Below are 57,671 nucleotides of genomic sequence, written 5' to 3' on the forward strand. Positions count from 1 at the left end.
ACCCAGGCGCGAAGATTGGCGTGCTTGGTCGCAACGGCAGCGGCAAGAGTACACTGTTGCGGATCATGGCAGGCATCGATAAGGAATACGATGGCTCGGCAGAACTGTCTGATGGTTTCACAGTCGGCCTGCTGGAACAAGAGCCGCAGCTCAATAATGCCAAGACGGTGCTAGGAAATGTCGAGGAAGCTGTGACCGAAACGCGTGCCATGCTCGAAGAGTTTGAGCAAATCGGCGACAAGTACGCCGATGTGGCAGATGATCCTGACGCCATGGAAAAACTCATGAATCGTCAGGCGGCACTGCAGGACAAAATCGACGCCGCCAATGCATGGGAAATCGATCGGCAGATCGAAATTGCCATGAGCGCGATGAACCTGCCGCCTGGTGACTCGCCCGTGGACAAGCTTTCCGGCGGTGAGAAGCGTCGCGTGGCTCTCTGCACGATTCTGCTGCAGAAGCCTGATTTACTTCTGTTGGATGAACCGACAAACCATCTCGACGCGGAAAGCATCGCCTGGCTCGAACGTCATCTAGCTGAATACTCAGGTACGATTGTTGCCGTAACGCATGATCGCTATTTCCTCGACAACGTGGCAGGTTGGATCCTGGAACTCGATCGCGGACAGGGCATTCCCTACGAGGGCAACTACACAGCGTGGCTTGAGCAAAAACAAAAGCGATTGGAGCAGGAAGAACGAAAGAAGTCTGCCCGGCAAAAAACGCTTGCACGTGAGTTGGAGTGGATTCGCATGTCGCCCAAGGCGCGACAATCCAAGAGCAAGGCCCGCGTCAACGCCTACGAGCAAATGGTCGCCGAAGAGTTTGAGGACAAGCCCGACGAATTGGAAATCCAAATCCCACCTGGACAGCGACTCGGTGAGAAAGTCATCGAAGGGGTGAATCTGAGCAAGTCCTACGGCGATCGTCTCATTTTCGAGAACTGCAACTTCCGGCTCCCTGCTGGCGGTATCGTGGGGATTATTGGACCGAATGGTGCTGGCAAAACGACGCTGCTGCGCATGCTCATGGGGCAGGAGCAGCCCGACACGGGCGAGTTGCTCGTGGGCGATACGGTCGAACTTGGCTACGTCGATCAATCCCGCGACGACTTGAATCCCGATGCCACGGTTTATGAAGAGATTTCCGGCGGGCTCGACAATTTAGAAATGGGCAAACGCACAATGAACTCGCGAGCGTACGTCTCACGATTCAACTTCAACGGCACCGACCAACAGAAAAAAGTGGGCATCCTCTCCGGTGGTGAACGCAATCGAGTGCATCTGGCTAAGCTACTACGGCGTGGCACGAACGTGCTGCTGCTCGACGAACCGACCAACGATCTGGATGTCGACACATTGCGCGCCCTCGAAGAGGCCGTCGCCAACTTTGCCGGCTGTGCCGTAGTCGTGAGCCATGACCGCTGGTTCTTAGATCGATTGGCCACGCACATTTTGGCTTTCGAAGGCGATGGCTATGTCCACTGGTGCGAGGGCAACTTCCAAACCTACGAGCGCGAACACCGTGAACGCATCGGCAAAGACGCCGATGAGCCCAAGCGTTTCAGATATAGGAAACTGCAACAGAGCTAAGGTACTCAATTGTCAAACAAGTTTAGCCGCGAGCTAACAGCTCGCCGGAGAATTTGAGAAAGCGTCACACCATGCAAATTAACATGATCGGCCTGTTCACCGACCAGTTCGATGAGATGAAAGCTTTCTATCGCGATGTCCTTGGCTTCGAAATTGCCGATGACAGACCGAAGTACGTCGAGTTCAGCGGGCAACCGCTGCGTTTCGCTATTTGTGAGCGAGAAGTCATGAAGGACACCACCGGCTACGAGGGCTACCAGACCCCAGCCAGCGGTACGCCATTCGAGATGGCCTTCGAATGCGAGTCGCCAACGGAGCTTGAGCAGCAGTTTGAGAAGCTGCTAGAGCAGGGTGCGGTAAGGGTGAAAGCCCCAGCCGACATGCCTTGGGGCCAGTATGCGGCATTCTTTGCCGACCCCGATGGGCACGTTCACGAACTGTTCGTACGCAGCTAGACTATTATCTCTGAAGAAGTGCCACTTCGGCGGTTTCACAAGTCGATTACGAGATTCGTTAGATACAGGAAAAGCTATGAGCGTTGTACGAGTTGGTTCTACCCAAAAGTTTTCCGATAACTGGGATAACATTTTCAGTGATGGCAAGAAATCCTCTAAGAACAGCAAGTCTGTAACAGCAAAGCCTGCCAAGACCAAGAAAACGAAGCCTACGAAGAAGTCGCCCAAGAAGAAGGCTGCCAAGAAATCCTCGACGGCAACGAAGAAACAAGCGAAAGCAGCCAGGGAGAAACCGAAGAAGTCCGCTAAGAAGAAGGTGACTACTAAAGGAGTGACAAAGAACGCTAAGAAGAAGGCTGCTAAGAAGAAGACGGCGAGCAAAAAGAAAGTGAAGAAAACCGCGTCACCGAAAAAGAAGGCCGCGAAAAAACCTGCAAAGAAAAAACGGAGTAAGAAGCCCGCCAACCGTCAACGAGAGCTTTTCTAGTACGCGGGTTCAATCAACGGATCTTCACTGCCCACTCTTAGTTGAGCTATTCGTCTCTCCTGCCAGGGGCATGCGGATCAGCCCCGTTACACTTTGCCATTCCGGATCGGACAGTCCGTCATCGAGACCGTATTCGATGTTTTCAAGATCGTTACGAACTTTCAAACTCTGAAAGAGCCGATCCCACCATGGGAAGAGCGACGAATAGTTACTATTGGTCTCTTCTCGCAAGCGGCTGTGATGGACACGATGCATCGCAGGAGTAACGACCAAACAGTTGACAAGCCGATCGACCCACCATGGCACATGAAGATTCGAGTGGTGAAAAACGACGACCGCAAAGGCGGCCGACTCGTAAGCCGCCAACTGAGTAATGCTCATACCTAGCAGTGGCAGCACAATAAGCCTCGCCAGCCACGATAGAAACACTTCGCCAAAGTGAAATCGCACACCTGTCGAGGCATTCATCGCCGGGTCGCAATGATGTACCCGATGAAAGCGCCAGAGCCAGCCGATCCTGTGATTAAGCCGATGCCACCAATACATCCACAGGTCGAACAACAGTAGGGCAATCGCGCCTCCTAGCCAAGCTGGCATCGCAAACTGGCGCAGCAAGCCAATATGATTGGCCTCTGCCCACCGATCCAGCGAAACCAGCACCCAAACGACGATTGCCGCGCTCAGCACCGCATTGAGAGTTGCCAGGAAGAAATTCCGCCCGTCATGCCAGAGTCGATCTCGCCAAGAGCGCTGCTGAGACGGGAAGAAAGGGCGATAAGTCTCGGCAGCAACAACGACGATCAGGACAACAATGGCAAAAAGCTGCTTGGCTGTCATGCGAGTCTCTCAGTTGCAGTCATCCAGTCCCTGCGAAGGCAGGATACCTCTCCGACTTGATGAGCGGCCACTAGGCCCGGCTAAGAAACGCACCGGTTCGGGTATCGATCTTCACGACTTGGTCTTGTTTTAGGTACTCAGGCACTTGGATTGTCAGGCCCGTCTCTAGCTTGGCCGGCTTGTTGCGGGAAGTCGCAGAGTTGCCTTTCACACCAGGATCACATTCAGTGATCTTCAGTTCCACGGTTGCAGGCAGCTGGATACCCACGCATTGCTCGTCGTAGATCAATACTAGAATGCCTTGGAGATCCTCAGTGACGTACTGCATTTCCTCTTCGATATCGGCAGCAAGCAGCGACCACTGATTGTAGTCTTCTTGATCAAGGAAATGAATCTGCTCCGCATCGGCAAACATGAACGTAGCCTCGCGACGTTGGAAATCGGCCTCTTCGAGGTTGTCGGTTCCCTTGCAGGAGAGGTCTACCTTTTGTTTGGTAACGAGGTTGCGAGCGCGGAATTTGTAAAGCGTTGCACCCCCACGGGCCGAGGGGCTTTGCACCATAACCGATTCGATGATTAGCGGTGCCTCGTTTTGCTTGATGATAGCGCCGGGCTTCGTGTCTTTTGCGAGCATTCTGTGTAGGGGAAAAGGTTAGATGTGGAGAGGGAAAGTAGAGTAATTTAAAGAAGGAAAGTCGCCCTCGCTACACGAGTTCGCCTGCGGCCGGGTCGATCGTCAGGCCATCGGTGAGTGCTGCCAACGCGTCTACGACTGTTAGTAAACAGGTCGGGTCGAGCATTTCGAATTCGGGGTCGCCCAAATCGGAGTCGAAGTCGTCGCCAGAATCATCAGCGTACGCACTGTCGCTGAATGCCTCGTTGAGGTCCAGAGAGCGCCTCGTCGATTTCCGTTCGCTCACCGGCTGGGAAGTGGCCTCTGCAGCACAGCGCTCGAAGTGGGCCACTTCAAGCCGAGCATCCGCGAGCATGAGTTGTTGCAGCTGGTCTGCTGGGACGTGATCTTGCATCTGCTTGGCGAATTCCAAATTCTGCTCGACCACTGCTTCGCCGATTTCGAAGCTCACCTCCACGGCCGCATGATCGTCATCCGACTCGACGAGTACCGATTGAAATAGCCCTTGATCGTCGGCAGATAGATTCTTCAATTGAAATCGCTTACTCGCGTCACCTAGCATGTGTTCAACTGCATCTAGGGTTGGACGCTCATGCTCGGGGAAAACGATGAAGTACGTTTCGCGCCAATGAAGTTCGTCCGCTTTTTTCTCGCCCATGACATCGTCCCTTTAGTTTTGCATCACTAAAAACTGCTTCACCTACCAAGCAGCCTCGTCATCGCCAGCATCCGGCGGCCCGAGGCCCCCTTGCCACAATTCAAGCTGTGTTATGAGTCTATCGTTATCTGCGGCATTGGCCCAAATGGATTCCCCTTGTTCGAGACGTACCTCGTAGCAACCCTCACGCATGCAATCCTCCTCGCCACAGAAATGCGGTGTTGCCGCCACCCACATGACACGATAGAGGGGCACATGTTTGTCATCTATTCGGGATAGGATAGACATAGCAGAAGTTCGAAATCGTGGATTAAAATGTAAACAGAACGACAAATGTTAGCTGAGGTGTTAGCTAGCCGAGTGCAACAGCGTCGGCTGGGCCACTTGCATCATCTTATCTTCAAGACTTGCCAAGTTCCACCGAGCGCTGCGTAGCCGCCTCAACTGCAGCCTGCAAAGCGGCTTGGCCCCGATCGCGCTTTAGGGATTCAAGACCCGCGAAAGTCGTGCCACCGGGACTCGTTACTTGATCGCGAAGTTCAGCAGGGGACTTACCAGTGGCCGTGAGCATTTCTGCCGCGCCAACTGTTGTTTGAATCGCCAGTTCTAGGGACAGCTTTTCCGACAAACCACCGGCGACCCCGCCGGCGGCCAGGGATTCGATCACTGAGTACACGAATGCCGGCCCAGAACCCGACAGGCCCGTCACCGCGTCGAGCTGTTGCTCTTCTACTTCGTGCACAATCCCTACACTACCAAGGATTCGCTTGACGGTTTGCGAATCCACTTCGTTGCAAGAAGCTCCTACGGCGAAACCGCAAGCGCCGCGCCCAATCAGGCAAGGGGTGTTGGGCATGACTCGGATGAGTCGCGTCTTCGCGGGAAGGTGACTGGCAAGCCGTTGGAGCGTTACACCGGCGGCGATGGAGATCAGTAGGTGTGATGGCATCACATGTTCCGCAATGGCGTCGAGCACCTCATCCATCATCTGTGGCTTGACTGCCAGGAATACGACGTCCGCTTGCTGGAGGACAGCGGCGTTGTCTTCCACCGTCGCCACCCCAGATAGTTGTTCGGCGAATTGCTCTCTTGCCGGTTCGTACGGATCGCTAGCAACGACGTCACCCGCCTGGTAGAGCTTTGCTTCGATGCACCCACGCGCTAGCGCCGTGGCCATCCGTCCTGATCCGATAAATCCGAGCATTGCAGTTTCTACTTAGTGGTGTGGTGGCGATGGCTAGTTGAACGGCACTCTATCTTAGATGCTATCAGCGCAGAACGAAACAGTAGGCTGATAGCACCGTTGGGGTAATATGGTTGATGCCGGCTGGCATCAACCATATTGCCCCAACTCTCGATTGTCTCAACATCGCTCTGGACGCACCGCAGTGGATTTGGAACACTCCCTCAAAATTCAGAAGTAGAAGTATCTGGCTCTGGCTACAGGCCCTCTATTAACACACTCCCATGCTTTCGGAGAATTCCGTCATGCTCAGACTCAACAAGCTCGCCTTCCTACTCGCAATGGGACTCGTCCCAGGCGTCCTCCACGCACAGGGGCCCGCAATAAGTCCAGCGACCGCAGTAACGCCTACCCCAGAGGCCAGCCCCCTGGGATGGATGCCTAAGCTGACGATGCCAAAGATCGAAATGCCTAAGATAACCATGCCCAAAATGGAGATGCCAAAGCTACCTGAGAACGCTTTCGGGCCAGTCAAAGAGAGTGCTGGCAAGGTCGTATCTGGCACAAAAAAAGCTTGGCAGGGTGCGAAGGAAATCTTGAGTTTCGGCTCGGGGGGTGGCAAAGAAACCAATCCGCAGATTGCTTCACGCGAGCAACCGTCTGCGTGGAACCAGCTATTTAAGGGCCAGGAGGAGCCCCAACCGCCACGCACCATCGGTGAGTTCATGGCAGGCGAGCGCCCCAAGTAGGCCAAGCCACGCAGGCTCAAAGTGACGCACCTAGCTTCAGTGATTTTCGGTTCCAGGACTCATCGCATGCTCCACGCCTCAAGCAAAGCCTGTTTCGTCGCACTAGCAGCACTTACGGTCTGTAGCGCAGGCTGCCAAGCTTGGCTAGGAAGTTCGCCGTTGCCCTCGAAGAGCGGACGTGAGATGGAGCAAATCGAAAAGCTGGCCTCGCAAGACCCTTTCCCATCGCCTCAAGATGTGGGGATCAGCGACTCTTCGACAGAGCGCCGCTAGCCTTCCTCTCGATTCCCAGCGTAGACGTTCTCGGCGCATTAGCTCTAAGATGGATCATCCCTCTTGGTGCGGTAAGCAACCGGCTTGCTGCCTATGCCTCTCGCTGAGCCCCACCCATGCCGTCTGAATCGAAGCTACCGAAACTGCCGACCACTAAGGAATTGCTCGGGCATCCGCGCGTGAAAAATGTCATCGAGCGGTTGAGCCAGTCCACCGTTGCATCTCGTGCCGCTGACTTCTACGACGATCTCCGCAATACCGTTAGCGAAAAGACGAACAACTTCGAGCTCCCGTCACTTCCACACCTCGCTGAGCAATTTGCTCAGCGACTGCTAGGCGATCCAAAGCACTCGCGATCAGTGATCAACGCAACAGGAATTGTTTGCGGTGGAGAATTCGCCAACCCGCTGCCTGAGCAGGCCGTGCATGCCATGCTTTCCACAGCAGGTGAATTTCGCCCTACGGGCCCCGCGATCCAAGACCGTGTTGCAAGACAGTTGAAGCGACTGACCGGGGCCGAGAGCTCTCTCATATTGAGTGGCTACGAATCGGCTCTCCATTTGGCAGTTGCTGCACTTGCTTCTGGCGGAGAACTGTATGTTATCGAATCTGAAACAAGCCGTTCAACGGACTGGCAGCGCATCGCCGCCAGTGGCGCCGCGGCCTTGCGGAATGAATTGCCCAGCGAAAGCACTGCAAGAGGAGGTCTGCTGATCCGTCACTCGCCTTTAAATGAGGCGACCGCAGGATTGCCCGCAATCGCGGAGCTTGCCGATCGCTATGCGGACCTTCCGCTCTTAGAGGTTTCGCCAGTGGCCGGGATTACCGATCCCGAGAGTGTTGGCCTTTCTACTATTCCCCACGCTGCCACACGCATCAAGACGGGGGCCGACTTAGTCTTGATTCGCGGAGACGGCCTGATCGGCGGCCCAACTTGTGGCATCTTCCTTGGGAAGCAATCGCTCATTGACAAGTTAAGGGCTCATTCTCTTGCCACCGCAGTTGCTGCAAACGAACTGGTAGGCTTGGCTCTTTCCGCGACGCTCCAATTGTACGAATCTCCAGACCAAATCGTGTTCACAGTTCCCGCTTGGTCACTGCTATCAACGCCGCTTGCCAACTTGCAGCAAAGGGCAGAAAGGCTTGCTCAGCTGATTCACGACTCACCCCGAATTATGGAAGCCACTGCCTGCGAGATCGAATCTGCCTGGGTCGTCGAAGGTAAGTCCCAGCAGCTTGCCGCTGCGAGCTGGGGCGTCTCAGTGAACCTTGAACAGGGCGTTGCTAGCTCAGAAGTAGAACGACTCCAGCGTCAAACACCACAAGTTGCAGTTAAGGTGACTGAGGCCGATCTATTTCTGGACTTGCGGTCGGTATTTCCGCGATGGGATCAGGCCTTAGTGAGCGCTTTCGCTTAGCCAGCACCAGTGTATCACTTTAAATGTGGGAATTCCCCGTCCTCGCCCGCATCTTACCTAGCAGGCAGAATTCGCCGATCTTGCCCACGGCTCACCTCTGAGCTACTATGCTGACACGCATGGCGTCTCGGTAGACCACGCATATCGCTTAAGTGAGTAGCCACGTAACCAGTTGCGTGGAACGAGCTTACCTTAAGTAGTTTGCTTGAATGGACTTGCCGAGCCGGCGGCGTACCAAGTACGGCCCCCAACTGTGGCCCCTGGCCCCTTAGCGGCTCGCTCTTTTCGGCAAGCCTCGAACTGCTGACCAAGGGGCTGCGTATCAGTTAGGGAGAGCGGCCCCGGTATTGGGGCCCGCCAGAGGAATAACTTCCACGGAACCGAGAAACAATGACTCGAAAATCTTCAATCTCAGCCGCCCTACGCACTGCAATCGGCGGCAAATGGCGTCTCTTTACAATTTGCTTGCTAGGCAGTGGCTTAGTGACCGCATCGTGGCTCAGCACCGCCGCGACGGCTCGCCCGGCTGCCCCCACGGCGAACGAGCAACGCATCGCCTTGTTGGTCAGTGCCTTGATGGATCGCCATCATCTCTCTGAGATGCGGGTGAATGATGAAATTTCCAAACGCGCCATGGAGATGTTCTTCAAGACGCTCGACCCCATGAAGCTGTATTTTTTGCAGAGCGACATCGATCAATTCGCACGAGAGAACGACAAGATCGACGACTACATTCGCAAGGGCGATGTACGGCTGGCGAATCGCATCTACGAACTATTCCTACTTCGCGTGGACACCAGCATCGGCTACGCCGAAAAGTATATCGACGCTGAGCACGACTACACAAAGGATGAGACCTTCATCCGCGATCCCGATGAAATACCGTGGGCGAAAAATGCCGCTGAGATTGAGGATCGCTGGCGTAAGCGTGTGAAATACGACCTTTTGTTGCAAACCGCCGATGAAGTGGATGATGTCGAAGCCAAAGAAAAAATGCACAAGCGGTACAAGAGCATCCGCCGGCGTTGGATGCAGACCAGCATGGATGAATTGTTAGAGTACTTCCTGAGCGCGGTCACCACCAGCTTCGACCCGCACAGCAGCTACATGTCGCCCAACAACCTGAAGAATTTTAAGATTCAATTGAGCCTGAGCCTAGACGGCATCGGTGCCTCACTAGAGTCAAAGTACGGAGAAACGATCGTGCGTCGCATCATCCCTGGTGGCGCTGCCGACAAAGATGGCCGCCTGCAAGTGGACGATGTGATCACTTCAGTAGGGCAGGGCACTAGTGGCGAGATGATTGATATCGCCGAGATGAAGCTTACCGATGTCGTGGAGAAGATCCGCGGCAAACCTCAAACCACCGTTCGCCTAGAAGTGAAACCGTCCGATGGGACTACACTCAAAGTGCTGGACATCGTACGTGAGCACATTGAGCTGAAAGACAGCGAAGCACGCAGCGATATCCTGATAAGAGACTCCAAAGGAGAACCTTTAGCTGGAGCCGCAGAGGATGCAACCACCGCCGACGAGGCCTCGGGCAAAATCCTCGAACAGAATCAAGCAGGCGGCGGCACGTTCAAGATTGGCGTGATCAATCTGCCTAGCTTCTACATGGATATGGAAGCCCGTGGACAAGGCAATCCCAATTACAAAAGCACAACGCGAGATGTTCGTAATCTGCTCGAGGACTTCAATCGGCAGAATGTGGATCTCGTGATTGTCGACCTGCGATTCAACGGCGGCGGTTCGCTCCCTGAGTCCGTTGATACAACCGGTCTGTTCATCGACCAAGGTCCCATCGTTCAAGTAAAAGGTCCAGATGGACGGGTGCAACCATACCCCGATGACGATCCGGGTGCCGTTTGGACGAAGCCAGTGATCGTGGTCATCAACAAGTTCAGTGCCAGCGCGAGCGAAATTTTTGCCGGTGCCATCCAAGATTACGGCCGCGGGATCGTCGTGGGCGACAAGACGACTCACGGCAAGGGAACCGTACAACAGTTAACCGATTTAGGACGCCAAGTCCTGCCGATCAATCCGCCTAACTTGGGTGCATTGAAGTTGACGATTCAGCAGTTCTATCGCCCCGGTGGCGATAGCACGCAGAACCGTGGCGTGGTTTCCGATGTCGAGCTACCTTCGCGCACGACTCACTGGGAAGTCGGTGAGGCGGACCTCGACTACCCTATCAAGTTCGACCGTGTGCGTCCGTTGCCACACCAAAACTACCCGTTTGCAGCTGCTCAAGCGGTGAACGAACTACGTCGTCGCTCGGCAGAACGCGTGAGCGAATCTGAGTACTTTGCCAAAGAGAAGAAAAGTATTGCGAGGTATCTCGAACGCAAGGAAAACCCAACGATAACTCTGAACAAGGAAAAATTCTTGGCCGAGCGGGCCGAGGTAAATACGGAGAAGGAGCAGGAGGAACTCTACGAGGACCTCCAGGACACCGACAAACCAGTGTTCGCTTCGACGCCTTACAACGAAGAGTTGATCAAGATTGCTTTCGACTACTTGGAAGTGCTCGGTGATGCTCGCTTGGTTGCCAAGTAGACGCTGCAAAGTAGACGCAGTGCTTATTTGAGCGGCACCGAGAGGCCATCGTAGGCGAGTTCCACACCAGGGGGCAGTTCCCGGCTGACCTCCTCGTAGCCCAGTTCGTGCGAAACGTGCGTGAGCAAGGTACGCTTTGGCTTAAGCTGCTCCGCGACGGCCAGTGCTTGCCCCAAGCTAAAATGCGTTAGGTGAGGTTCGCGCCGTAAACAATCGAGGATCAGAACGTCGAGCCCTTGGAGCCTTTCCATGCTTTCGGTGGGTATTTTACTCGTGTCCGTGCAGTAGGCAATCTTGCCGAAACGGAATCCAAGTATATCCAAACGAGGTCCGTGATTAAGCCTCACTGGCAAGACCGCCGCACCCAGGATTTCTACCGGCTCAAGTCCGATGCGGCGTGGTTCCAACTGCGGGATTGCTCCAGCATGCAAGCCGCTCTTTGACTGAAATGCGTAGTCAAACGACTTGCGGATTCGCTCCTCCACGGGCTCTTCGCAATATAAAGGCACTGGGCCACCCAAATAGAACTGCATGAGCCTCAGATCGTCGAGACCAAAGATGTGGTCGGCGTGCTCATGCGTGTAGATCACCGCGTGGACAATGCCCACTTGTTCACGCAGGAGCTGATGCCTCAAATCGGGCGGCGTATCGACGAGTAGATTGCCTTCAGGCAATCCGAGTACTAAACCGCACCGCGTGCGATTATCTTTGGGATTGCTGCTCGTGCACACTTTGCAGCCACAACCGATGGCAGGCACGCCCACAGAGGTCCCCGTGCCGAGAAAAATCAGCTGACCGGAGATGTCTCGAGTGGTGGGCGATTTGGGCAACTGTTTTGCCTTGTTTCAGTGTAGGGGGGAGTGGACTAGTCGACTTGATGAGAAAGTTCGGCCAAGGACTCAGTCAGCTTGATAACCGTGCCATCGTCGATCACGGCAGCCGCAATCTCAACGGCACTCTTAGGATCTGTTGTTTCATCGAATGCGATCAAACCGGCAGCGGCATTCAGCAGTACAATGTCTCGTGCTGGTCCCGGTTCTCCCAATAAGACACTACGCACTTTAGCCGCACTTTCTTTTGGATTGGCGACATGGATCGCTTCAAGGCTTTGAGTCTCCAGACCGAAATCTTCGGGGCGATACTGGAGGTCCTTCGTTGTGCCCGCAGCGACTTCGGTCACGTTCGTCGCATCCCCCAAAGTCACTTCGCCCAGGCCATCGGCACCGCTGACCACCAGAGCGCGCTGAACTCCCAACTGAGCCAAAGCCGCTGCTAGGGGGGATCGCATCTCCGGCAGGCCCACGCCCATGAGCTGATGCGTCGCGCTGGCAGGGTTAGAAAGCGGACCCAATGAATTGAAAATTGTGCGAATGCCTAGCTTCTTTCGAACACTACCCACATGACGCATGGCCGGGTGCATAAGCGGTGCGAAGCAGAAGCAAATTCCCAAGTTATTCAGACAGCGTTCTACCTGCGGGACACTGGCCTCTATGTTGACCCCCAATTCGCTGAGCACGTCCGCAGACCCGCTACGACTAGTCACGCTGCGATTCCCATGCTTGGCGACGGGCACTCCGCAGGCAGCAATCACCAGTGCTGCGGTTGTGCTAATGTTAAATGTCTGACTGCCTCCGCCACCGGTTCCGCACGTATCAAGTAGCTTCTCGTGCTGACTGCGAATCGGCGTCATGTGTTTTCGCATTGCTTGTGCAGCGCCAGCCAACTCCTCGACAGTTTCGCCCTTGGCAGCAAGCGTGGTGAGCAGCAGCGAGATCTCAGCCTCAGTACAATTCCCGCCCATCACGCTGCCCATTGCAGCAGCCATTTCAGCGCGAGACAGCGACTCTCCAGCTGATAGTTTGCCGAGCAAAGATTGAAATTCGTGGTCCATGATTGTTCCGTGAAAACGAACTTTGCACGTGGGAATGGTAAGCCATCATTCTAACCCGTTAAAGAAAGCCGCGCAAGTGTAAGAGAAACCTACTTTAGTTCCCCAGCAATTGGGTTGTGATAGCCAGTTGCGACGCCTAAAATGCTGCCGTGGCAATGCCGCGACTGGGAACAACTGGCCAGTGTCCGTTGTGTCAGAATGGCGGCAACCCTCGCTAGGAAATCTTCTGCATGGACTCTGAAAAACCAATCACCCAGCCACTCAAGCAGCCGCTGACTGGTGATTCGACTAGGAGAAAAATCATTCTGGATGTCGATCCAGGCGTGGGCGATGCTCTGGCAGTGTGCCTAGCGTTAGTTGATCCGGGACTCGAAGTCGTTGCCGTGACTGCCACTGGCGGCAATGTGTCGCCACAGCAGGCTTCTCACAACGTGCAAGCAATTGTCGAGCAACTCGATCCGCCCCTCTGGCCGCGTATCGGCAATGCGGATGCGGATCAGCAGTTACTCTCAGACAACCGGCAACTCTGGGGCACCGATGGATTCTGCGGAGTCGATCTGGGGTGTGCCGAGCTACACAATAGGCATTCTTCAACAAAGATACTGTCTGACGCGATTCGTAAGGCTCCCGGGGACGTCACTGTGATTGCTGGCGGGCCCCTAAGCAATCTGGCTTCTGTGTTTCAAGTTGAGCCCGATCTCGCCATGAAGGTGGGGCACTTGATGATTGTAGGCGGCACGCATGATGGTTCGGGCGATGTGACGCCTGCCGCCGAATTCAACATGTACTGCGATCCCGAGGCAGCTCGAGTCGTGATCAATACGCCAGCCACAAAAACCATGCTACCGTTAGGAATCACTTCGCAAGCTTCGCTCACTTTCGACGCGCTGAATCATCTGCCGAAAGAATCCACTAACTTGGGGCGTCTCTTGCACAAGCTCCTGCCACCAACCTTCCAAGCATTTCATCAGAAGCTAGGACTCGAAGGCATCGTCGTTCCCGAGGCGGTCGCGGTCGCTGCAGTGCTTCATCCAGAAATCTTGACGACGGAATCTTTTCCCTGCGACGTAGAAACCACTGGCGAACTTACACTCGGGGCAACCGTGATCGATCGCCGGCGTAGGCCCAATGAACAAGCCAATATTGATGTGGCCGTAGAGATTGACGCGGTGGCAACTGTAGATTGCCTATTACGAGCACTGCAACACAGCTAGTCGCACACGCATTTATGGCTCTTCGCGACTGCTCTTCGATCTCGATCTTTGCTACCGTTTTTCTGGGGGCGACTTCTCGATGGCATCCGTGAAGTCGTTCAATCGAGCGATACGTGCCGACTTCTCAAGCAACTGCCCATCGCGTAGCACAGTCAACTCGATACTACGACCGATTTCTGTGAGCTTCACTAGGCTTATCAAGTGCTGATCGTTGTTAATAGGCAATCCATTGAAACGAAGGATGATGTCGTCCTGCTGCACCCCTGCTAGCGCAGCCGGCGAACTGCTGGTGATGCGTTTCACACGAGCCCCCATCAATCGGGGCAGGCCCACGAATCGTGCGCTGCGATCATCGAAGTAGCCATCAAGAGTTACGCCGAGGAAGCCACGCTCCACGTGTCCCGTTTCCACGAGTTGCCGCATGATTCGGACAGCAATATTTGCAGGAATCGAAAAGCCGATGCCGTCGTTTCCGCCCGAATTGCTCGCAATGGCAGTGTTTAGTCCAATGATCTCGCCACGGAGATTCACCAGTGGGCCACCGCTATTACCCGGATTGATCGCTGCGTCGGTTTGCATGAAGTTTTGGTAGTCGACCTCCCCATCTCCCAAGTCGAGATTTGTGCGACCCTTCGCACTGATGATGCCACGGGTCACGCTCTGCCGAAGATTAAAGGGGCTGCCAAAAGCCATCACGATATCGCCAATTTCAGCCTGATCGCTATCGCCAATCCGTGCCGGCACAAGTCCTTCACCATGGACTGCCAACACAGCAACATCGGTTTGCTTGTCGCTCCAGATTTTGGTCGGTCTCAGCTCGCGACCATCAGTGAGTTCCAGGCGGATATGCTCCTCGTCGGAGTGTTTCACTACGTGGCGATTGGTCAGTACATAGTCCGCCCCACGCAGCCTCACAAGAACGCCAGAGCCCGCTTCCTCGACATCACGCCGAAAGCCGTAGCGTGGTAGGGGCGTGGCATCTACGTGGACCACCGAAGGCGAAACGAGTTGCACAACTCGCTTATAGATGCTCAGTTCGCGTTCTAGCGAGGCGACGTCTCGATGCAGTTCGGCGTAGAGCCGTTCACGCTCTGAGGGAGCACTGGCAACCTGCTGGGCGAAAACATACTGGTTAGCAGTCGAAAAAAACGCTAGGCAAGAGAGCAGCCAGAGCGACCGAGTAGAGATGCGTAGCCTAGTAGATATCTGTGACCGGCTTGATTTATTTAGATAGCGTCTCATGAAAGCTCACACTCCTGCAGGTCAACTCTGACGCGTGCGATGCTTTCGCTAGCCTCGCTCGCTCCTCAAGTGGTTTCTAGATCGCTCAGAGACACATCGACATCAGAGGCCGCGTCGATGACCCGGCTCCAATCGCCGCCGTAGCTTCCGGTAGATCCTGCCGTCTCAGCAGCTCGTTGGCATTCGATACAACTAGTTGCGTAAGGCAATGCTTTGAGCCGCATCAGCGGAATCTTGCCGTTGCAAATCTCGCACAGGCCATAGGTACCTTTGCGAATCTGATCCAACGCATTCTCGATGTTGCCCAGCTCCCGACTTTCAACTTCAGCCAACTTCGAGCTGATCTCATCTTGGGAAGCATCCAGGGCCGCGTCAACGACATCGCTGCCAATTTGCTCGCGCAGCGATTGGAGCAGGCTAAGGTCGCCAGCTAGGGCTCTGCGCAGTGCGTCGCGACGCATAATGAGTAGTTCGCGCAGTTTTTCGAGTGATTCTTTGCGGGCCATGATTCTGTTCTTTCGTTCGGTGGTAACGCCAAGACGTTTCCTGCCGGTCTACTTTTCTCTCGCATCCTGCGTGCGGTCTGCGTTGCCTGTTGTCTGGACTCTCTGTTCTGTCCTTCTGCCACAACCAAAGGAGACGACTCAATTTAGATCGCCAGCCTCGTTGTGAAACCACCTGTCCACGCCGTACTTTGCGGGCATCGAGGTAACGTAACTATAGTACGCAAACGGCGGAAAAAAGGTCACTCTAGTGGTGGTTTCCCACTCCAAGTGTATTTTACGCCGCTCTTATCGACACAACTCTATTAAAGATAAAGACTTGTGGCTAACAGGGCAGCTAGGGAGTCCTGTGTTCGCGAGGCCATTGGCAACTTCTGCAGATGGACATGCCGCCGGATTCTATGTTCACCCGCGGGGTATCTCTAGGTCCACGCACTCTTTTATCGACCTCGTCACCTCCGGCGTATAACGGGCGGAGCGAGAATGCCGAATATGCTGGCTCTGCGAGCCCGTTTCGGCCAACTTTTATGTCACTCCAGACTTTGATAGACGTGTTTTGTAGGGGTGGGTTGTATTTTTGACCTACCCTTGCACAACGCCAACGTGGAAGTCTAGGTGTCCACACTAAGGCCGCTTTCCCCAAGAAGTCGCATCCGAATTGAAATTCCATGAGCACAACTGCCCCTATTGCCCCCTCCGAAAATCAAGCCTTGCAAAGTGAGGCTGGACAGGTCAGCGTCCAGACCGGCGAGTCTTCGCCCCAGCTACGTGACTTCCGTGGTGAGAAGTTTACCGTTGGCTCCAGCGCGCGTTGCGATCTGCAACTCGCCGAAGGCAAAGTTCAACCGCTGCACTTCGTGCTGGCGAAAAAGCCCGATGGCATGCAACTCACCACTTGGGCTACAGGGGTTCAACTCAACGGCAGCCCAGTTCAAGCAGCAGCAATTCATCCGGGAGACGTGGTATCGCTGGGAGACGTGCAACTTGAATGGCTTGCAGCTATAACCCCAAAGCCAGCCTTTTCGGGTACCAACTCCTTCGATAAACCAGTCGACTGGAACGCCAATATAAGCGAGACACAGGATTCAACTGATGCGGTACCGACTAAATCCGAGTCAGTCACTACAGGGCAATCTGCCTCACGGCAAGCCTTTAGCGATTGCATTGTCTTTGAAGCGACAAGCGGTTTGCTAAGTAATCGCGGTCGCTGTCGTAAGTTGGTAGAAAGCTGCCGCCAGTCCCGTGGCAATGCGCAGCAACTTGCTACTGAAATCGTGCAACTCGAAAAGCGATTGGCCGCAGCCTCTCAAGAACGCCTAGCTCAACAAGCTAATGTGGAGAGACTTAGCACTCAACTCGCCGAGAGTGTAGAAACTGAAAACAGGGACAATAGCCAGGCCGAGTGGGAGCTTGCGTCCTTACGCGAACAGCTCGCAACGGCGCAAAAGGAACTTAGCGAGCAGCTTGAGAGGAACGGACAGTTACAGGAGCAGTTTGCCAGCATCCGTGCAGAGCTGAGCCAGCTTACGGACGCCAACGCAGACGAACCCACAGAACAGGAAGCTCTCGGTGAGCAGCTTGCCAATCAGGAACGCCAGCTCGATGAAGTTCGTCAGGAACTTGTAGCCACTCGCGAATCGCTCAAAGCAACGGAACTAAAATTTGTTGAACAAACAAGGCTGTACACCGAGCTGCAAGAACAGCTTAATACGAAGAGCGAGGAAGTCGCGTCTCTCAAAGAGCAACTCTCGCAAGCCAAGCTAGCCGGCGAAGAAGCCAGTGCGCTTGCCCAGCGATGCGAAACACTGCAGTCGTCAGTTGACGAATCAGAGAAACGCATCGCCGAACTGAGTGAACTAAACCAACAGCGTGACGAGGAATTGGTCGAACTTCGAACTTCAAGAGAATCTTGGTTGACAGAGAAGTCACAATGGACTGCCGAACAAACCGCTCAACAGGCTTCGCTCGCAGCTCTTAGCGAGCAACTGGAAGTAGCCCGTGAACGCGACCAGGCTGAATTGGCTAGCTCCCAAACAGAACGTGCTGAACTACTCGAACAGCTTGCTGCTGCCAAGAGTGAGCTGGAAGAGTTGCGTAGCTCGGCAGACCAGCAATTGGCTGTGGCCGCAGAGCAAAAACAAAAGCAAGACGCTTGGCAGTTTGAGAAAGCCAGCTTGGAAAGCCAGCTGACCGAGAAGTCGCAGTTGGTTATTGACCTGAAAAAGGATCTCAAGAATGCTGCCGAGAACAGTCAGTCCGAGATTGAGCAAATCAACAACGAGCAACTCAGCGGCGAGCGTGATCGCCTAGCTGCTGAGCTTGCGATGGCCAACGACTCACTTGCTGAACTCCGCAAGCTTTCCAGTCAACAAGAGCAACAATTGCAAGCTCTGCAGCAGAGTAATGCCGCTGCACCTGAAGCCACGGAAGAAGAATTCGCAGAAGTGGTCGAAAAGCTCGAATTCCTTACTACAGAGCTGAAAGGTTCGCGGAATCGCTGCACCGAGGCCGAGACCCGCTCTGCTGAATTACAGGCACTTCTTGATCAAGCAACCGAGCAATTAACTCAACTCGGTTCGCAGGCCACCCAACAATTATCGTCCGACTTTACCTCCAAGGCTGTTGAGGAGCCCCATCCCGAAGTCAGTGAAGAAAATACCCTCGAGGTAGCTGTCGATAACTCCACGAATGAAGCGGTCGACGCGCTTCGCGATGTGCCAACTTCGGACGGAGGCAACGCCTCAATCGAAACCGTAGAAGCAGAAACCTCTGAAGATGCCGGTGCAACTACTGAGGAGCAGAGAACCCCAAAGCAAGATCCCTTTGCTGCTAGAACTCAGCCTGCCGAGCCAGAATCAACCGGTGGTTCGCAGTCGACCTCGTTTATAGAGCAGTACGCACATCTCTTAGAGGAAGAGGGCGAAGAAGTTGAGCCCGAGACCGCCCCCAGAGCCAATTTACTCTTGGACGAAGAGCACCTTCCTGCTTCGAAAGAAAACGTCGAAGAGGATGGAGACGAAGCTCTGCAAGCCTACATGGCCAGCATGATGAGCCGCGTACGCGGTGATGGCCCTATTGCTGCACCAAAAGTAACCAAGCCTGCTGTGAAGCCGAAGCCGGTAGCTCGCACCAAGGAGCAAGACACCGCCACGCAAGAAGAATACACTGCTCCCATAGACCCGATTAGCATTGAAGAACTTCGCCAGTCTTCCAATAAACCCAAACTAACTTCCGACCTAGGAGCCTTACGTGACCTAGCGAATAGCTCGGCACGCAGCGCGATTGCCAAGAGCAGCAAACGGCGGCACTATGAGATCGCCATTAGCAAACTCATCATCTGCGGTATCGCTCTGCCAACAGCCGGCTACCTGATGTATGCAGCCAAGAGCTTCACCGGGTTGATGTTCCTGGGCGGAGCCGTCACGGCAATCGCTGGCGCGTATTCTGGCGTGCAACTCTTAGGCTGCCTGCTTCGCGCGATTCGAGACGGTTCGTGGAACGGCTTTGAAGACGGCTCAAAACCCAGCAAGCGAAAGATCGCCCTACCCATCGACGGCGTTTCTGAGAGGTAGACCGAGCCGCAAGCCTAGGGCTTCGAGCCGGTCATATCTCAGAATCCTCGAGCCGCCTTCACGTCGTCCAAATCTCGCAGATGGTAGTCGATACCCACGTAGTCGAGCACGCGGCAAAGTCCCTTCAACGCGATACTCATCCCGTCAGGCCCGCTAAAGCCCCCGTACTGCCCCCCACCTTTTAAGTGCGGTTCGAGATCGAGAATCACTCCCGGAATACCCCGCTTCTTCAGGCGTCGCTCAAGCTTGGGAATCTCCTCAGCAAAGTCCGCTAGAATTTGAACGTGGCCGCTGTCCCCTTCGTCGGCAGGCACAAAGTTCTTCAGCATCTCTTCGTCTACGTGTCCCACCGGCTTATTTAATCGAGGATCGCGATAGTCCTTAATGTGCATCCAGCCCAGGCTCGGCTTCATCGCTTGGTATTGCTCGATACACTCGTTGGTGTTGTAACCTTGGCAAACGATATTGGCTCCGTCGAAGATTGTGACCATCGCCGGGTGATTTACTTTGCGATGAAGCTCTGCCATGAGTTGCCCGGTTTGACCAACGAGATTGGCTTCGATCTCTAGACCGAAAGTCAGATCGCTGCGATGGCACACATCGGCGATCTCGCCCAACTGGTCGACGGCTTGTGGCAGGTACTCCCACGGGTCTTCACCCTTGGGGTGATAGAAAGAAAAACCACGAATGAGTTTTGTCTCGAAGGCATGGGCCATATCGCATGCCTTCTGTACTTCGCTCTTGAGGTACTTTTTGAACGGCACAAAACGATTCTTCGTGCCGTCCTTTTTATCCACAAGCTTCACCTTGCCAATCGGTGAACCGATCGAGGCGACATTCATCCCGTACTCGTCTTCCAGATGGCGCAGCTTGGTGATTTCGCTCTTGTTGAGTTGCATCACATTCTTAATGCCGTTGCCGACATCAACAAAACGCAGGCTGTAGTATTGCAAGCCCAGCGATGCAAACGCAGCAAACTGCTCGACAGCTGTCTTGTGGTTGGCAGCCTCGTCGGCGAAGCCGGACAGGATAACGCTCGGTAAATGGGGCATAAGGGGTCTCGATAGGGCGATGTTAAAAGTGATGGGCTGGTTAGTTTTGCCATAGCTATGGAGGACTACACGACGGCGGAGTACTGGACGACAACTGTCTCGGTAATTCCGCCCCGAGCGCCAAAGGCCGCCTCAACTTTAAGCCACCTGGGTTCAAGCATGATCGCCAAGTCGTCAACGATAGTGTTCGTGACCATCTCGTAGAAAATGCCCTCATTGCGATAACTTTGCAGATAGAACTTCAAGCTCTTCAGCTCAACGCACTTCTTATTGGGCGTATAAGTGATGGTGATCGTCCCAAAGTCGGGCTGGCCTGTTTTGGGGCAGACCGAGGTGAACTCAGGAGCCACAATTTCAATCTTGTAATCGCGATGGGGGTACTGGTTCTCGAAGGTTTCCAGCAGATCTCGTGACTCACTCATTTTGGCTCGTTTATTCTTCTCGGGTTGGCTAGGAGGCAGACATATCTATCTACTTGGGGAGCAGCTATTGTGGCATGATGCAACAGAATTTCAACGGGAGGCCCCAGAGGCTGGAGCCGACCGAGATTTCTGACGATTAACCCTTAAATCACAAAGTTCACGAAGATCACAGAGAGTTGATTCGTCATCTAGCCATATCGGGATACACTCGGGTGACTCAGCTAGGATCCACCAATAAATACTGAAGAACTACTGCCGAAGAGCTACTAATTACTTGCGAACATAAGAGCTAACTTCTGACTACCAGCCTTTGTGCTCTTTGCGTCCTTTGTGGTAAAAAGCCTTGCAGGCAGGATTTACCGCATCAGAGGCTAAGTCGATTCCAAAAACATCACCGCGAGAGATCAATTCGGTTTATGAGTAACGAAAAGAAACCAGCGGTAGCCCTACTTTCCGGCGGCCTCGATTCAGCCACCACTGCCGCCATAGCGCTCAGCGAGGGCTACCAGGTTCACGGCCTAACCATCGACTACGGGCAGCGGCATCGTTTCGAGCTTCAGTCAGCGAAGCGAGTGGCTGAGGCACTATCGCTCGCCTCGCATCGGGTGCTGAGGATCGATCTTGCTGCGCTCGGCGGCAGCGCCCTGACAGCGGATATCGACGTTCCGCAGGATCGTACCGAAGCAGAAATGTCCGACAGCATCCCCGTGACCTACGTCCCGGCCCGTAACACGGTCATGCTCTCGCTGGCGTTGGCTCAGGCTGAGGTGCTAGGAGCGGCCGACCTGTTCATCGGCGTGAATGCCGTTGACTACAGTGGCTATCCCGATTGCCGAGGGGAGTTCATCACCGCATTTGAGAACACAGCAAACCTCGCAACGAAAGCCGGCGTCGAAGGCACTCTGAAGTTCCGAGTCCACACGCCGTTGATCGATCTCACCAAGGCACAGATCATATCTCAAGGAACTGCTCTGGGCGTTGATTACGCGCTCACCCACACTTGCTATTCGCCAAACAGTGCGGGAGTTTCCTGCGGTCGTTGCGACGCTTGCCAATTGCGCTATCAAGGGTTTCAGACGGCAGGGCTTATTGATCCGATTGCGTACCAAACACAACCAACTGCCTGAGCAGACTCACTGCGTCCCATGAAGATTGCCGAAATCTATAAATCGATCCAAGGAGAAGGCTTGCACACGGGCAAGCACAGCGTGTTTGTGCGCGCTAGCGGGTGCAACTTGCGCTGCTGGTTTTGCGATACGCCCTATGCCTCGTGGCAGCCCGAGGGTTGTGACTACACGGTCGATGAGATTGCCGCGGAGATCGAAGAGTGGGACTGCCAGCACGTAGTCCTTACGGGCGGCGAACCGATGCTGTTCTCCGAGCTGCTGCCTCTTACCGAAACTCTACGAGCCAGTGGCAAGCATATCACTATCGAAACCGCAGGCACCCTGTATTTGCCGGTTGAATGCGACCTCATGTCGATCAGCCCTAAGCTCGCTGGTAGCGCTCCCCGTGGTGAGGAGCACACTCGTTGGCGACGACGCCACGAACGGCAACGCGATCGACCGGAAATCATAGCTCAGCTGATCGCCGAGTACGACTATCAATTGAAGTTTGTCGTCGATGAGCCGGCTGATCTTGCTGAGATCAAAGCTTACGTTTCTCGCCTTAAGCAGTTCAATCCAGAGCAACTCAATCCCGAGCGAATCATGCTCATGCCCCAAGGCAATTCGCCTGAGGAATTAGCCGCTCGAAACGACTGGGTTCAAAAGGCCTGCGAGGAGCAGGGCTGGACATTCTGCCCAAGGCTGCAAATCGAGTGGTTCGGACCGGTGCGGGGTACATGAGTGAGCTTCTTAAGCCGAAGTGCATCAGCTCGTGGCTCGGGGCTTACTGTTGCTTGGACGTCTCTAGCAGTCTCGCAACCTCTTCAACAGCCGTTTGTAGCGAGCGGACTGCCATTTGAAAGTTCATGTGCGTCGAAATCTCTGGTTGAATCTCTGCAAAGTCGACAGTCGCGGCTTGCAGCTTCGTAAGTTTTTTCTTCGCTTGGCGCACGTACGCGTCGCCGTCTTGTTCCTTCCAAGCGGTGCCTAGAGACAAGAGGTAATCGTAGAGCGTTCGCTGCACGTCGCGCAATTCGTCATCTTCTTCAGCTTCTTCACTGTGCTTGATGAAGGTGCGAACCATCCAAACATGCGTTAGCGCAGAGTCCAAGCGTTGCATCAATTCGTGCGAAGTCATACTGTGCTGTCGCCATTCTCGCCGGTTCTCGTCCCACCCGTGATGGCATCTTTGGATCGTTGCTCGATGGCGGAAGCCTCTGCCGCCGAAAGTTCGGCCGGTTTGATGGGGTCATCTGGCTCGGCAGGCGGGGCAGTCGATTGCTTGGGAGGTGTTCCTCGCGGCGCAAAAACTAGCGTAATCGCGGCTCCGGCGATCACCAAAATCATTCCGGCCATGAAGAAGGAACTAATCTGCCCTGCCAAGCCGGCTGCCCAAGTGGAGATCAGCGTGCTCACAACCGGAGCGCCACCAAAAACCAGCGGCATCACGTAAACCGGCTTTCCACCGAAGTTGAAAGCCAGAATGATGCCCAACGCGCCGATCGCCCCCGCGGCACCTGCGGCCAAACTCCACATAGTGCCGGAGAAATTGCCGTAGTGACTTTGCTCGGGACTGACCGCCAGGATCAAATTTGGCACGACCACGGCTATTGCAAAGTACGCAACGCCAACACACAGTAACGGCCGCATTCGACTATGTCCCATCGCGGCTTGACCTTTGTGAAGCAACGGCCCGTACGCGCCCCAGCAGAGGACGGTGGTCACGATGGAAAGAATTTGCAGAACCTTCCTGGAGAACCAACTACCCGTCTCGTCAGTGAGCTCAGTCTCTGCCGCTGCGACTGGGGCATCTGCTTCTGCGGCTACCGCCGGTTTTTCAGCCTCGGGCTTTTCCTTCTTAGGAGCTTGCGTTAGCACTGTCACCGCACCGAGCAGCACCATGATCAGCCCCGCCTGAAAAAGCGGGCCAATTTCGCGCAGCTTCTTCGCCATGTAAATCGTGAGGAAGGAATTCACGACCGGCGCGCCACCAAATACCAACGGCATGACGAACACCGGTGTACCACCGAAATTGAACGCCATGATGATACCCAGTGCACCGACGGCCCCCAATGCGCCAGCGATCAAACTCAAAATGGCCCCGCTGGCGGTCCACTCGCCCTTCTCCCCTTTGGTCTTCAGCAGCGCTGCGGGGACGATGACGCCGATGACAAAGTACGCGAGTCCTACGCAGACAAACGGGCGAAGTCGGGCAAAATGCTCTCCGGCGGCACGTCCCGCGTCGGTCACCATTTGCTCTTGCCCCAGATGCAGAACCGGGCCGTATGCACCCCAACAGAGGATGGTGATGGCGAACGAGGAGACGACAAACAACAGACTTCGCATGATTTGCTACTTTTTTTTGCGGATCGCCACTGAGGACGTGCCCTACAGGAATTGGACGGCAGATTTTGATAGCAGAACGCTACGGAGGGCGTTCTCGGTAGGAATCAGTCTGGCACTTAATCTAATGCAGCGACAATCAAGCGGCTAGTCGCCGCGTAAGGCAGGGAGCAACGGGGCACGCAGGGCGGTGCGGGTCGCAAACCAGCCTGCGACGGCTCCAACGGCAATCATTGAGCCGAGTGTTATCACTAAAGCCCCCCAAGGAATTCCGGCTTCCTGAGTGAAGGAGAGCGGCACTACGACCGCAAGTGCTGCCAAGCAGCCGATTTCTAGCCCTACTATTAGCAGCGCCAGATTCTCCGTAAAAACCATCTTCGCAAGTTTCGTTTTTCTTAGCCCCGCGGCTCGCATAAGAGCTAACTCGCCCCGACGCTCAGCCACGCTGCGCAGCTGCGCCACAGCAAGCCCTGCTGCCCCCAACAACAGGCCGAGGGCCCCCAGACTCTGAAAGGTTGAGAGGTAGGTATTCTGCACCGCCAAGAATTCCGCCAGTCGCTGTTGCGCATCGACTGTATCAAAGCCGTAATCGACAAGTTGCGATTCCAACTGGGTTGCCAGCTCGGTCGTTCTCCCGAGATCGCTCTCTGTTCGACCAGATCGAATGAGAAACAGCCGCTGCCCGGAGGTTTCGGGGAAGAGTTGCAGGAACTGCTGATTGCTGATGAGCAAGTCTCCCTGAAAAATGCTGTTCGTGAGCATCGCGACCACCTGAAGGGTCCGCGGTCGGTTTGCAGAATCGGTAGTCTCCCGCTGGGCACCAACCGCGTACAGCTTCAATCCGTAGTAGGCCGTGTTGCGATCAAGAATCATGGGCACAATCGGCAGCCCCGCCGAATCGGTTCCTAGGTCCTTGTGCAATAAGTCCCACGGGGACTCACCCGTGGGCTGCTCGTTCTTGCTTCCCCATGTGAAGTCACTCTCCACGGAAAGCTTCTCGGGTACGCCGAGGATTCTTGGAGAAGCCGCCTGGAACAGATTCAAGCAACTTGCGTCCTCACCTTCGCTCACACGAAAGCCGGCGACGGTCATTTCGCTAAGACTTATATCATCCGGCTTGCTGAATCCTAGCGCTGCTCGACCTGTCTCCGTTTCTAAATCGTGATAGAGCGGCAAGTCGGTTGTGGCCCAGATGTCGTAGCCTCCCGTTCCCGCAGTTGTGGGGGCCAGCCGGAAGGCTGCTAGCGCGACGATCAGGAAACTGGCCGCGGCAGCCAGGGCAATCGTGAGGAGCGTTCGTCCTGGGTTGCGGCGTGTGTTGAGAAACGAAAGCCTCGTCAACGACAAGCTCTCTGAGATCGAGATTGGAGCCCGCAGGAAGCGACGCACCAGCAACAAGAGCCCCGTTAGCACGGCAGAGCCGCCGGCAAAAAATGCCCCCGCTTGGGCTTCGCCTTCATTAAGCCAAGCGAACATTGCCGCGGCAATCGCCACAAGGACGCAGGCCCAAACTCCGTAGCTCGGGCCGACGTTCGCTCCACTTTTGACATCAACCGTTTGCTCTGCTTGTCCGGCCAACAGTGCCGTGGGCGACTGTTTGAGCGATGCGAGAATTGTCCACCAGATCGTTACTAGGGAGACGAGTAGGCCTATGAGCCAGCCCGTCAGGAGTGCCCATGCCGGGACATGCAATTCGAGAAAGGGTGTTACGGTTGCCGCTACCCACCAAGTGTTCAGGCCGTAGATCATTAGCTGCGCGTAAGTCACCCCAGCCATCATCCCGCACGCAGCACCGATTGCAGCCACGATCGCGCCCTCGCCTACCAGCGCTCGCGCAATACGCCGCGACGGCAACCCGACTGCCGAGAGCAAGCCAAGCTCCTTCGCACGTTGCTGCGCACCCAACCGAAAGAGCAGGGCGATCAACAGCACGGCCGACGCCATGATGAAACAGCTAAAACCCAGGAACAACCCGTCAAAAGGTGTCGTGCCGCTGGCCGCTTGTAGGGCTTGCTCCTTGATACCAACGACTGACATTCCCAAAGTGGAGGGGTCGATCCCGTCGGCCAGCCGATCTGAGAACTCCTGGACGCTAATGTCTTCAGGAAGCACCACACGCAAAACACTCTCCGTACCCCAACGCGTAGCCCACAACTTCGCTGCCAAAGAGTGAGAGACAAATGCCTTGGGAGTCGTGCGATGTTCTTTCCAGTAGTTTTCATCTTCATTCTCGATCTTTTCTACCAACTCGAAAGGCAGGTCCCAATCGTTGATCGAATCCTGATCCGTCACGCCTGGAAGCTCGGGTGTGAGCAGTGGATCAGCAGCAGCCGTCGGCTTGCCCGCAGGGTCCTCTAACGGAATGATTGCCTTCAAAGTGAGATTCAACGGCTGGTGTTCTTCCAACTCGCCGTGGGCTGTTTCTGGCTCGTAGAATTCCAAAGTGACTTTGTCATCTACGTGGGCGTCGAGGCGCTCGGCAGCCCACTCGTTAAGTACGATCTCGTCATCGGCCAACAAGATCGCCTGGCCCGCGTCATCTAGGAGCGGACCCAAGTCTGCCGTTGATTGAATTCCAGTGATGGTCGAATAGGGAACGGACATTCCGCCCTTGCGCAGGCTATTTGCCAAATAGGTGATCGCGCGTTGGACCTCCTGTTCAGGAAACTCAGCATTCACCGCGTCCACCGCGGACGGCGGAAGGACAAGGCGATCGGCCGCAATTTGTACGACCCGCTCACTATGGTTCTCAAGCTCTTGTACATTAATCCCCAGATCCGCCAAGGTAGGCTTCAGGTGCATCGCAAGTATCTCCCGCGCCGCTTGCGGTTTCGCTGTATCAACCGCATCTCCCGCCAAGGCCACGGCATTCACTTTCCCAGGAAACTCCAACAAATCTTGCAACGCAGCCAGACTCAAGAACACATTGCGGGCCGAACGTTGTGAACGCTGCATACTAAAGCCCGCCAGGGGCATCGCCTGCACGTCCGCAATTCTCACGCGAAAGCGGCGTGAGGCGTACGCGCCATCCTTCTCGCCCAGGACGCTATCTCCAGGGAGGCTCCCCGACTTGGGAACTCGCAGGAGAATGCGCTCGCCGTGCTTTGCACCAAGCTCAATCGCCACGTTGGGAGTGAGGAGAACTTCATCCTCGCCGAGGTCGAGGGCCCCCTCGCCCATAGCATTGCCATCGAGAGACCAAAAGCTCTCGGCCACACCATACACCGCAAGTTTGGCCGCCTGATGGACCGACCCTCCGGCCCTCAAGGACGCGGCTCCTCGTGTGATATACAGCGGGGCAGACTGGGTGTATTCCGCTGAGAGCTGCGATCCCTCGCCTGCGGATTTCTCCAACGAGTTGGCAACCAGCCGCTCATCGAACGGATGCTGGGCAATGAGCATTGAGTCGATCCGACCCAATCGCGAAAGCGCCAAGTCGCGCAGGCTGCCTCGCATCGACGCACCAACCAGCAGTGCACCGGTAATAACTGCGCTTGCAATGGCGACCCCCGCAGCCACTGACGCATGAATACGCCAATATTGCTTGAGGCTAGCGGCGATGTAGTTCCAGGTCGACACCCCCTGATGATAACCGCCACCCCGCCGCAACGTCAGCAGGCGGGTGCCGCTCGCCAACAATAATCTTCGCAAAATAGCAAAGCAAAAAACCCTCGGCTGCCGTGTTGGCAACCGAGGGCTCGTCGATATCGTTCAACAATCTGGCTGCGAGCTAGGCAGCTGCCTTGTTGGGGCAGCAAGCGCTGCCGCAGTCTTCGCTACACTCGCAACCTTCACAGTCGCAAGCCTCGCAGTTGCAAGCGGTGCAAACGCCACTTGAGCAGTCGCACTCCTCGCACTTGCAATCGGAACCGCAGCAGCAATCAGCAGCAGCAGTAGTAGTAGCAGTAGCGGCTTCAGACTGACAGCAGCCCTTCTGGCAGCTCGTGTCACCCTGGCAGCCACTACATTCGCAAGATTCACACTCGCAATTCTCGCAGCTGCCACCGTTGCAGCAGCAGTCTTCGCACTGGCAATCGGCTCCGCAGCATCCTGCGTTTGAGGCTGCATCGGTGCTATTGCTAGCCCGCAACGATTGCAAACCAAGACCAGCAACGGCCACCACGGCCAAAGCAGCGGCAAATTTTCGACGTGTCATACAAAATTCTCCTTGAGAATCGGCATCCTAAAGTAGACGCCGCTCCTCGAAAAAAGCTTGGATATTAAAAACTGAAATCGAACGTATGTCGTCGGATTCAGTTCAGCCAAACCGAGAACAGCGAGTGCAGCCGCACTGGAGGCAGCGGCCAGGCGGATGCTGTGAGAAGATCGATCGCATGACGATCGGATAGCTCGAGAATCTCAGCGGTCGTTGCAACGCTCGCAACGAGATTCGAGACCTGCTGCTCATCGAGTACAGGCAACGATTCGAGCGTTGCTTCCTGAAATTCGAACTCTTGGACGCTACACTGGCAAGGTGCTTCGGGGTCTGTGCAACAAGCCGCATTCGACTTGTCCGCAGCCGCACAATGAGGGCACGCCGAAGCTTCAACGGGACAGCTCGCTTCCGCAACTGCATTTCCGCAGCAACCGACACAACTACACGTAGCGAGTAGCTGCAACGGGAACACCATCACCAGCGCCGCAACAAGTGCGGGCAGGAGGGCTGAACGGCGTTGGCGAATGCTTAGCATAAGGGCGTTAGGGTGGAACTTCGCAGTAGGAGCGATTTCTCGACTACCCAATTATAGGGAGTCTGGCCGGTGAACGCCAAAGCAATCTCTAAGTCCGCTAGCTGAAGGGGACTTGGCAGAGATCTACTCCGGCAGTTCTATACGCGAGAGACTGCGAGTTGTTCGCAATCGAGACTTAAATTCCGCTAAATGCCAATCGCCTTGTCGGCAATATCCTTGCGGCACTAGACACCGTCCCCGCGCGACAACCCAAATGCTCAGGTCTACTTTCCTCGCGCCCCCTCCCTGCTAACCTACAGCAATGCCTCGCACTAAACGCCATTGTCCTGCCGGTCAAGTTTTTCACGTTCTCAACCGGGCCGTAGCCCGCGTGCATATCTTCGAGAAGCAAGAAGATCAGCTAAACTTCAGAGACCTGCCCCCCACCACACCCCAACTAAATGCCAATCGCCTTGTCGGCGATGTCCTTGCGGCACCAGGCACCGTCCCAGCGGATTTTCTTGACGGCTGTGTATGCTTGCAACTTGGCGGCTGCGGTCGAATTGCCCAGCCCGGTGACTCCCAGGACTCGACCACCGTTGGTGACGACCTGGCCTTCATGTATGCGCGTGCCGGCATGGAATACTTTTACGTCGGGCACGGTTGCTGCTTCATCAAGTCCTCGAATGGGCAAGCCTCGCTGGTAAGGACCGGGGTAACCCTCGCTTGCCATCACCACGCACACTGCTGGTCGCGGGTCCCATTCTAGTGGCGCGAGCTGGTCGAGCTTACCATCAACCGACGCTTCGAGCAGGTCAACCAGATCGCTCTTCAAACGCATCATCAAGGGCTGACACTCGGGATCGCCAAATCGCACATTGTACTCCAGAACTTTGAGTCCCTGCTTGGTGATCATTAGGCCTGCGTAAAGGACGCCGCGGAATGGCCGGCGCGAACGCTTCATTTGATGCACGGTAGGCACGAGGACACGTTCTTCGATCTCGCTCAGCAGCGAGTCCGTCACCAGCGGGGTAGGAGAGTATGCTCCCATGCCTCCCGTGTTAGGCCCCTTATCGCCATCGAAAGCCGGCTTGTGATCTTGCGCGGCAGGCATCGTGACGATCGTTCGCCCGTCAGTTATTGCCAGTACGCTCGCCTCTTGGCCGACAAGGCGTTCTTCGATGACCAGCTGGCTACCCGCTTCGCCAAACTCCTTGCTACCTGCGATTCGCTCAACCGCGTCGAGGGCTTCCTGTCGGTCGTCGCACACGATCACGCCTTTGCCGGCGGCTAGCCCGTCAGCCTTTACGACCACCTGGGCGTCTTCGCGTTCTGAAAGATACGCCTTTGCGGATTCGCCATCTCGAAAGGTGCGAAAGTCGGCCGTGGGAATGTCGGCATGGCGGAGCATGTTCTTGCAGAATACCTTGCTCGCTTCGAGTTCCGCCGCTTGCTTACTGGGACCAAATGCACGCAGCCCCGAGTCTCCCAATGCGTCAACCAAGCCGGCTGCCAAGGGCGTTTCGGGCCCCACGACAGTTAGGCCGATTTCGTTCTGCTTGGCGAATTCCACTAGTGCGGGGACGTTTGAGTCGCCGATGTCGACATTCTCCGCCTCGGTAGCAGTGCCCGCGTTGCCCGGGGCCACAAACACTCGGTCTACCCGAGGGCTCTGCCCAATCTTCCACGCCAAGGAGTGCTCGCGACCGCCGCCACCAACTATCAAAACCTTCATTACGAAAAACCTTTACTGGCAACCTGCTGGGCGAGTGAATTCGAGTTCTTGAGAGAGCCGGTTCAAGAAACGCCCTACCATTGCTCTAATATTTGCTGTGAGAGAAATCTTGAAGCTGCGACGACGCAATCAGTCGGTTGCACGTCGCGCAAGGGGCGATTTTAGAAGGCAGCTAGCGTGGTCGTAAGGAGCCAAGGTTGTCAGAAGGCGAGAATCATTCTCGCCGCGTTGTCACTTGCTAGCAGCCATTTGCTGGCAATGACGCTTGACATTTCGGCGAATCGAGCTTAAACCTAAAGAAATAATACATTGTGAAAAATGTCACAAAGTCACTTTTTTTGCCCTAAGTCTATTGGTGCAATGCCTTTGTGGCCGTATTTATGCCTGTAGGTGATGGGCCTTAGCAGGGCCAGCACTTGCATTAGATTAGTGAATTCACCCTCGCGGCCGCATTTGGGCGGACTTCAAAGGACTTTTATCAGACGAGGCGAAGGGCCAAGCATGGCTGACAAGAAAAAAATGTCGGTAGCCGATATGCTCGCTGCCGCTCGAAAAACGGACAGCGAAGGCGATAGTGCTCCTGCAAAAGATGCAGCCGAGGAAGTTGCCTCAACGCCACCAGCGGATGCTAAGCCCGCAGCCAAGTCCTCACCCGCCAAGTCCGTCCCTAAGCCGGGCAGCCCAGGCCGGCCTAGCGTGGCTGACATGCTTGCCGCAGCAAGAGCCGGCAAGTCCGCCGACGCTGGTTCTGTTGAGAAGGCGCCTGCCAAGAAGGCTGCGCCTAAAGCCAAACCGGCTGCCAAAGCTGAGAAAAAAACCAGTAAACCAGCTACCACCCCTGAGCGGGACACGGCCAGCATTCTTGCCGCCGCCCGCAAGCCCGAAAGATCGGGCCCGATGAGCAAGGCAGAAGCCGCCGCCAAGACGGCTGTACCTACAGCGGCAAGAGCCAAGCCAGCCATCGTCGCTCCGCCGATGCCTGTGAAGCCCGATTATGCGAAGCCCAAGAAGGCCAGGGCCAAAGCCGCACCGATCGAAGAACGCCGCACCATGATGAAGGTCGGCTTCTGGGCTGTGGGTATTGTGACTGCCGTCTGGGGCGGCGCCGTCACAGCCTTCATGTTCCCCAATGTGCTCCGCGAACTGCCCAGCAAGTTCAAAGTCGGCCCGCCCGACGCGTTCCCACCAGGGCAGGTTCAAACCAAATTTAAGGCTCAATACGGCGTGTGGGTCGTCAATACCGAGTATCGCGGCAAGCAAGAACTGTTTGCCTTGAAGAGCGTCTGCACGCATCTGGGCTGCACACCTAGCTGGCTCGAGGCCGAACAGAAATTCAAATGCCCCTGCCATGGCAGCGGCTTTTACATCGATGGCATCAACTTCGAAGGCCCCGCACCGCGTCCTTTGGAGCGATGTGCTATTAGCGTAGCAAGCGACGGGCAAGTGGAGATTGATAAGAACATTACCTACCAAGAGGAAATGGGCCAGTGGAGTGATCCCACTTGCTTTATCTCCGTGTAGCGAAGCAGATTTCATAAACATGGGCGGCACTTGCGGCCGCTATTTTAGAACGACTGTAGTTTTTCCGAACGACTGAAGTACAGAACTATGCCTGGATTAGGCGAGACGATTCGCGAGTCGCAGATTTGGAAGAGTATCTTTCGGCATCCGATGCCGGTTGATCGGCGTAATCGCATTGTCGTAATGCTCACCAACTTCTTCCTGCATCTGCATCCCGTTTCCATTAAGAAGCAGGGCATTGCCCTCAGCTACACGTGGTGCATGGGTGGAGTGACGTTCTTCCTATTCCTGGTAGAAACAGTCACCGGCGTGCTACTGATGTTCTACTACCGCCCGACAGTAGAGTGGGCTTACGCCGATATCCAGATGCTCCGCGATGTGCATTCGCTAGGAATTCTGCGCGAGATCCATCGCTGGGGAGCCCACGCGATGGTTATTACCGTGTGGCTGCACATGTACCGCGTGTTCCTCACCGGCAGCTACAAACCACCCCGTGAATTTAACTGGGTTGTCGGCGTACTACTCCTATTGCTCACACTGCTGCTCTCCTTCACTGGGTACCTACTCCCGTGGGATCAATTGGCCGTCTGGGCGATCACGGTAGGGTCCAATATGGCCCGCGCTCATCCGTTCCTAGGCCACGAAGGTCCCGGTCAGCAATTGCTCACTGTAGGTGGCGTGGACATGATTACCAACGCTTCTGACGCCCGATTTGCGCTGCTTGGTGCGCGCGAGGTAGGCGAAGAAACGCTCAACCGATTCTACATTTTGCACTGCATCGCCATCCCGCTTGGTGTGGCACTGTTGCTGGCGATCCACTTCTGGCGCGTCCGTAAAGACGGCGGCATCAGCGGCCCGCTCTAAGGCACCAGTAGTCCACTCTAGTCAGTGACCTTTTAGTACAACTCCCACAAAACAAGACGCCCCCGCGCCACCATGACCCACGGCTTAACCGACGCACAATTCATCGATAAGGTCGCCTCCTTTCTGTGGCCTTATTACATCGTGCTCGCGCTGATGAACGGCGTGGCAGCGTTGTACTTATGGCGCACTGGCCAGATGAAGACGTGGTTCAGTTTGCCGGTTCCTGGTTCTGGCAAATCGGTCCCAATATCCAACGTCGTCGCTTGGGTTGTCGCGGCCGTTGGCTTTGTCTTGCTGGCTGCGTTTGCAGGCAACAGCAACGTCAGCTGGATGCCGTCCATGCCGCTCAGTTGGCAGGAAGCAATCAACCAAGCCAGCGGGCCGGTCATGTACAGCCTGGGCACCACGGTCGGGCTCATCGTGCTCTTCATCTTCCGACGGTTCTTTGTAACGCCAGCAATCGCGTGGACGATTTGGAACTTGATGCTGTTGTTCCTCGGTCTTTCGATGACCGACCGCGACTTCTTCGAGATCATCGCCAAGCCGGACAACGTGCCCATTGTCATGCTTGTCTTGCTGCTATCGTTTTTTACGTGGCTAGCGACCTACCGTGCGGTAATTAATGACGATCGCATGGATCGTGGCGAACCGCCGCTGGAGAAGCTTGACAACGAAAAAGTGCTCGTGTGGCCCGACTTGGTCTACACGGAACTCATTTGCATGATCGCCTTGACGGCGTTTCTCATATTCTGGGCCATCGCCCTCCCTGCCCCGCTAGAGGAACCGGCGAGTAGTGTAAAGACGCCCAACCCGTCGAAAGCCCCCTGGTACTTCCTCGGCCTCCAGGAAATGCTCGTGTACTTCGATCCCTGGATGGCCGGCATCGTGTTGCCCGTCACAGTGGTGATAGGCTTAATGGCCATTCCCTATCTCGATTTCAATCGCGAAGGCAACGGCTACTACACGATTAAGCAACGCAAGTTTAGCTACATCGTGTTTCAGTTCGGCTTCCTGGAAATGTGGATCACGTTGATCGTGCTAGGAACGCTCCTGCGAGGGCCCAACTGGAACTTTTTCGGGCCCTACGAACAGTGGGATGCGCACAAAGTAGAGGCGCTGGCCAACGTGAACCTATCGGAATGGTTCTGGCGAGACTTGCTCGGCAAGAGCCTGCCCACTGCGCCAGCCGGCTCGAATCTACCCACTCAAATCGGTTTTATCGGTTTGCGTGAATGGCTGGGCATTGCCCTAGTGCTGGGCTACTTTATCGCCTTACCGCCGATCATGGCGCTGACAGTCTTTCGCCGCTACTATCAAAAAATGGGTTTCATCCGCTTCATGCTGATGGCTAACCTACTGCTTCTGATGGCCTCACTGCCGATCAAGATGGTCCTACGCTGGGTCGTCCAACTGAAATATCTGATTGCGATACCGGAGTTCTTCCTGAACTTTTAGCCGTCAAACATTTGCACACAACGTTTGCTCACAACCGACACAAGTGCTAACCAAGCACAGAGCCACTTAGACAATACTCGACCATGCCAGCAACCGAACAAACTTGGTACAACCAAAAGCTGATGCACGTCATCTTCGGCGCCACTGCGCTGATCATGACGGTTGCCACGTTCTGGCTGTTGGCAAAGGACCACAATCGCGAGTGGAAGGACGTTCAGCTCGCCGATCGCCGCAAGGACGCCTGGATGATTGAGGCGGAACGCGAAAAGCTGGTCGACCAACTCGATTCGAAAATGGCTGACATTCACGAGGACATCTTCCTCGCCGCTAGCCAACCTGTCGAAGCCAGCTTGGCTGCGGAATTTCTTGCAAGTGTCGCTGAGGAGGATATTCGCCTCGCTGAGGGAGATCAGCAGCACGCATCACAGCCGGAGTTATTCCTCGTCACTGAGAAAGACCCAGAAACGGGCGACGAGCAGACAGTCCTGAGTTTCGAGAATGCTGCCGAGTTAAACCTAGAATCTGCAGACGACATGCAAGATGTTGTCGAAGCTTATCGCCAGCTCAGGGTCGCCGCCAACATCAGCGAACAGGCCGCAGCGAAGTTGATTGAGTCAGGTGAAGAGCCCGATGAGGCGATTGTGAAAACCGTGCGTGCTGCACGCAGGGAAGTAAAGTCACAGCGTGAAGCCTTACTTGCTGAAATGCAGGACAACATCAACGAGGCCAAGCGTCGCGAGGATGTCTTTGTCGGCCACAAGAAAATTGCCAACGGTGAACGAACAGCCGCGTTGAGCGAGCTCACGTTGCTCATTGGTCACGGCGGTGCCAAAGATGATATCGAAGCGAAGCAGAAGAACATCGATAAGCTTGACGAGACCCTTGCCACACTCACGGCACAAGTCGCCGGCGCGAACCAATATCGGTTGGAACTCGAATCGATTGTCACGGAAATCAATGCGGATCGAGACGCAGTCGCCAAAGAACTTGGCACAATGGAAACAGAGCTCTCGCGGCTTGAAGATCTCGCCTACAAAAACACGACAAACTGGAAGGAATGGATCACGCGTGCCCCAGTTTTAAATGCTCTCTACGACGGCAACATTCGCATCCAGCAAAACTGGCTGCCTGACCTCACCATCAACTACAACTTCTCGCAAGTTGCACGATTCGATCGCTGTATCACCTGCCATCGGGCGATCTCGAAGACGGCTCCTGGCACAGCTACTGACCCTGCCTACCCTTCCGTGCCGAAAGAACAACGGGAGTTCACCGCCAAACTCATTACTCCCGACGAAAAACCTGAGAGCGGTGCAACCCCTGAGGAGACTTTCCGTGACACGTATGGTGCAGCCCTGTCAGAATCCGGAATTATCGATGAAGGTGCTGTGAGCGTTCATTACGTTTTGCCCGAGACACCTGCTGCACTAGCGGGCTTAGAATCCGGCGACGTCATCGAAGCAATTGGCGACTCTCCCGTTTACGAAACTGAAACGGTCTACGAGAGTCTGCTTAACGGGGTCGAGAATTGGGGAGAACCGATCGAGCTGAAAGTCAAACGCGGCTTGAAGCACCCCTTTACTTCGCATCCTCGCCTGGATCTATATCTCACCGACCTGAGCCCACACCCCGAGAATAAATTCGGTTGCACTATCTGCCACGATGGCCAGGGCAGCGGCACCACGTTCAAGTGGGCATCCCACACGCCCAATACGGCTAAAGAGCAAAACGAGTGGTCTCGTGAACACGAATGGTTTGATAACCACCATTGGATTTTCCCAATGAAGCCGGCCCGCTTCGCCGAAAGCAACTGCATGAAGTGCCATCACGAGAAGGGTGAGCTCGAGCCGAGCGAGAAGTTCCCTGACCCGCCTGCACCAAAACTGGTCTCAGGGTGGAGCACCGTTGAACAATTCGGTTGCTTTGGCTGTCACGAAATCAATGGCTACGACGGCCCCGATGATCGAATTGGCCCCGATGTTCGTCTGGAGCCAAGCTACTACGAGGCAGCGGCGGCTCTGCTGAGTATTGAAGAATTGAGCGATGAGGAACGCATCCTTGCCGAACGCGTCGTTGATAGCCCGAGCGACAGCTCTGCTCGAAAAGCACTTCTCGCATCTGTCGTGGCAGACGGAAACGTCGCTGCCACCGGCGATGAGGAAGCTCGACTTCCCCAGAAGGCACATAAGCTTTCCGACTTGCTGAAAACGGCTGAAACGCCTGGACAGTACCGCAAGGTCGGTCCTAGCTTGCGTTACGTAAAATCTAAGGTCGGTTTCGACTGGTTGTACAGTTGGATTCGCAAGCCTGCAGACTTCCGCCCTAGCACAAAAATGCCTCAGTTCTTTGGACTCACCGAGCACCTTGAAGGCTCCGGCGACCATGCAGAACTTGCCAAAACGCATGCGTTTGAGCCGATCGAGATCCGTGCGATTACCAAGTACCTGCTGGACAATAGTGCGGAGTTCGAATATCTCGAACCCCCAGAAGGCATCACCGAAGATCCTTCGGCCGAGCGAGGAAAATGGCTCTTCCAAACCCGTGGCTGCTTAGCATGTCACTCCCACGAAGGGTTTGAGGGAATTCACGCAGACCAAGGGCCCGAGCTTTCCGAGATCGCCGCCAAGTTCGATAACAAGCAGGGCAAGCAATGGCTCTACTCGTGGCTCAAGCAACCACACAAGTACCACGCCCGCACCAAGATGCCGAACCTGTATCTTGAGCCGATTGAAGTGACCGATCCTCAAGGTGAGCCTACCGGCGAAGTGACCGACCCAGCCGCGGATATCGCTGAGTACCTACTGGGAGTAAGAAGCGACTGGAAGCCTGAGCATGTGCCGGCCGAGGACCAACTCACGCAAGAAGAGCAGCAAGCGCTCTCCGACTTGGCCCTGGAATGGTTAGCCAGCCCTCAGATTCCGACAGCAACTGCAAAGAAGTTTCTTGAAGAAGGCATTCCCGAGAAGTTCGCCCAAAAAGTGAAAGAGGACGAGCGAATCCTCGTGGGTATCACCGACGAAAATCGCGTCGAGAAGCAACTACAGTACGTGGGACGCCGTTCGATTGCCAAGTACGGCTGCTTCGGCTGCCATGATATCCCCGGCTACGAGGCTGCCAAGCCCATCGGTGCTGCCCTTGCTGAGTGGGGCCGCAAGGAACCTTCGAAGCTTGCGTTTGAGAACATCCAGGCCTTCCTATCCAGCCATGGCATTGATCCGGCTGCCGATGATCACCAGCATGCTGAGCATGACACAGCAGTTCATGGTGATGCGGACGAGCATTCAGATGATGAACACGCCAGTCATGGCCATCTCGATCCGCAGGACTTTGCTCCTGATGACAGCTATTTTGTACAGGCTCTCAATAGTCACTCGCGAGACGGGTTCCTCTGGCAGAAGCTACGCTATCCGAGAAGTTACGACTACAAGACGACCGCCAACAAGGGCTACAACGAGCGGCTACGGATGCCGAAGTTCCCCTTCACCGACGAGCAGCGAGAAGAAGTGATGACCTTCCTGCTTGGCCTCGTCAACGAGCCGCCGGCTGAGCAATACATTTTCCAACCGGATGCTCGCCAGCAGGCAATCGTCGAAGGGAGGCAAGTGCTCGATAAGTACAACTGCGCCGGTTGCCACACCATGAGAATGGAGAATTGGAACTTCGCTTACGATGGCGACGCGTTCGACTCTCCCACCGAAGTCACCGATTTCCCGTTCCTCGCTCCTACGTTCGATCTGCAGCAGATTGCTGCCTCTATGGAAGAGGACAATCGCGGCTTGCTATTCGCCGAATTGCACGGCATGCCGGTTATGGACGAAGAGACCGGTGAGCCTCAACTCGTCGATGAGGATGGCCTAGCCATTACTCGCGAGGAAGTCGCCGAGATCGAAGCGGAAGAGGGCGAAACGATTCCCACGTTCTACAACTTCACGCTCTGGGAAAACGCGCTGCTTAATGGCGAGCCCTGGGTCGTCGGTGTACAGGACGTCATGGTCCCAGCGGCTAAAGGTGATCAAGTTGGCCCGACCCGTGGTGAAGCTTATGCGGCTTGGGGCGGCGATTTGGCTCGCTATTTATTCCCGCATGTCATTGCGAAGGCCAAAGAAGCCAATCCACAGGCGAAGGGATCGGAAGCATGGGGCTGGTTGCCGCCACCATTGATGGATGAAGGCGAAAAGGTGCAGCCCGCTTGGCTGCACGGATTCCTCATGAGTCCCAAGCCACTTCGCCCAGCGGTTGTCATGCGAATGCCTAACTTCAAAATGTCTAGCGACGATGCTTCGAAGTTAGTGAACTATTTTGCCGCCGCTAGCAATGCAGAATTCCCTTATGAATATAATCCGCATCAGCAGCAGAGCTACCTGACCGAGCTATCCCGGCAACGTGAGGACCCGCTCGGTGAAGCCATGCAGGTTGTCACCAATGGCAACTACTGCGTCAAATGCCACGGCGTGGCAGACTACATGCCTAAGGGCGATGTAACTACTTTGGGGCCGAACCTCGCGGAAGTTGGACAGCGACTCCGGCCAGAATTCTTGCGGAACTGGATCGCTAACCCAAAACACATCCTGCCCTACACCGGCATGCCAGTGAACATTCCGTATAATCCCAATGAACCCCACCTTGGCGGATTAAGCCAAGAGCTTTTCCACGGTACTAGTATTGAGCAGGTACGCGGGCTGGTCGATCTCTTGCTGAACTTTGGCATCTATGCCCAACAGCAAACTTCAATAAGCGAATTGGTCGAAGAGTCCGCCGCACAGACTCCACCCGAGGCGGAAAACGCAGCCGGCAATGCGGACGATGCGGCCAGCAAGAGTGCCTCCCTATCCCGTCCATGATTAAGCATACGTAGTGAAACCGCACCAATCCCAATCAAACTCAATGCCATCGAACTACCCTGGGAGAAATAAAATGACTTCAATCCATCTTGCATTGCGCTATTTCTTGACGCTCACCGTGACTTTATCTGCGCTCACCGTGATTTCCAACGATGCCTCAGCAGCAGGCTGGGGCTCCTTGAAAGGGAAGTTTCTCTACAAGGGATCGGTTAATCCAAAAGAGATCACACCTACCAGGGATCCCGAGTTCTGCGGCAAGCACAAGTTGGTTGAAGAGGATATTGCTGTCGGCGAGAAGAACGAACTTGCCAATGTCTACGTGTACCTATACACCAAACGCAATGCCAAAGTCGAAATCCACCCGGACTACGAAAAAGCTGAGCTCAAGCCGGCTGTTTTGGACAACAAGGGATGCCGCTTTGAGCCTCACGCTATGACGGTTTGGACAAAGCAGCCGTTTCAGGTTCATAATTCGGACCAGGGTATTGGTCACAACACCAATGCCACGCTCCGCGCGAATGGCAGTTTCAACGAGACCGTCACCAATGATAAACCTCTCAAGAAGAGTTTCCAAAAGACGGAGACTTACCCCGCGCCTGTTGCCTGCAACGTGCATCCCTGGATGAACGCGACGTTACTCATTCGCGACAACCCCTACATGGCGGTTTCCAATGAGAAGGGCGAATTTGAGATCAAGAACCTTCCTGCTGGAGAGCACGAGATCGTCTTCTGGCACGAAGCATCTGGAACCATGAAGAATCTCCAAGTGGGAAAAGAGAAAGCCGGTCGCACAGGGCGAATTGATGTCGAGATTGCAGACGGCGAGACACTCGACTTCGGCGAAATTACGGTCACGCCCAAACTGTTAGGCAAGTAACCTTAAGTTCTCAGCCCCCCGTCTCACCAATCAACTTTGACTCCAAAACTCTAAAGCATTCTTTGAGTATGTCCTCCAAGTTCCATGTCATCCCCGCCTCAGCTTTAGTCCTCACCACGCTTGGTGTGCTTGTGGGCTGCCAGCCATCGACTGACCTCGGTCCGGTACCGAGTCAAGCTGCAGCCGAGAAAATCCGCGAGCAGCTATCCGGCGATAGTGAAGGTGGTGGTGGCGGGGAAGCTGCTGAAGTTGGCACTGGTTGGGCAACACTCAAAGGGCGGTTTACCTTTGAAGGGCAAGCTCCTGAGATGCCTGCCTACAACGTGACCAGCGATCAAGCCACCTGCGCGAGCGGTGGCGCCCCGAAGCAAGAAACGATTGTGGTGGGCAGCGATGGAGGTCTTGCCAATGTTGTGCTGTTCCTCCGCAAGGCTTCGCGCGTCCACGAATCGGCTCAGGCCCCCGAAGAACCGTTAGTGTTTGATCAAAAGCAATGTGTGTTCCTCACTCATGTATTCACCGTACCCGTTGGCCAACCCTTGCAAATTAAGAATAGTGATCCCGTTGGCCATAATACGAAGATCGACGGTAAGAATGGCTTCAACCGCACGATCCCAGCGGGCGAATCGGTGAGCTTCACACCCAAGAAAGCGGAAGCCAAACCGGCTTCGGTGGCCTGCAGCATTCACCCTTGGATGAGCGCATGGATGATGCCGCACGATAATGGCTATGCTGTGGTCACCAAACCAGACGGTAGCTTCGAACTCCCCAACTTGCCCGCTGGAGAAACGCTCGAAATCCAAGTGTGGCACGAAAGTTCTGCTGGTTCTAATGGAGGTTTGGTAGTGAATAGCGACCAAGCCAAAGAGCTCAAATGGGACAAGAAGGGTCGTTTCAAAATTAAGCTTACTGAAGACGAAACGAAAGAGCTCAACGTCGCCGTACCAGCTTCTGCCTTTAGTGGTGGCTAGTTGGCTGGACAGAAGGTTCCCCGCTGCCAAAATATGGCAAGCGAGAACACAGTAAGAACAGTCGATAGAAAATAGAAACTGCAAATCCAATACTGAAACCGTTCCTGTCGGTCTGAAGATGAAACTCGCAACACAAGTAAACCGCCAACTGTTTCTCAGCCTCCTCGTGCTGGGTAGCCTCGGCTGCACTCAAGGCGAACCGCCGCAGTTTCGTCTGAATATGATCTCGATGACCTCCAACGAGCTTGATTCTGAGTATCAACAAGAAATCGCCAATGTTCTCTCCGGACTGTTCGGCACACCCGACGAGCCGTTCGCCCACCCGGCGACTGGACTGAACCAGTTGAAACTCGATCTGGCATCCGGCCCCGCATGGAGCGACAAACGCGGCTACAGCCACGGCCTCTATCGCCAGCATTGCGTCCACTGTCACGGCATCGACGGCGATGGCTACGGCCCCACAGCGAAGATACTTAACCCGTATCCACGCGACTATCGCAAAGGCATATTCAAGTTTAAGAGCACATTCAACGCTGCCAAGCCCACCGATGCCGACCTGCATCGCGTCCTTGCTAACGGTGTACCAGGCACATCGATGCCGTCGTTTGAATTGCTGCCTTCTTCAGAAGTGGAATCACTCGTCGAGTACGTAAAGTATCTCGCCATGCGAGGCCAACTCGAAACTGAGCTTGCGGCGTACGTCTTCGACGAACTTGGCGTTGAAGAAGTCGAAGACGAAAGCGGGACTGTCACGGAGCAGCGCATTCCGTTTGACCCGTCTGCCAGTCCCGACCAAGCTGAGGCGGTGTTGGATATTCTGTCCGAGATCGTCGCCGGCTGGGACGAAGCAGGTGAGAACGTCATCCAGCCTGCCGAAGATGCCATCCCGGCAGACAATCGTTCGGATGAAGAACTCGCCGCCTCGATAGATCGAGGACGAGAACTGTTCTACGGCGTTAAAGCCAACTGCATCAAGTGCCACGGACCGACCGGCTTAGGTGACGGACAACAGACCGATCATAACGTCTGGAACAAAGAAAACATGGACTACATCGAAGCAACCACTTCGATGGCTGACTCGCTCGCCAATGCTGATCCTGAAACGGAAGAGGAAGAGCTCGAACTGGATCGTGAATGGGCGCTTCTCAAATCGCGAGAAGAAGTCTCCGACACGCTCTTGCCAGTTCGCAATGCAGTCCCAAGAAACTTGCGTGTCGGTGTCTACCGAGGTGGTCGCCGTCGCATCGATGTCTTCCACAAAATACACGCCGGCATCGCTGGCACCCCCATGCCAGGCCTGGGAGCTGCCGGGCCGGGGGCAGAAGGCACAATCTCCGAGGAAGACATGTGGAGTATCGTTGACTACGTGCTCAACCTTCCCTACGAGGCGCCAAGCCAACCGCAACGAGCGTTGCCCACTAACCACAGCAATATCACGCAGTAAGTATTGTCAAGTATTTCGATTTGATTTGAAGTCCAGTAGTAAATCCGCAGACTGAAATAGCAGACAGAAACACCGTCATGTCCGAGTCACAAACCAACGAACAGCAACGCAAATGGTTGCCCAACTTTTGGAGCGTGCTGTTCCTGATGGTGCCCATTTTCGGCGTGGCTACGTTCGCCCTAGCTCCGTACCTCAACGACATTGCTCCCGCCTACTTCAAGCGACCTGTGTGGTTCCCGAAGGATGTATCCGAACATGGCTACGTGATCGACAATTTGTTCATGTTCATTCTGTGGCTCACTGGTATTGTTTTCGTGATCACCGAAGGCCTGCTCTTCTACTTCATGTGGAAGTACGAGGCAAATACCAACACAAAGAAAGTCGCCTACAGTCACGGAAGTCATTCGCTGGAAGTTGTCTGGACAATTATCCCGGCAGTCACACTGTTGTTCATTGCCATCTACCAGATGGACGCCTGGGCTGCAGCGAAGATGCGAGCCCCTGACATCCCTCCGATCGTGGAAGTTACTGGACGGCAATTTAATTGGGACTTCCGCTACCCGGGGCCCGACAATGAGCTTTACACCTCGGACGATATTGTCCGCACCGACGGTCGGCTCTACCTACCCGTGGGTGAGGAAGTCCTCCTGCGAATCACCAGCGCCGACGTGTTGCACAGTTTCTTCCTCCCTAACCTGCGGCTTAAGCAAGACGTGATCCCCGGTATGGCCCAGAACATGTGGTTTACAGCCACAGAGACCGGTGAGTACGACATCGTGTGTGCTGAACTTTGCGGGTGGGGACACTACAAAATGAAGGCGCGCATTCACTTGGTAACTCGTCCTCAGTTTGAAGCCCAATTGGAAGAATTCCGCAAGGAAAAAAACACCATGCGAGTTGCCGACCGTCCCCAAGACTGATCGCTCGCCAATTTGCAACCCACCTTTTTTTGAAGATCGCGCTTGCTAGTTGACAAAGCGACGTAAGCCCAGAAACAATTTTTCGAGTCACTCTCATGAGTACCGTCCCCGCTGCTGATTCCCAAACAAACGCTGGCAAAGCTCTCGCCGGCCATGACGAGCATGCACACACGAGCAGCTTCTTGAAGACTTACGTTTTCTCGCTCGATCACAAGATCATCGGCCTGCAATTCCTGTTCAGCACTCTGATTTGGTTCTTGGTGGGCGGGATGCTCGCATTGGGAATTCGCTGGCAGTTGGCCTACCCATGGCGACCAATGCCGATTCTTGGTGAACTGGTTGGCGCTGCCGAGGGAGGGCAAATCCCCCCCGAGGTTTACACGATGCTCGTCACGATGCACGCCACCGTGATGATCTTCTTCGTGATTATTCCAGTGCTCGCCGGTGCGTTCGGTAATTACCTGATCCCGTTGATGATTGGTGCGGACGACATGGCCTTTCCCACACTGAACATGCTCAGCTATTGGTTTATGTGGCCTGCATTCGTTGCGATTGGTTCGAGCTTTTTTGTCGATGGTGGCGCAGCACAAGGAGGGTGGACCAACTATGCCCCCTTATCCATTTTTGCCGGTCAGGGGCAGACCCTGTGGTTAATAGGACTCACCTTGGTTGGTATCTCCTCCATGTTGGGATCGGTCAATTACATGACCACAATTATCCAAATGCGTGCGCCCGGTATGACGATGTTTCGTTTGCCGATGACCATCTGGGGCATGTTTGTTACCGCGGTACTGCAAGCCTTCGCGCTACCCGTTTTGACGGCAGCCGGCTTTATGGCACTCTCGGATCGACTATTTGGTACTGGCTTTTTCCTCGCGGAAGGTGCCACGGCAAACAACGCGATCGCTCAAGCCGGTGGTGGCCAGCCTCTACTGTGGCAGCACCTGTTCTGGTTCTATAGCCATCCAGCTGTGTACATCATGATCCTCCCCGCGATGGGCATGGTGTCGGACATTCTCAGCTGTTTCTCGCGCAAGCCGCTCTTTGGTTACAAACCGATGGTTTACTCCCTCGCTGGCATCGCGGGACTAGGCTTTATTGTGTGGGGTCATCATATGTTCGTATCCGGAATGAATCCGGCGTTGGGCATGACGTTTATGGTTTCGACGATGATGATTGCGTTGCCAAGTGCGATCAAAACCTTTAATTGGCTCGGTACCATGTGGGGCGGCAAGCTGCAGTTCACCACACCGATGCTGTTTGCCATTTCGTTTGTCTCGATGTTTATCATCGGCGGACTGTCGGGCATTTTCATGGCCGCTACACCTGTGGACATCGTAATCCACGACACCTACTTCATTGTGGCTCACTTCCACTATGTGCTGTTTGCCGGCACCGCCATGGCCGTCATGGGAGCGATTTACTTTTGGTTCCCAAAAATGTTCGGCCGCACGATGAACGATTCTTGGGGCAAGGTGCACTTTCTGCTCACCTTTGTGCTATTGAACTGCGTATTCTATCCGATGCACATTCTTGGCATGAACGACTTTCCGCGGCGACTGGCTGATCCTTACCACTACGGCACCTTCCGCCACTTGTTGCCGATCAACCAGTTCATGAGCTGGTGTGCCTTCATCCTCGTCAGTGTGCAAATCATCTTCGTGGTAAACTTCATCTGGAGCCTCTTCTTCGGCCCGCGCTGCGGCAGAAACCCATGGCATGCCAACGGACTCGAATGGCAAGCCCCGAGCCCTCCGGGCCACGGCAACTTCGACTTCCAGCCCATGATCTATCGCGGCCCGTACGAATATGGCTCGCCAGAAGTGGAAGTGGACTACTACCCACAAACCCAACCGCCTGCCGCTAGCAGTCCCTCTGGGGAATCGAACGAGAACCCAACTAAAGAAGCGTAACCGTTTGTAGCTCTCGCTACTAAAATCATTCGATCATGACTGTCCCCAAGTCCATCAACGTCGCAGCATCACGCTGGCCCCATCGCTGGGCTTGGCTGCTTACTGCTGCGACGTTTCCTTTAATTTGGTGGGGTGGATTTGTCACGACCACTGACGCGGGGATGGCTTTCCGCGATTGGCTCACCTCAGATGGGCATTTTATGCTCACCTACCCGTGGCTCAGTTCCACGGGCGACAAGTTTATTGAGCACGGGCACCGCCTATTAGCGGTACTTGTTGGCATCTTGACCATCGGTATGGTCGTTGTTGCCTACCGCTGCGAATCACGAACTTGGGTAAGGCGATATAGCCTTTTGCTCCTCGCTGGAGTCATCCTGCAAGGCGTCCTCGGCGGATTACGGATCGTGCTCGACGAACGCCTAGCCGCCATGCTGCACGGCTGTAGCGGGCCACTATTCTTTGCCCTGTGCACAGCAATGGTGGTGTTCACTTCACGCTGGTGGCAAGTCCAAGAGGTCACTCGGATAAGCGACAAGTCGCACCAGACGGCTACGAATAGTTTGGCGAGGCTCGCGATCATTTGCTGCGGGCTGGCTTACTTACAACTAGTGGTCGGTGCTGCCGTTCGCCATGCACGCTACCTGACGGCACCCTCAGCCGCGACGATTTTCCAAACCGCCATCTACTTCCACATCGTGTTAGCATTTCTCGTACTTGGACACGTGCTATTGCTCGCACTCAAGTGTTTTCGGCAACACTCCCATCGTGGGTACGCTGTCGCCCTGAGCCTACTGCTGGTCGTGCAAATCGCCCTGGGTATGGCCACATGGGTAGTACGTTTTGGGGTGCCCGTCTGGGCAACGAATATTATCGGGGACGTTGGGTTGGTTAATGTCAGCGCGAGCACTTCGATGGCCGTGATCATTACAGCCCATGTCGCTACCGGCTCACTCATCGTCGCGATGAGTCTCGCAATGGCTCTCCGTACGTTACGTCAATCTTCGTTTGAGCTCCCGAAGTTCCTGAGTGAACAAGGCAAACTTTTGGAGGCCCACGCATGAGCATGTCCTCCAATGAAATTGAACTGCTTGATGGAAAACTGGTCGCTGAAAATCCGCCAGCCTCGGCGGTTCTTTCCCGCTTGAACGACTACTTCCAACTCACCAAGCCACGGATCGTCTTGCTGGAGTTGATCGTTGCTGCAGCGACCGCGTGCATAGCTGCACCCCATGCGATTGACGCTGTGGTGTTGTTCCACGCGCTTGCCGGCACCGCCTTGGTGGCCGGTAGTGCGAGCATGGGCAACCAGTTGATTGAGCGTAATATCGATGCCCACATGCCTCGAACCGCGCAAAGGCCGCTGCCAGCGGGGCGAATCACGATATGGGAAACGGCGTTGCTTTGCATGCTGACCCTCTGCCTAGGCACTCTGTGGTTGGTGTTGAAAGTGAATTTGCTCACTGCCGTACTTGGCCTGGCTAGTTGGATTATTTACGTAGTTATTTACACTCCCCTCAAGACACGTACGCCGCTGAACACGGCAGTCGGTGCTTTGGCGGGGGCGCTGCCACTGCTTATGGGTTGGACGGCCACCGGCCAACCGCTCACGCTTACTGCGTATGCCCTCGCCGGTGTGCTATTTCTGTGGCAGTTTCCTCACTTCATGGCGATTGCTTGGATCTATCGCGAAGACTATGGCAAAGCAGGACATAAGATGCTCAGCGTGGTCGATCCGAGCGGCTGGCGTTGCGGGCTGCAAGCAATCGTAGGAGCGTTGTTCCTAATACCCGTGAGCCTGATCCCCGCAGTACTGCCCGCCGGGCGGAGTCCGATTTCCTACTCGCTGTGGGCGATTGGCCTGGGCGGGATCATCCTTGCGCTTTCCGTGAGGTTTGCATTCGAGCGCGACGATCGCACTGCACGGCAATTGCTCAAGGCGACCTTGATTTACCTACCAGCTTGGATGGGCGTGCTGCTCATGGTGAGCTTGTAGCGGAATGTGTAAGAAACACCAACTTGAAACACAATTGAACCTCCGATACCTCAGCTGCCCAGCTGCAATCAACACCGTGGCAAAGAAATAGCATTATGAGCGACGATCATCACCAAGGCTTCGACTACCAGCCCGCACTGCCGATTCCCAACGGCAAGCTCTGCCTGTGGCTTTTCCTGTCCACGGAGATCATGTTCTTTGCCGGGTTGATCGGTGCTTACATCGTGCTGCGTTTTGGAGCCGTCAATTGGCCCAGCACGCATGATGTGCATTTGGTTGAATACCTGGGTGCCATCAATACCGCCGTGCTCATTGCCTCCAGCATCACGATCGTGTTGGCCTTGGAAGCTTCCAAAAAGAACAATGCGGCTACCGCGCGAATGTATATGATCATCACGCTCGTTCTCGGTACCATGTTCTTGGGCGTGAAGGCCTTTGAGTACAAGGCGAAGTTCGATCACTTGATCTACCCCGCAATGCCTCGTAGCCATATCTACGAAAAGGCAGACGTAAACTACGCTGCTGCTGTACGCGCGAGAATCAACGCTTTAGTCGCGGAGTTGCCTAAGGCGGAAGATCGCACTGAATTAGACAACGAAAAGGCAGACGTCGTTGAGAGTGTGCGCGTAGACCTCGATAAAGCGGAACTGCTCATTCGCAATAAGCCGGATTCCCCCGACGGGCGCATCGCTCTCTGGGAACTGGCCGACAGAATTTATCCGCGAGCAAGCGTTCAAGGTCACCATCCAGTGGCCCCCTCGATGGCCCCCCCATCGTCGAATAGTGGGCCCGCGCCTCACGAACCCGCAAAAGCAGCCAGTACTTCACAATCTGGGTTTACTCTTGTGAGTGCGGAATCGAATGACGGTCATTCAGGGGGCCATGCAGTGGGACTCAATGATCAATACTCCTGGCTTCGCTTGCCAATCATGATTCCCGGAGGCAACCTCTGGGCTAGTACCTACTTCCTGGTCACAGGGTTTCACGCGATCCATGTCATCGTTGGTCTGATTGCATTTAGCATCCTACTAACAATGAACCTCGGTGCCGCGAGCTCTGGTGTCGTCGAGAACGTCGGCCTGTATTGGCACTTTGTTGACTTAGTTTGGATCTTTCTGTTTCCGATACTTTACCTGTTCTAACCCCTCAATTCATACGGCCCAGAGCACGTCCCCTTAGATTGCGGCTAAGCCGCAAGCGGTACTTAAGATGACTGACACACACGCGATTGATACATCCAACAGCGCTCACGATGATGAGCACCATGGTGGCAGCATCTCAACGTACATCGCCGTAGCGATTGCTTTGGTGTTTCTGACGGCATGTTCCTACTGGACCTATACCCCTTTCTGGCCGTTTGGCGATAACGTCGCCATCAAACGTCTGTGGATGATGGCCGTATCTTGCACCAAGGCTATGCTCGTCATCATGTTCTTTATGCATTTGAAATGGGAAGCCAATTGGAAGTGGGTACTCACGGTGCCCGCCTCGATCATGTCCATGTTACTCGTGCTTTCCCTCATACCCGACGTGGGCAGGCGCTTTCAGCACGCCTCGCACGAACGTATGATCTACGCCGCCGAGCGACCAGCCCTCGAAGATACTAGGCAAGACGAAGAGATGGACCTTGAAGAGCCGCTGATCCAGCTCCACTCTCCCGATGAGAAAACTCCCGTGAATCACTGAGGGTGAGATCGCGCTGACTTGCTCCCGTGAATTTACGAATCACGGGAAAGAGCTCACCAAGGCGCCCTCGCTTCTCGGCCGGCTCGATCAAGAATAGAAAACATTTTCATGGGTGAATCTTCTGCGATCGTTGTCTCAGAAGTTTCGTATCGCTACGGCGAGCGAGAAGCCCTCAAGAGCGTTTCGCTAGAGGTTGCCGAAGGGGAAGTTTTTGTCTTCCTCGGCCCTAATGGCAGCGGCAAGACGACCCTTTTTCGCCTGCTCTCTACGCTGATCCCGCTTCAGGCGGGTAGTGTCGCTATCCTAGGTAGTGATCTGACAACCGAAGCAGCTGCTGTGCGACGCTCGATCGGCGTGGTATTCCAAGCAGCTAGTCTCGACAAGAAACTAACCGTCGCAGAGAACCTCAAGCATCAAGGGCATCTCTACGGACTCATGGGACCAGTGCTCGCCGAGCGGCAGCGGGAAACTCTTGAAGCCGTTGGCATGGCGGATCGGCGGAACGACCTGGTCGAAACGCTCTCGGGCGGCATGAAGCGGCGTGTCGAGCTGGCAAAAGGGCTACTCCATCAACCGCGTCTCCTCTTGCTGGACGAACCTAGCACCGGACTCGACCCGGGGGCTCGCAGCGATCTTTGGAAGTATCTCGGAAAGCTACGGGAAGAGCAGGGCATTACCGTCGTACTCACCACGCACTTGCTAGACGAAGCAGAACGGGCCAACCGGTTGGCAATAATGCACGAGGGGCAACTTGCGGCGCTCGATACTCCTGCTGCACTGCGTGCCTCGCTGGGTGGGGATACGATTACTCTGTCACCATCAGGACAAAAACAAACAGTGCAAGCGATGGCGGATGAAATCTCGAACCGTTTCGATTGTCCCGCGATAATTGTGGGCGAAACCGTTCGCCTTGAGCAAGCCAATGGGCCCGCGTGGATTACGAAGCTCATGGACGCCTTCCCTGAGCAAATCCAAACCATCACCCTCGGCAAACCGACCCTTGAGGATGTGTTCATCGCACGCACCGGGCATCGCTTCTTTGGTCAGAACGAACCAGATGCGTAGAATGGCTATTATGGCAACAAGTACCACCACAATTCCCCCAACCTCGGCCCCTTCGTGGCTCGCGGCCGTCACATTGGCTGAACGTGAACTGGTGCGTTTCTTCCGCCAGAAGAATCGCGTGTTCGGTGCCCTAGGCCAACCGATTATTTTCTGGCTGCTGTTTAGCGAAGGACTCAAGGGCAACGATCTCGACTACACGCACTTCTTCCCTGGCACGCTGGTGATGATCCTGCTGTTCACCGCCATCTTCGCCACGATTTCGATCATCGAAGATCGCCGCGAGGGCTTCCTGCAATCGGTACTCGTGGCCCCCGCACCCCGCTGGGCGATGGTGGCGGGAAAGATCGGCGGTGGGGCGGCGATTGCCATGTTGCAGGCACTGCTCTTCTTGGCGCTCGGCTGGTTCACGCTGCCTCTGGAAAGCAGTTTTTTTGAAATCCTCCAAGCGGTGATACTCATGGGCGTTATTGCGGTTGCTCTTACATCGCTTGGTTTTTTACTGGCTTGGCGGATGGACTCCACAGCCGGTTTCCACGCGATCATGAGCGTATTCCTGCTGCCCATGTGGCTGCTCTCGGGGGCTTTTTTCCCTGCTGGTAGCGATGGGGTACTGGGCTGGATCGTACGGATTAACCCACTTACCTACGGAGTGAGCGGCTTGCGGCACTATTTGCGATTCGCGAGCGAGAATTCAGCCGCGGCTACTGAACCGCTCGCCTCGTTGCCGCTATGCTGGATCGTATCGCTGGCGTTTGCGGCAATCATGTTTGCCGCGTCCTGGAAGATTGCCGCCACTCGAAGCACGGGGGATTTGCTATGAAACCATCACTACTACCCATGTGGCTGGCAGTGCTTGCCATGTTCGCAACGGCCTACGGTGGCTGGAAGTACTACCAGGTTCAGCAATACCATCAGAACAGGAATGCCGTCTCCGCAGAGCGTCTCCCGCCGCTGGAAGAGTTTGAACTCACCAAGAGCGACGGTCAACCGTTCCGCTCCCAAGACATGCACGGCAAAGTTTGGGTCACGACGTTTTTCTTCAGTACGTGCCCTGGTTCTTGCAAACGCTTGAATGCGAACATCAAGTACCTTTCTTCACTCGATGACTTAGAGGAAATCACTTGGGTAAGCATTAGTGTCGACCCGGTGGTTGATACGCTCGATGTACTCTCTAATTACTCAGAACAGATGAATGCCGACCCCGAGCGCTGGCTATTCACGCGCGGCGAATTGGACTATGTAAAACGAGTCGGGCAAGATTTTATGAAGATGCCGGTCTCCTATAAAGGCCACCGCGACGATGCGGTGGTTATCGACAAGAACGGGCAGATCGCCGGGATTTACAACGCAACCAGCACGGCAGAAACCAAGCGCATGCAAGTCAAATTGAAAGAGTTGCTAGCCGAACCCTACACGCCAAAACAGCAAGTCAGTGGTTCTGAAGAGACCGACAAGGTGGCTTTGTGATCCCTGAGTTGATTCATTCGCCAATGGTTCACTTACTGGCCGCGCATCCGCTGGTTCATCTCAATGCGGGTCTGAATGTGTTGGCTACGATTCTGCTGCTCGTTGGCTACTTTCATATCAGGCAGGGCAGGGTGGAAACGCACGCGCGTACGATGCTCGCCGCATTGGCTGTGTCGACGGCGTTTCTGGTAAGTTATCTCACATATCACTACTTGGTCGGGCATGTGCAGTTCGGGCAAGAAGGTGCCGTGAAGACTGTCTACCAGACGATTCTCGCCACTCACATTGTGCTGGCCGCCGTCGTCTTGCCACCCATGGCGATCGTTACGAGTCTCCGCGGCCTGAAATCGCTCGGCTGGTGGCTCGGCAAGAACTTGAGCGATGCCCAGCGGCAAGAAATCCGACGCAAGCATCGCCAGTTAGCCTGCTGGACCCTGCCGATTTGGCTCTATGTGTCTGTGACGGGCGTGATCATTTACGTCATGCTCTACCATGTCTGGCCCGACACTGCGTGACAGGAACCTTTGACTAACCTAGAATAGTAAGCAGCCTCCCAAAGACAAACTCATGAAGAACATCAAAACTACAATTTGCGTACTTATCTGCGTAGCTGTTGTTGTACTGCTGGCCGACCTTGCCGAGGCGTGCCCTACGTGCAAGGACAGCATCGCCGAGAACGACCCTGCTGCGAAGTCGATGGCTGCGGGCTACTTCTATAGCATCCTGTTTATGATGTCGATGCCGTTCCTGATCTTGGGCTCGTTCGTTAGCTTCGCCTACTGGTCGATCCGACGCAGCTCGGATCCGACTGTTTCTAGCACTGAGACCACCATCCAAACCTGAGCCTTTCGGCCAAGTAGCAGCAAAGAAGAAGACTCAACATGATTGCCCTCTCTGTCAAATTTGACGTTGCCCCTGAACATGTCGAAGCTTTCCGCGTAGCCGTTTTGCAGCACGCCAAGAACTCGCTGGGCGAAGAGGGCTGCCGGCGGTTTGACGTGTGTATCGATCCGGAGGATGCTCAGCGATTCTTCCTCTACGAAATGTACGACGACAAGGAAGCTTTAGAAGTCCACCGTGCGGCCGACTACTTCACAAAGTTCGGCGACACGATTGAGAACTGGGTGACCGACAAAGATATTTCGCTGTGGAAGCTCGCCTCCGCGACTGCAGCCGACGCGGTTTAGAGAATCCTAGCCGCTCTTCTCAAGTTCACGAGACTCTTGCTCATTCGGCCACGGATCGAATAGCTCGTCAAACGCGATCCAGATTGAGCGTGCGTAGCGGAAGAACCACAGCGGGAACACGACAATTAGCCCCGTGAGCACCGCGAGTAGTTGCTTGCTGGTGAGCGTCTCGGTGAAGTAACAGCCGAAGTAGATCACTACGACCAGCACCGCCGTGACGCCGTAATTCACGTAGATCGAGCCCAGCAGGTAGCCCGGGGCTCGATTGAATCGCCGACCACACTGGGCGCAAGGGTCGTTCATGGCGAACCACCCGCTGAACAATCGTGTTTGGCCACAGGCGGGGCACCGTAGGCCTAGTGCTCGGGCGATTAGAGCAGCGAGTGTTTGCCTTTTGGGGCCGCTTTTCAAAGGGGTTGGCGATCTACCTGACATCTTATATCTCGTCTCTAAGTAACTGACGTGTGCTTGCACCCTCAGCGCCATCCCGCTAACTTGGCGGCTATGCAGAAAATCGCTCGCTTACTCCAGGTCACCGCACTCGCCATCCCCCCGATGGCGATGATCGCCGAACTGTCCGGCAATATCAAAGCCGGCAAGATGCTTAGCTTTCTGTTCGTGTCGGCTTGCCTGTTTGGTATTGGCTACTTATTGCAGCAGTACACCAATCCGAAGCTCTAGGGCAAATCCAGAGTCTCTATCGCAGTTCAGAAAACCGGGCAAGGCGTAGCTCGCTGGCTACTATCAGCAAAGGATCGGGCAGCATAAGGATTGCGGCAACCAGCTCAATTATACTCTATCGACTCACAATTTTCCGAACGACCTCACCTTTCCCGAACTCAGTCGTTTAGCACGAACGTGATCATCAGTGTGACTCGATAGCTGCTGATCTTGCCATCTTTGACCTCGACCTTCTGGTCTTTGACCCATGCACTTTTCACGTTTTCTAAGGTCTTGCAAGCACGGTCGATTCCCTCTTCAGTGGCATCTTCGAAGCTTTTCTTGCTGGAGGCGATAATCTCAGTTACTCGTGCGATACTCATAGTGGTAATTCTCCGTAAGAGTTCGGTTCAGGGCGTGTTCAGGGCCATCTGGGCGGGGGGAAGACCACCACTAGCCTGGACGGCCCAAGCCCAGCGGATCCAGGCCCGATTATGTCTGCTTTTACTGGCCGCGGCTAGCAGCCAGCTACGAGGCTTTAGTGATCCGCAACTCAAAGCCTGATAGGGGTTTATGCCGTCTGGGGAAGGCTTGAGGTGGTAGCAGCTCACCTTGACCAACCCTGTATATCGCAATAAACTTTTTGCTGCACCGATGTTACGACAAATCACAGGGGTCGCGAGAGCGACCAGCGCTGTGCGTCTAGCCAGAGGTCAAGCTAGCTGCTTAGCTAGAACGGCTTTGAGAAGTTCAAGCGACAGCAGTCCCACGCAACTGAGAATCTAGCTACGCTGCAGTAAACCGGCATCTCATAGCGAAACGCCCTCCTCCCGGGGGTATGTTTCACGACTGACTCAAGAGAAAACCATGGAAGTTTTAGAACGCATTTGGGAAATCCTCTCCGGCATCGGTAACGGCGTACTGGGTGGTTTCGAGCGCGGCATCACCGGTCTGTTTGGTTCTGCCAATGCGCGTTACCTGAAGAAGCTTAACTCAAAGATCAGCGCCATCAATGCGCTCGAAAGTAAGTATCAGCAACTTTCTGATGAAGATCTCGCCGCGCAAACGGTCGAGTTTCGCAAGCGTTTGGAAGCCGGCGAGACCTTAGACGATTTACTCGTCGAAGCATTTGCCGTCTGTCGTGAAGCAGGCGTGCGCTGGCTAGGTATGCGCCACTACGATGTACAACTCATCGGCGGCATGATCCTGCACGAAGGAAACATCGCCGAGATGGTTACCGGTGAGGGAAAAACCCTCGTGGCTACGCTGCCAGCGTATCTCAACGCGCTCACTGGCAAGGGCGTGCATGTCGTTACGGTGAACGATTACCTCGCTCGTCGCGACATGGAATGGATGGCACCAATCTTTACGAACCTCGGGCTGACGATCGGCAACATCCAAAGCGGCATGGATGCGGCTGAGCGACAAAAGGCCTACGCCTGTGATATCACCTACGGTACGAACAACGAGTTTGGCTTCGATTATCTACGCGACAACATGCGAAGCGCCGCACGAGACGACGATCGCTTCCCCAAACGGGATCAGCAAGCCCAGGGTCGCTTGAACTACGCCATTATCGACGAGGTAGACAATATCCTCATCGACGAGGCACGTACGCCATTGATCATCTCCGGCCCTGCTGAAGACGATGTCACCAAGTACGTCAAAGCAGATAAAATTGCCCGTCAGCTCAAAGAGAACGAGCATTTCGAGGTGAAAGAGAAGGAGCACACTGCACACCTCACCGACGACGGAGTGCGGGCCGCAGAAAAAATCGCCGGTGTCGAGAGCTTCTACACGGCGGGCAACATGCAGTGGCCGCATTTGATCGACAATGCTCTCAAGGCCCACCATTTGTACAAGCGCGACGTAAATTACGTCGTGCAAGATGGCAAGGTCGTAATCGTCGACGAGCACACCGGCCGCCTCATGGAAGGCCGCCAGTGGAGTGACGGGCTGCATCAGGCAGTCGAATCCAAAGAAGGTGTACAGATCAAGGAGGAGAACCAAACCCTCGCAACGATCACGTTGCAGAACTTCTTTAAGTTGTACAACAAAATCTCCGGCATGACGGGTACGGCTCTCACTGAGGCGGGCGAGTTCTGGAAGATCTACGAACTCGACGTCATCGGCGTTCCCACGAATCGCGAAATGCAGCGTCTCGAATTCCCGGATGCCATCTATCGCACAGAACGCGAAAAGTACGTAGCCATCGCCGAAGAGATCGAACGACTCACACGCTTCACAACCGTGGAGCTCAAAGGTGGCGAGTACTTCATCGGCAAGCTGATTGAGGAGAACGACACTTCCGTAACGCTCGAGCTTGTCGAAACGCGTGAGAAGAAAACCTTCGCTCGCGATAAGATCACGCATATTCAACTGCCGGGTCGGCCGATTCTGGTTGGTACCGTTTCGATTGAGAAAAGCGAACGACTCTCCAATCTGCTGCAAAAACGCGGTGTCGAGCACGACCTCCTCAACGCGAAGCAGCATAAACGCGAAGCGGAAATCGTGGCTCAGGCAGGCCGCAGAGGCGCGGTCACCATCGCCACCAACATGGCGGGTCGCGGTACGGACATTGTCCTGGGCGGTAACCCGGAAACGATGGCTTGGGCCCAACTGCAAGACACCTACCCGACCCGATTAGAGGTGCCCAAGGAAGAATGGAACGAGTTGGTCTCGACGATCGAGCGTCGCGAGAAGATGAAAGAGCAGGGCGAAGAGATGAAGGCATTGGGCGGCTTACACATTATCGGCACCGAGCGGCACGATGCGCGCCGTATCGACTTGCAGCTTCGCGGTCGTTGTGGTCGGCAAGGCGATGCCGGTAGTAGCCGCTTCTACTTGTCTCTTGAAGACGACCTCATGCGCATCTTCGCTGGCGAGTGGGTAAAGAACATGCTGACTCGACTGGGAATGCAAGAGGGCGAAGCCATCGAGAGCAAGATGGTCACCCGTCGTATCGAAGGCGCCCAGAAGAAAGTCGAAGAGAAAAACTTTGAGATTCGCAAGAACTTGCTCGAGTACGACGAAGTGATGGACGAGCAGCGCAAACGCGTGTACGGCTATCGGCAGCGAATTCTCGACGGCGACAACACGCGCGATTTGATCATGGAAATGATCCGTAATCAAATCGACGATGCGCTCACGACATTCCTCACAGACAGCTATGGAACTGAGTCCTTCGTTGCGGGAGCAGGTAATCTGTTGAGCGTTGAGCTAGCGGCTCGTGACTACCGCAACCTCAGCTTTGGCGATGCCGAGGGGCAAGCCCATGAGGCAGCGCTCTCACAGGCAGAGTCTCAAGTGTTCGATGCCATCGAGGAGAACCTCCCCGAGAGCGAAGAAGAAAGTGACTGGAATTGGACGGCGCTTGCAAAGTGGGCCAACACGCGTTGGGAGACCAACTACCGTGATCGCGATCTGAAGAAAATCGGCCCTGACGAGCTTGCTCAGCAGCTTATCGACGATGCTAAGAAGTCGATTAGCGCGATCGATCTCGATAGCTGTGCTCGCTATCTCGAACCTAATTACGGTGTGAAGACGGCGTGCGCTTGGCTGCATGACAAATTCGGAATCGAGCTGGCCCCTGGCGACATGGAAGCTCTGGAAGCTCGCGAATTTCTCCGTATCGCCCAAGAGAAGGCGCAACACTCCTACGATCAGCGTGAAAGCGAATTCCCTGTATTGGCTGGGCTCATGCGATTTAGCAATCGCGATCGCGGTGGCCAGCGTCAAGGCTTCCAGCGCGAAGATCTGGTCGCCTGGGCAAAGCGTCGGTTTGGCGTGGAGCTATCCCTCGACGATCTCAAGAACAAGCAGCGCGAAGAAATTCGCCAAATGTTGCTGGAGCATAGCCAGCAGAACAACGTTAAAGCGAACAAGGTGGCCGGCGAAGCAACAGAGCGAATCGAAGCTCTCTTCAACTCCTCCGCAGCGGATACCACGCTCGGCCAAGCGACTAACAACAATGGCAAGCTCAATAACCTTGCCAGTTGGTTGCAAAAAACTTGTGAGTGCGAAGTCAGCAATGACGACCTCGCAAAGCTCGATCGCGACGAGGCCGAAAGGCACGTGAGCCAACTCATCGAAGACAAATTTCGACCTGAAATGCGACGGTTGGAACGCTCTCTGCTCTTGCAGATCCTCGACCAGGGCTGGAAGGAGCATCTACGTGTGATGCAGCACCTTCGCGACAGCGTGGGACTACGC

50 protein-coding genes (2 of these 50 only partly in view) are annotated in these 57,671 nt (G+C 55.0%); 32 read left to right on the plus strand and 18 right to left on the minus strand.

The genetic code is table 11. The annotated features are described in order from the left end of the window. From ettA to HG15A2_RS16450, 3 genes are all read left to right on the plus strand, one after another. On the plus strand, positions 1 to 1,592 hold the 3' portion of the coding sequence (gene ettA, locus HG15A2_RS16440) for an energy-dependent translational throttle protein EttA (protein WP_145061413.1). 88 nt of this gene lie to the left of the window's left edge; the window shows 1,592 of its 1,680 coding nt (coding positions 89–1,680); its start codon lies beyond the left edge, outside the window; its stop codon occupies positions 1,590 to 1,592. 71 nt (positions 1,593 to 1,663) lie between these two features. Then, complete coding sequence (locus HG15A2_RS16445; protein ID WP_145061415.1) at positions 1,664 to 2,047, plus strand: VOC family protein; 384 nt, start codon at positions 1,664 to 1,666, stop codon at positions 2,045 to 2,047. Between the two features lie 76 nt (positions 2,048 to 2,123). Then, positions 2,124 to 2,534 (plus strand): hypothetical protein, encoded by a 411-nt coding sequence (locus HG15A2_RS16450; protein WP_145061416.1) that lies wholly within the window; start codon positions 2,124 to 2,126, stop codon positions 2,532 to 2,534. A 24-nt stretch (positions 2,535 to 2,558) separates the two neighbouring features. On the opposite strand, the gene HG15A2_RS16455 is transcribed toward HG15A2_RS16450, so the two are convergent. From HG15A2_RS16455 to proC, 5 genes are all read right to left on the minus strand, one after another. Continuing rightward, a complete protein-coding gene (locus HG15A2_RS16455) occupies positions 2,559 to 3,371 on the minus strand; it encodes a sterol desaturase family protein (RefSeq protein ID WP_145061418.1) in 813 nt (270 codons plus the stop codon). A gap of 70 nt (positions 3,372 to 3,441) precedes the next feature. Beyond that, on the minus strand, positions 3,442 to 4,005 hold the full coding sequence (locus tag HG15A2_RS16460; protein ID WP_145061420.1) for an elongation factor P: 564 nt from the start codon (positions 4,003 to 4,005) through the stop codon (positions 3,442 to 3,444). Positions 4,006 to 4,075: 70 nt separating this feature from the next. Beyond that, positions 4,076 to 4,663 (minus strand): hypothetical protein, encoded by a 588-nt coding sequence (locus HG15A2_RS16465; protein ID WP_145061422.1) that lies wholly within the window; start codon positions 4,661 to 4,663, stop codon positions 4,076 to 4,078. A 42-nt stretch (positions 4,664 to 4,705) separates the two neighbouring features. Then, positions 4,706 to 4,951: a hypothetical protein gene (locus HG15A2_RS16470; protein WP_145061424.1), complete on the minus strand. Its 246-nt coding sequence runs from the start codon at positions 4,949 to 4,951 to the stop codon at positions 4,706 to 4,708. A gap of 112 nt (positions 4,952 to 5,063) precedes the next feature. After that, the gene (gene proC / locus HG15A2_RS16475; protein ID WP_145061426.1) at positions 5,064 to 5,867 is read right to left on the minus strand and encodes a pyrroline-5-carboxylate reductase; all 804 of its coding nucleotides are present in this window, start codon (positions 5,865 to 5,867) and stop codon (positions 5,064 to 5,066) included. Between the two features lie 284 nt (positions 5,868 to 6,151). Between proC and HG15A2_RS16480 the strand changes: the two genes are divergently transcribed. From HG15A2_RS16480 to HG15A2_RS16495, 4 genes are all read left to right on the plus strand, one after another. Beyond that, positions 6,152 to 6,595: a hypothetical protein gene (locus HG15A2_RS16480; protein WP_145061428.1), complete on the plus strand. Its 444-nt coding sequence runs from the start codon at positions 6,152 to 6,154 to the stop codon at positions 6,593 to 6,595. Positions 6,596 to 6,661: 66 nt separating this feature from the next. Then, entirely contained in the window at positions 6,662 to 6,868 is a 207-nt protein-coding gene (locus tag HG15A2_RS16485; protein WP_145061430.1) for a hypothetical protein, read from the plus strand. Between the two features lie 116 nt (positions 6,869 to 6,984). Continuing rightward, positions 6,985 to 8,286, plus strand: a complete 1,302-nt coding sequence (locus HG15A2_RS16490; RefSeq protein WP_145061432.1) for a PLP-dependent aminotransferase family protein — start codon at positions 6,985 to 6,987, stop codon at positions 8,284 to 8,286. Positions 8,287 to 8,676: 390 nt separating this feature from the next. Continuing rightward, positions 8,677 to 10,845, plus strand: coding sequence for a carboxy terminal-processing peptidase (locus HG15A2_RS16495; protein WP_145061434.1), 2,169 nt, complete (start codon positions 8,677 to 8,679; stop codon positions 10,843 to 10,845). A 23-nt stretch (positions 10,846 to 10,868) separates the two neighbouring features. On the opposite strand, the gene HG15A2_RS16500 is transcribed toward HG15A2_RS16495, so the two are convergent. Further along, entirely contained in the window at positions 10,869 to 11,675 is an 807-nt protein-coding gene (locus tag HG15A2_RS16500; protein WP_246117765.1) for an MBL fold metallo-hydrolase, read from the minus strand. Between the two features lie 35 nt (positions 11,676 to 11,710). Continuing rightward, positions 11,711 to 12,736, minus strand: a complete 1,026-nt coding sequence (trpD, locus tag HG15A2_RS16505) for an anthranilate phosphoribosyltransferase (protein ID WP_145061436.1) — start codon at positions 12,734 to 12,736, stop codon at positions 11,711 to 11,713. Positions 12,737 to 12,966: 230 nt separating this feature from the next. On the opposite strand from trpD, the gene HG15A2_RS16510 reads away from it, so the two are divergent. After that, complete coding sequence (locus HG15A2_RS16510; RefSeq protein ID WP_145061438.1) at positions 12,967 to 13,950, plus strand: nucleoside hydrolase; 984 nt, start codon at positions 12,967 to 12,969, stop codon at positions 13,948 to 13,950. A gap of 51 nt (positions 13,951 to 14,001) precedes the next feature. On the opposite strand, the gene HG15A2_RS16515 is transcribed toward HG15A2_RS16510, so the two are convergent. After that, the gene (locus HG15A2_RS16515; protein WP_145061440.1) at positions 14,002 to 15,192 is read right to left on the minus strand and encodes a S1C family serine protease; all 1,191 of its coding nucleotides are present in this window, start codon (positions 15,190 to 15,192) and stop codon (positions 14,002 to 14,004) included. 65 nt (positions 15,193 to 15,257) lie between these two features. Then, entirely contained in the window at positions 15,258 to 15,698 is a 441-nt protein-coding gene (locus HG15A2_RS16520; protein WP_145061442.1) for a TraR/DksA family transcriptional regulator, read from the minus strand. 665 nt (positions 15,699 to 16,363) lie between these two features. Here HG15A2_RS16520 and HG15A2_RS16525 point away from each other — a divergent pair. Next, positions 16,364 to 19,267: an FHA domain-containing protein gene (locus tag HG15A2_RS16525; protein ID WP_145061444.1), complete on the plus strand. Its 2,904-nt coding sequence runs from the start codon at positions 16,364 to 16,366 to the stop codon at positions 19,265 to 19,267. 38 nt (positions 19,268 to 19,305) lie between these two features. Here HG15A2_RS16525 and HG15A2_RS16530 read toward each other — a convergent pair whose 3' ends face one another. After that, complete coding sequence (locus HG15A2_RS16530; RefSeq protein ID WP_145061446.1) at positions 19,306 to 20,319, minus strand: sugar phosphate isomerase/epimerase family protein; 1,014 nt, start codon at positions 20,317 to 20,319, stop codon at positions 19,306 to 19,308. Positions 20,320 to 20,384: 65 nt separating this feature from the next. After that, positions 20,385 to 20,741, minus strand: a complete 357-nt coding sequence (queF, locus tag HG15A2_RS16535) for a preQ(1) synthase (protein ID WP_145061448.1) — start codon at positions 20,739 to 20,741, stop codon at positions 20,385 to 20,387. 416 nt (positions 20,742 to 21,157) lie between these two features. Between queF and queC the strand changes: the two genes are divergently transcribed. Together queC and HG15A2_RS16545 are read left to right on the plus strand one after the other, a co-directional pair. Further along, entirely contained in the window at positions 21,158 to 21,868 is a 711-nt protein-coding gene (gene queC / locus HG15A2_RS16540; RefSeq protein WP_145061450.1) for a 7-cyano-7-deazaguanine synthase QueC, read from the plus strand. Between the two features lie 18 nt (positions 21,869 to 21,886). Then, positions 21,887 to 22,588 carry a 7-carboxy-7-deazaguanine synthase QueE gene (locus HG15A2_RS16545; protein WP_145061452.1) on the plus strand — a complete coding sequence of 234 codons (702 nt, stop codon included), beginning with the start codon at positions 21,887 to 21,889 and terminating at the stop codon, positions 22,586 to 22,588. Between the two features lie 43 nt (positions 22,589 to 22,631). Here HG15A2_RS16545 and HG15A2_RS16550 read toward each other — a convergent pair whose 3' ends face one another. The 5 genes from HG15A2_RS16550 to purD all read right to left on the minus strand — a co-directional run bounded on the left by HG15A2_RS16550 (position 22,632) and on the right by purD (position 30,595). Next, positions 22,632 to 22,967, minus strand: coding sequence for an amidohydrolase (locus tag HG15A2_RS16550; protein WP_246117766.1), 336 nt, complete (start codon positions 22,965 to 22,967; stop codon positions 22,632 to 22,634). A gap of 14 nt (positions 22,968 to 22,981) precedes the next feature. Then, on the minus strand, positions 22,982 to 24,193 hold the full coding sequence (locus HG15A2_RS16555) for a hypothetical protein (protein WP_145061456.1): 1,212 nt from the start codon (positions 24,191 to 24,193) through the stop codon (positions 22,982 to 22,984). A 144-nt stretch (positions 24,194 to 24,337) separates the two neighbouring features. Continuing rightward, positions 24,338 to 27,769, minus strand: a complete 3,432-nt coding sequence (locus HG15A2_RS16560) for an FtsX-like permease family protein (protein WP_449187094.1) — start codon at positions 27,767 to 27,769, stop codon at positions 24,338 to 24,340. A 674-nt stretch (positions 27,770 to 28,443) separates the two neighbouring features. Continuing rightward, the gene (locus HG15A2_RS16570) at positions 28,444 to 28,881 is read right to left on the minus strand and encodes a hypothetical protein (protein ID WP_145061462.1); all 438 of its coding nucleotides are present in this window, start codon (positions 28,879 to 28,881) and stop codon (positions 28,444 to 28,446) included. A gap of 436 nt (positions 28,882 to 29,317) precedes the next feature. Continuing rightward, entirely contained in the window at positions 29,318 to 30,595 is a 1,278-nt protein-coding gene (gene purD / locus HG15A2_RS16575; RefSeq protein WP_145061463.1) for a phosphoribosylamine--glycine ligase, read from the minus strand. Positions 30,596 to 31,096: 501 nt separating this feature from the next. Between purD and HG15A2_RS16580 the strand changes: the two genes are divergently transcribed. The 19 genes from HG15A2_RS16580 to HG15A2_RS16670 all read left to right on the plus strand — a co-directional run bounded on the left by HG15A2_RS16580 (position 31,097) and on the right by HG15A2_RS16670 (position 52,799). Next, positions 31,097 to 32,116: a QcrA and Rieske domain-containing protein gene (locus HG15A2_RS16580; protein WP_218932024.1), complete on the plus strand. Its 1,020-nt coding sequence runs from the start codon at positions 31,097 to 31,099 to the stop codon at positions 32,114 to 32,116. A gap of 87 nt (positions 32,117 to 32,203) precedes the next feature. Then, positions 32,204 to 32,980: a cytochrome b N-terminal domain-containing protein gene (locus HG15A2_RS16585; protein ID WP_145061465.1), complete on the plus strand. Its 777-nt coding sequence runs from the start codon at positions 32,204 to 32,206 to the stop codon at positions 32,978 to 32,980. Between the two features lie 72 nt (positions 32,981 to 33,052). After that, positions 33,053 to 34,435, plus strand: a complete 1,383-nt coding sequence (locus HG15A2_RS16590) for a cytochrome b family protein (protein WP_145061467.1) — start codon at positions 33,053 to 33,055, stop codon at positions 34,433 to 34,435. 83 nt (positions 34,436 to 34,518) lie between these two features. Then, positions 34,519 to 39,276 carry a c-type cytochrome gene (locus HG15A2_RS16595; protein ID WP_145061469.1) on the plus strand — a complete coding sequence of 1,586 codons (4,758 nt, stop codon included), beginning with the start codon at positions 34,519 to 34,521 and terminating at the stop codon, positions 39,274 to 39,276. 73 nt (positions 39,277 to 39,349) lie between these two features. Then, complete coding sequence (locus tag HG15A2_RS16600; protein WP_145061471.1) at positions 39,350 to 40,153, plus strand: carboxypeptidase regulatory-like domain-containing protein; 804 nt, start codon at positions 39,350 to 39,352, stop codon at positions 40,151 to 40,153. A 68-nt stretch (positions 40,154 to 40,221) separates the two neighbouring features. Next, the gene (locus tag HG15A2_RS16605) at positions 40,222 to 41,124 is read left to right on the plus strand and encodes a cupredoxin domain-containing protein (protein WP_145061473.1); all 903 of its coding nucleotides are present in this window, start codon (positions 40,222 to 40,224) and stop codon (positions 41,122 to 41,124) included. Between the two features lie 118 nt (positions 41,125 to 41,242). After that, positions 41,243 to 42,568 carry a c-type cytochrome gene (locus HG15A2_RS16610; RefSeq protein WP_145061475.1) on the plus strand — a complete coding sequence of 442 codons (1,326 nt, stop codon included), beginning with the start codon at positions 41,243 to 41,245 and terminating at the stop codon, positions 42,566 to 42,568. A gap of 77 nt (positions 42,569 to 42,645) precedes the next feature. Continuing rightward, positions 42,646 to 43,488 carry a cytochrome c oxidase subunit II gene (gene coxB, locus HG15A2_RS16615; protein ID WP_218932025.1) on the plus strand — a complete coding sequence of 281 codons (843 nt, stop codon included), beginning with the start codon at positions 42,646 to 42,648 and terminating at the stop codon, positions 43,486 to 43,488. A 95-nt stretch (positions 43,489 to 43,583) separates the two neighbouring features. After that, a complete protein-coding gene (locus HG15A2_RS16620) occupies positions 43,584 to 45,401 on the plus strand; it encodes a cytochrome c oxidase subunit I (protein WP_145061477.1) in 1,818 nt (605 codons plus the stop codon). 35 nt (positions 45,402 to 45,436) lie between these two features. Continuing rightward, complete coding sequence (locus tag HG15A2_RS16625; protein ID WP_145061479.1) at positions 45,437 to 46,462, plus strand: COX15/CtaA family protein; 1,026 nt, start codon at positions 45,437 to 45,439, stop codon at positions 46,460 to 46,462. Then, a complete protein-coding gene (gene cyoE, locus HG15A2_RS16630; RefSeq protein ID WP_145061481.1) occupies positions 46,459 to 47,394 on the plus strand; it encodes a heme o synthase in 936 nt (311 codons plus the stop codon). The genes HG15A2_RS16625 and cyoE overlap by 4 nt, the downstream gene beginning before the upstream one ends. A gap of 95 nt (positions 47,395 to 47,489) precedes the next feature. Beyond that, a complete protein-coding gene (locus tag HG15A2_RS16635; RefSeq protein ID WP_145061483.1) occupies positions 47,490 to 48,536 on the plus strand; it encodes a cytochrome c oxidase subunit 3 in 1,047 nt (348 codons plus the stop codon). A 67-nt stretch (positions 48,537 to 48,603) separates the two neighbouring features. Further along, on the plus strand, positions 48,604 to 49,080 hold the full coding sequence (locus tag HG15A2_RS16640) for a cytochrome C oxidase subunit IV family protein (protein ID WP_145061485.1): 477 nt from the start codon (positions 48,604 to 48,606) through the stop codon (positions 49,078 to 49,080). A 108-nt stretch (positions 49,081 to 49,188) separates the two neighbouring features. Then, positions 49,189 to 50,145 carry an ABC transporter ATP-binding protein gene (locus HG15A2_RS16645; RefSeq protein WP_145061487.1) on the plus strand — a complete coding sequence of 319 codons (957 nt, stop codon included), beginning with the start codon at positions 49,189 to 49,191 and terminating at the stop codon, positions 50,143 to 50,145. A 10-nt stretch (positions 50,146 to 50,155) separates the two neighbouring features. Next, positions 50,156 to 50,965 carry an ABC transporter permease gene (locus HG15A2_RS16650; RefSeq protein ID WP_218932026.1) on the plus strand — a complete coding sequence of 270 codons (810 nt, stop codon included), beginning with the start codon at positions 50,156 to 50,158 and terminating at the stop codon, positions 50,963 to 50,965. Then, positions 50,962 to 51,612: an SCO family protein gene (locus HG15A2_RS16655; RefSeq protein WP_218932027.1), complete on the plus strand. Its 651-nt coding sequence runs from the start codon at positions 50,962 to 50,964 to the stop codon at positions 51,610 to 51,612. The genes HG15A2_RS16650 and HG15A2_RS16655 overlap by 4 nt, the downstream gene beginning before the upstream one ends. Then, on the plus strand, positions 51,609 to 52,127 hold the full coding sequence (locus tag HG15A2_RS16660) for a DUF420 domain-containing protein (protein ID WP_246117767.1): 519 nt from the start codon (positions 51,609 to 51,611) through the stop codon (positions 52,125 to 52,127). The genes HG15A2_RS16655 and HG15A2_RS16660 overlap by 4 nt, the downstream gene beginning before the upstream one ends. Positions 52,128 to 52,179: 52 nt before the next feature. Further along, entirely contained in the window at positions 52,180 to 52,455 is a 276-nt protein-coding gene (locus tag HG15A2_RS16665) for a hypothetical protein (RefSeq protein ID WP_145061493.1), read from the plus strand. A 38-nt stretch (positions 52,456 to 52,493) separates the two neighbouring features. Continuing rightward, complete coding sequence (locus tag HG15A2_RS16670) at positions 52,494 to 52,799, plus strand: putative quinol monooxygenase (protein ID WP_145061495.1); 306 nt, start codon at positions 52,494 to 52,496, stop codon at positions 52,797 to 52,799. 6 nt (positions 52,800 to 52,805) lie between these two features. Here the strand turns inward: HG15A2_RS16670 and HG15A2_RS24155 are convergent, their stop codons facing one another. Further along, positions 52,806 to 53,285 carry a DUF983 domain-containing protein gene (locus tag HG15A2_RS24155; RefSeq protein ID WP_145061497.1) on the minus strand — a complete coding sequence of 160 codons (480 nt, stop codon included), beginning with the start codon at positions 53,283 to 53,285 and terminating at the stop codon, positions 52,806 to 52,808. Positions 53,286 to 53,303: 18 nt separating this feature from the next. Between HG15A2_RS24155 and HG15A2_RS24160 the strand changes: the two genes are divergently transcribed. Next, a complete protein-coding gene (locus tag HG15A2_RS24160) occupies positions 53,304 to 53,480 on the plus strand; it encodes a hypothetical protein (RefSeq protein ID WP_218932029.1) in 177 nt (58 codons plus the stop codon). Between the two features lie 158 nt (positions 53,481 to 53,638). On the opposite strand, the gene HG15A2_RS16680 is transcribed toward HG15A2_RS24160, so the two are convergent. Beyond that, positions 53,639 to 53,842: a dodecin family protein gene (locus tag HG15A2_RS16680; protein ID WP_145061499.1), complete on the minus strand. Its 204-nt coding sequence runs from the start codon at positions 53,840 to 53,842 to the stop codon at positions 53,639 to 53,641. Positions 53,843 to 54,326: 484 nt separating this feature from the next. Here HG15A2_RS16680 and secA point away from each other — a divergent pair, with 484 nt between their 5' ends. Continuing rightward, positions 54,327 to 57,671, plus strand: the 5' portion of a protein-coding gene (gene secA / locus HG15A2_RS24970; RefSeq protein ID WP_145061501.1) for a preprotein translocase subunit SecA. Its footprint extends 345 nt past the window's final position; only the first 3,345 of its 3,690 coding nucleotides appear in the window; it begins with the start codon at positions 54,327 to 54,329; its stop codon lies off the right edge, out of view.

The organism is Adhaeretor mobilis (assembly GCF_007741515.1).
Classification (GTDB): Bacteria; Planctomycetota; Planctomycetia; order Pirellulales; family Lacipirellulaceae; genus Adhaeretor; species Adhaeretor mobilis.

What these genes read in the sequence shown, in the direction of transcription:
- HG15A2_RS16445 (WP_145061415.1), top strand. Translation starts at nt 1,664, where the DNA reads ATGCAAATTAACATGATCGGCCTGTTCACCGACCAGTTCGATGAGATG.
- HG15A2_RS16450 (WP_145061416.1), top strand. Translation starts at nt 2,124, where the DNA reads ATGAGCGTTGTACGAGTTGGTTCTACCCAAAAGTTTTCCGATAACTGG.
- HG15A2_RS16455 (WP_145061418.1), bottom strand. Translation starts at nt 3,371, where the DNA reads ATGACAGCCAAGCAGCTTTTTGCCATTGTTGTCCTGATCGTCGTTGTT.
- HG15A2_RS16460 (WP_145061420.1), bottom strand. Translation starts at nt 4,005, where the DNA reads ATGCTCGCAAAAGACACGAAGCCCGGCGCTATCATCAAGCAAAACGAG.
- HG15A2_RS16465 (WP_145061422.1), bottom strand. Translation starts at nt 4,663, where the DNA reads ATGGGCGAGAAAAAAGCGGACGAACTTCATTGGCGCGAAACGTACTTC.
- HG15A2_RS16470 (WP_145061424.1), bottom strand. Translation starts at nt 4,951, where the DNA reads ATGTCTATCCTATCCCGAATAGATGACAAACATGTGCCCCTCTATCGT.
- proC (WP_145061426.1), bottom strand. Translation starts at nt 5,867, where the DNA reads ATGCTCGGATTTATCGGATCAGGACGGATGGCCACGGCGCTAGCGCGT.
- HG15A2_RS16480 (WP_145061428.1), top strand. Translation starts at nt 6,152, where the DNA reads ATGCTCAGACTCAACAAGCTCGCCTTCCTACTCGCAATGGGACTCGTC.
- HG15A2_RS16485 (WP_145061430.1), top strand. Translation starts at nt 6,662, where the DNA reads ATGCTCCACGCCTCAAGCAAAGCCTGTTTCGTCGCACTAGCAGCACTT.
- HG15A2_RS16490 (WP_145061432.1), top strand. Translation starts at nt 6,985, where the DNA reads ATGCCGTCTGAATCGAAGCTACCGAAACTGCCGACCACTAAGGAATTG.
- HG15A2_RS16495 (WP_145061434.1), top strand. Translation starts at nt 8,677, where the DNA reads ATGACTCGAAAATCTTCAATCTCAGCCGCCCTACGCACTGCAATCGGC.
- trpD (WP_145061436.1), bottom strand. Translation starts at nt 12,736, where the DNA reads ATGGACCACGAATTTCAATCTTTGCTCGGCAAACTATCAGCTGGAGAG.
- HG15A2_RS16510 (WP_145061438.1), top strand. Translation starts at nt 12,967, where the DNA reads ATGGACTCTGAAAAACCAATCACCCAGCCACTCAAGCAGCCGCTGACT.
- HG15A2_RS16515 (WP_145061440.1), bottom strand. Translation starts at nt 15,192, where the DNA reads ATGAGACGCTATCTAAATAAATCAAGCCGGTCACAGATATCTACTAGG.
- HG15A2_RS16520 (WP_145061442.1), bottom strand. Translation starts at nt 15,698, where the DNA reads ATGGCCCGCAAAGAATCACTCGAAAAACTGCGCGAACTACTCATTATG.
- HG15A2_RS16525 (WP_145061444.1), top strand. Translation starts at nt 16,364, where the DNA reads ATGAGCACAACTGCCCCTATTGCCCCCTCCGAAAATCAAGCCTTGCAA.
- HG15A2_RS16530 (WP_145061446.1), bottom strand. Translation starts at nt 20,319, where the DNA reads ATGCCCCATTTACCGAGCGTTATCCTGTCCGGCTTCGCCGACGAGGCT.
- queF (WP_145061448.1), bottom strand. Translation starts at nt 20,741, where the DNA reads ATGAGTGAGTCACGAGATCTGCTGGAAACCTTCGAGAACCAGTACCCC.
- queC (WP_145061450.1), top strand. Translation starts at nt 21,158, where the DNA reads ATGAGTAACGAAAAGAAACCAGCGGTAGCCCTACTTTCCGGCGGCCTC.
- HG15A2_RS16545 (WP_145061452.1), top strand. Translation starts at nt 21,887, where the DNA reads ATGAAGATTGCCGAAATCTATAAATCGATCCAAGGAGAAGGCTTGCAC.
- HG15A2_RS16550 (WP_246117766.1), bottom strand. Translation starts at nt 22,967, where the DNA reads ATGCAACGCTTGGACTCTGCGCTAACGCATGTTTGGATGGTTCGCACC.
- HG15A2_RS16555 (WP_145061456.1), bottom strand. Translation starts at nt 24,193, where the DNA reads ATGCGAAGTCTGTTGTTTGTCGTCTCCTCGTTCGCCATCACCATCCTC.
- HG15A2_RS16570 (WP_145061462.1), bottom strand. Translation starts at nt 28,881, where the DNA reads ATGCTAAGCATTCGCCAACGCCGTTCAGCCCTCCTGCCCGCACTTGTT.
- purD (WP_145061463.1), bottom strand. Translation starts at nt 30,595, where the DNA reads ATGAAGGTTTTGATAGTTGGTGGCGGCGGTCGCGAGCACTCCTTGGCG.
- HG15A2_RS16580 (WP_218932024.1), top strand. Translation starts at nt 31,097, where the DNA reads ATGGCTGACAAGAAAAAAATGTCGGTAGCCGATATGCTCGCTGCCGCT.
- HG15A2_RS16585 (WP_145061465.1), top strand. Translation starts at nt 32,204, where the DNA reads ATGCCTGGATTAGGCGAGACGATTCGCGAGTCGCAGATTTGGAAGAGT.
- HG15A2_RS16590 (WP_145061467.1), top strand. Translation starts at nt 33,053, where the DNA reads ATGACCCACGGCTTAACCGACGCACAATTCATCGATAAGGTCGCCTCC.
- HG15A2_RS16595 (WP_145061469.1), top strand. Translation starts at nt 34,519, where the DNA reads ATGCCAGCAACCGAACAAACTTGGTACAACCAAAAGCTGATGCACGTC.
- HG15A2_RS16600 (WP_145061471.1), top strand. Translation starts at nt 39,350, where the DNA reads ATGACTTCAATCCATCTTGCATTGCGCTATTTCTTGACGCTCACCGTG.
- HG15A2_RS16605 (WP_145061473.1), top strand. Translation starts at nt 40,222, where the DNA reads ATGTCCTCCAAGTTCCATGTCATCCCCGCCTCAGCTTTAGTCCTCACC.
- HG15A2_RS16610 (WP_145061475.1), top strand. Translation starts at nt 41,243, where the DNA reads ATGAAACTCGCAACACAAGTAAACCGCCAACTGTTTCTCAGCCTCCTC.
- coxB (WP_218932025.1), top strand. Translation starts at nt 42,646, where the DNA reads ATGTCCGAGTCACAAACCAACGAACAGCAACGCAAATGGTTGCCCAAC.
- HG15A2_RS16620 (WP_145061477.1), top strand. Translation starts at nt 43,584, where the DNA reads ATGAGTACCGTCCCCGCTGCTGATTCCCAAACAAACGCTGGCAAAGCT.
- HG15A2_RS16625 (WP_145061479.1), top strand. Translation starts at nt 45,437, where the DNA reads ATGACTGTCCCCAAGTCCATCAACGTCGCAGCATCACGCTGGCCCCAT.
- cyoE (WP_145061481.1), top strand. Translation starts at nt 46,459, where the DNA reads ATGAGCATGTCCTCCAATGAAATTGAACTGCTTGATGGAAAACTGGTC.
- HG15A2_RS16635 (WP_145061483.1), top strand. Translation starts at nt 47,490, where the DNA reads ATGAGCGACGATCATCACCAAGGCTTCGACTACCAGCCCGCACTGCCG.
- HG15A2_RS16640 (WP_145061485.1), top strand. Translation starts at nt 48,604, where the DNA reads ATGACTGACACACACGCGATTGATACATCCAACAGCGCTCACGATGAT.
- HG15A2_RS16645 (WP_145061487.1), top strand. Translation starts at nt 49,189, where the DNA reads ATGGGTGAATCTTCTGCGATCGTTGTCTCAGAAGTTTCGTATCGCTAC.
- HG15A2_RS16650 (WP_218932026.1), top strand. Translation starts at nt 50,156, where the DNA reads ATGGCAACAAGTACCACCACAATTCCCCCAACCTCGGCCCCTTCGTGG.
- HG15A2_RS16655 (WP_218932027.1), top strand. Translation starts at nt 50,962, where the DNA reads ATGAAACCATCACTACTACCCATGTGGCTGGCAGTGCTTGCCATGTTC.
- HG15A2_RS16665 (WP_145061493.1), top strand. Translation starts at nt 52,180, where the DNA reads ATGAAGAACATCAAAACTACAATTTGCGTACTTATCTGCGTAGCTGTT.
- HG15A2_RS16670 (WP_145061495.1), top strand. Translation starts at nt 52,494, where the DNA reads ATGATTGCCCTCTCTGTCAAATTTGACGTTGCCCCTGAACATGTCGAA.
- HG15A2_RS24155 (WP_145061497.1), bottom strand. Translation starts at nt 53,285, where the DNA reads ATGGCGCTGAGGGTGCAAGCACACGTCAGTTACTTAGAGACGAGATAT.
- HG15A2_RS24160 (WP_218932029.1), top strand. Translation starts at nt 53,304, where the DNA reads ATGCAGAAAATCGCTCGCTTACTCCAGGTCACCGCACTCGCCATCCCC.
- HG15A2_RS16680 (WP_145061499.1), bottom strand. Translation starts at nt 53,842, where the DNA reads ATGAGTATCGCACGAGTAACTGAGATTATCGCCTCCAGCAAGAAAAGC.